Genomic DNA, 57,671 nt, shown 5'->3' with positions numbered 1-57,671 from the left:
GGTATTGTGCAATCAGTTGGGGTGTTTTTTGCATCACACCCCTCGATCGACGCGGCCAACCGGTTTCCGAGACATAAACTGGGACGGTCGCGTCCCCTTCAAGATGTGGGGCTGACGTTCCCCCCGAGCGTCAGTCCCTGCATTTGCCATCGCCGATCAGCGGCAAACACAGAAAAACAGTGGGCAAAAATCATGATGCTGCGAACTTGCTCGACAGCGAGCGCTTCTTGTTAGCTGGATCTGGTGGGTGAAGGAACTTTCATGGCGCTTCAACCGCCTGATTGCTCACTACCTGAGAACGTGCACCGCGCATCCGGCGTGCCTGACGACGCGGTCAGCGGTTGAACCAAGGAAATAGTTTTGCAGGCCCGGCTTATGAGAGGCCAAAACTATGCAATCAATGCCGTGATTTTTAGCATATTCGACGATAGCATTTCCTGCGTGACCTGAAACTGTCACCCCAACGCAATTCGGTAGTTCTTTGGATATTGCAGAGACGCCTTCCTCAACTTCTTTTCGAGTATTGGCTAACACCTCTGCGGGAATCTCAGCTGTAACGTAAGCAGGGATAACTTCCATTACATGCAGGACAGTGAAAGCCGCTCCGTCTCCTGCCAGAGTCTTCGCAACTTGGATGGCGCTGTGCTTTTCGTGGTCATCATCGAGCAATACCGGTATCAAGATGTTCTTGTACATTTTGGTTCTCCATTTCTGGCGCAGTTGCCGTCTGAGAGACTACTACTTTTGCCCATATTCCTCCTTGATGCAGGTCAATCGCCCCGCACACGTCATCTCCGCCGCCCTCCAGCATCATGAGCCAACCCCCGCAGAGGCCGCCAGAGTGCCTCAAGAGGGCCGGTCGTCGCGTTGGATGGGGTTCCGACCAGTGCCCCAGTTGACCAGAGAGCGCCAGTTCGCCGGAGCGTTGGTAGCGGTTCGGTTGATCTTCGGCGTCGATGACGGATCGTTGACTGAACTCTGGCGGGCTGGGCGCAGCAGTCTAGAGCCAACAGATCACCCCCGTGGCACCCGATGCTCACTCCGCTAGCGCTACGTTCCGCCTAGACCACCGCTACGACGGTCAACAGATACGTCCAATCTGCCCCATGCTCACTCCGCTGGCGCTACGTTCCGCCCCAGTTTCGGCCCCAGTTTTGATGGCGAAGGAGAAAAACTGATGCTGTTCAAGCAACGTCAAGGTTTCCTACCATCCCAGCCACTCTTTCGCAAATCGAGGCGGCGCAGAGCACGCGATATAACTGCGTGTTATCAACGAGTTGTGCGACAGGCTGATTTAGAGAGACCGTAAGCTGTCTCTGTTTCTGCGCCACAATATACCAAAGTCTCAGAACGCCAATTCCGCGATCCGTGGTACATGTTTGAGGGTGTCTAGAGAGTCGCGAACAAAGCGCGTTGCTCAGTCCAATCCGATGGAATGCGACAACGCATTGCCCAGTCGGATGTTAAACCAAGCGGTTGTTTACCTTCCATCACCTGGCGCAGAAGATCCGGCGCAAGGAAAGCAGAGCTGATCATCTTTTGGATCCGGTCGGAAGATGTATTTTGCGATTGAGCTATCTGCTTGAAGGTTTGTCCTCGCCTGACCAATCCATACCATAAGTTCGCTTTGGCTATGTTTTGGATAGGCGATATTCATTGTCAGAAGTTCCCGTTGAGTTGCTGCCTAAGTGTCTCGGTGCACATGCACCGCGCAAGGTGCGTGACGCACCACACGGGCCGCCGTGGAGCCGATCAGATAGTCGGTGAGGCCGGGCTTGTGCGACCCGATCACGATACAATCAAAGTTATGCGTCACGGCATGATCTATGATCGCCCGGTGGGCCTGGCCGCGTGTGATCTCGGCATGGATATCGTCAAGCCCGACGAGCTTTTCTTTCATGATTTCAAGGGCGCGCTCATATCCCTGTCGCACCGTGTCTTCTCCGATGTAAGTGCTGACGGAGCCTTTCGGCACCTCGTAAACATGCAGCGCGGAAATCTGGCCCGACGGGGCACATAATGCGCGTGCAATTTCCAGTGTTTGCGGAGAAATCCCATGATCTAGGGCCATAGGGACGAGGATCTTGCTATACATTGGTAATTCCTTTCTGGCTCACCGGGCTAGGCCCAGGGGTCGAGGATGACTTTTGGTGCTGCAATGACACCTTCGCGCAACTCTGAAAAGGCCTGAGCACCGTCAGACAAAGGACGTTCTTCGATCCAGTCGAGTGGCCCGAGGCGGCCCTCAAAAATTGCCTGCGCGGTGTTACGGAAGTCTTGCGAAGTGTAGGTATAGGTTCCGATGAAGGTAATTTCTTGAAGCGTCAGGCGGCGGACATCAAGGCCGCCGGTGTCTTCGCCTAAGCCAATATGCGCGATCACCCCGCCAGGTGCTGCCACTTGTGATGCAAGCGCGCGCGTTGCTGCGTAGCCGACCGCATCAATGACGATAGTTGATGGGGCCGTTGTCGTGTCAGTGACTGTCTGGCCACACCGTTCAGCGAGAAATGCACGGCGTTTTTCATTTGGCTCGATTATTGTGACCTGTTCAACGCCCATGGCGCGCAACGCGAGAGCCGCAGCAAGGCCAATGGCGCCGCCGCCAATAACAAGCGCCCGCCTTTCCATATTCGAATGCAACGCTTCAAGCGCTAACCTCGCGGCGTGCCAGCTTACAGCAAGCGGTTCCGCAAGAGCTGCTTTGGCGAGACCAACATCATCCGGGACAGTCACAAGATTGCTGCCGGGCATCGCCAAATATTGCGCGAACGCACCTTCGCGCGGCGGCATCGAGATGATCTGACGATCGGCGCAGAGGTTCTCACGCTCCGAAATGCAGGCCAAGCAGGTTTTACATGTGACAAGCGGGTTTATGGTGACGCGCCGGCCATCTTCTGGCCCCCCTTCGATGACCCCTGCGGCTTCGTGGCCGAGGATCAAAGGCGCCGGACGCCGCGCATCATGCCCCAGATAGGCATGCATATCTGATCCGCAGATACCTGAAGCGACCACGCGAATGAGATGTTCACCTTCACCCGCCTCTGCCTTTGGCATGTCGCGAAACCCAAGTGTTTCGACATCTTCATAAACCAGAGCTTTCATTTCGCTGTGAACCCTCCGTCGACCATTAGAATTTGGCCGGTAACGTATGAAGACGCGTCCGAACACAAGAACAGCAAAGGGCCGTCCATATCTTCAAGTCTGCCATTGCGGCCGATACAGGTTTGGGCCGCATTACGGCATGCGCGCGCGTCGTCACTAAAGACGGCCTGCGTAAGTTCGGTCGGGAAAAAGCCTGGGCCAATTGCGTTTGCTGTGATGCCATAGGATGACCACGCCTCTGCCATCGCACGGGTAAGCTGGCTGATGCCAGCCTTGCTGGTTCCGTAGGCAATGCCACCCGGAAAGGCACGGGTTGTTTGCAAAGACGCGAAATTAACGATCCGCCCCCACCCTTTGGCTTTCATGGCGGGCACGAAGGCTTGGCTGAGGAAAAACGGAGCCGAAAGATTGAGCGCCAGCGTTTGATCCCAGCCCTCATATGTAACTTCATCGGCAGGTTCGCGTGTATTTACCCCGGCTGCATGGACAAGAATATCCGGGGCGCCAAACGGCTCTGAGATCGCGGAGCACAGATTGCCAAGGTCGCCACGGTCCGCGATGTCCTTTGCGACATGGGCCGCGCAGTCCCCAAGTTCTGCTGACAAGCTCTGCAGCGCGGCCTTGCGGCGCGCCACACAAACAACTTTCGCACCTGCCAATGACAACGCAATAGCTGCACGGCGGCCAAGACCGGAACTCGCTCCGGTGATGCAGGCAACTTTACCCGTCAGATCAAACAGGGCGCGAGGATCAGCCATCTGCTGTCAGATCGAAAACTTCGTCAGGAAAATACTTGGCGAGCCTGACATCTGCGGCCCTTGCGTGACCTTCCATGCCTTCCAGGCGAGAAATGCGCGCTGTAGCCTCGGCTACGGCTTTCGACCCCTCGCGCGTAGCGCGTTGCCAAGTGACAATCTTCATGTACTTGTGCACGCTGAGACCACCGGTATAGCTGGCCGCGCCAGATGTGGGCAAAACGTGGTTTGTCCCCGCCGCTTTGTCCCCGTAGGAAACGGTCGTTTCTTCCCCCAAAAACAGCGATCCATAGCAACGCAGCCTATCGAGCCACCAATCCAAATCATCGGCTTGAACGGTTAGATGCTCGGGCGCATATTCGTCGGACGTGGCGGCCATTTCCTCTCGGTCGGAACAGATCATTACCTCTGCATAGTCGCGCCAGGCGGCCTCTGCGTTCTCCCGGTTCAACTCTGGAAGGTCGACGATCAATTTGGGCACCCGCGCGAGAACGTCCTCTGCCAATGGCCTGTGGTCGGTCACCAACCAAACTGGAGAATTATATCCGTGCTCGGCTTGGCTCACCAGATCGGTGGCAACGATGTGAGGATCAGCGCCCTTGTCTGCCAGGATCAGGCTATCAGTCGGACCTGCGATCATATCAATGCCAACACGACCATAAAGAGAGCGTTTCGCCTCGGCGACGAACTGGTTGCCAGGTCCAACAATGATATTCGCCTTTGGCTGATCAAACAAACCAAACGCCATTGAGGCGATCCCCTGAACCCCGCCGATGGCCATGATTTTGTCAGCCCCGCAAACGTGGGCCGCATAAACAATGGCCGGGTGCAAACCAACGCCCGGTTGCGGCGCCGAACAAACAGTGATGTGCTCGCACCCGGCTACTTTTGCTGTCGTAACGGTCATGATTGCGCTGGCGATATGGCGATAGCGGCCTGCCGGAACATAACATCCAGCCGCAGTCACCGGTATCGCCTTTTGACCAGCCACTAAGCCCGGATTGATCTCGTATTCCACGTCTGCGACCGTTGCTTTTTGCACTTCGGCGAACCGGCGCACATTGTCCTGAGCGAACAGAATATCGTCTTTGAGTTTTTGCGGAACCAGCGCGGTTGCTGCGTCTATGTCTTCTGATGTCAGGCGTACATTGCCGTCATATCGGTCAAATTTCTTGGCGTATTCCATCGCCGCGTCTTCGCCGCCGCGCTCTATGTCCTCAAGGATCTTGGCCACAATCTGCTTTGTTTCGCCTTCATCAGAGCGCGGCGTTAGGGTCGCTTTTTTCATATATTCACGGGCCATTTTCGGATCGTCCTGACAGCTTGGCAGAGATTATGTCTCGCGCTTGTTGTGATTGATGGAGGCGTAGAAGGCCAAGGCGATCAGAACCATGCCAATTCCCCCCGTAATGAGCTCATGCACATGCACGATTGATTGCAGGAACATTACAATCGACAGCGCAAAAATCGAATAGAACGCTCCGTGTTCCAAGTAGCGAAATTCTGCCAGAGAGCCCCGCTCGACCAGCATGATTGTCATGGAACGAACATACATCGCGCCAATGCCCAGGCCGATCGCGATCAACAGGATATTTGTTGTCAGGGCAAAGGCGCCGATCACACCATCAAAAGAAAAGCTGGCATCGAGAACTTCGAGATACAAAAATGCCCCGAGTCCGCCCTTGGCACCAATCTCGGCGGCAGAGCCAGCCATATTGTCCAAATAGGTTCCAAGACCTTCGACCATTGTGAAAACCAGCAGCCCCATGACAGCAGAGGTCAGGAAGGGGGCGACGTCCTGTATCGGAAGGGACCGCGAGATCATCAGCACAATCACCAGCACGAAAGCGATCTCAAAGCCGCGGATCGACCCCCAAACACGCAGGCGTTTTTCGAGTATCTCAATCCAGTCGATCGATTTGTCCTCGTCAATGAAGAACTTCAAAGCAACCATCATGAGGAACGTTCCGCCAAAGGCCGAGATCGGGCCATGCGCCTGCCCGATGATCCGCGAATATTCGTCGGGATCCGCGAGCGCCAGATGCATCGCTGCGAACGGGTTAATCCATGCAAAAATGGCGACAATGGCCAGCGGAAACACAATTCTCATCCCGAAAACCGCGATGAGAATACCCCACGTGAGGAAACGTTGCTGCCAGACTGGCGACATTTCGTCCAGCTTGTTTGCATTGACGATGGCGTTGTCAAAAGACAGGGCGATTTCAAGTGTTGCCAGGACCGCGCCGACCATGAGAAAGGACAGAATGCCACCCAGATCACCTTTGGTCGCCCAGCCCAGCCAGCCGGTCAGGCCAAGCCCAAGAACTGTCGTGATCAATGGCCATTTCAGATAGGAAAGAGAACTACGTTGTGTGCTCATGGGTTAGTTTCCTGACATAACGGCCGGCAACCAAAGCACCAGCTGTGGGAAGAGAAACAGAAGGACCAGGCCCAGCAGTTGAACCAGCATGAACTGCATCATGCCAAGGTAAATATCCTTGAGATCCCAGTTGGGTACGACACCCTTGAGGAAGTAAGCCGACAGGGCGACAGGAGGCGACAGCCACGCAGTTTGCAGGTTGACCGCGACCAAAATGCCGAACCAAACCATCAGGTCGTACCGTTCCAACCCATAGATATCCAACGCTTCGACAGTTGGCAGCAGGATCGGAACGACGATCAACACAATCGGCACCCATTCCAGTGGCCACCCAAGAAGAAAGATCAATGCCATCACGATGATCAGGATCAGATAGGGGGACATATCGAGGCCCAAGAGCAGCTCGGTCATCATCTTGGGTGTGCCCAACGCGCTGAATTCCGCACCGAAAAAGTTCGAGGCCGCCACGAGGAACATGATCAGAACTGTAATTTCAAGCGCCTTGATCAGGCTGTCGAAAAAGCTTGGGATTGTGAACTTGCGATAGCCGATAGAGAGCAGGATCGCTCCGAATGCGCCCATGGCGGCAGCTTCGGCAGGGGTCGCAAGGCCAAGCAGGATCGAGCCCAAAGCAAATGAGATCAGGATCGTAGGCGGCATGAGGCCGGCGAAAAACTCATCCCAAAGGTCGGAGAAGTAAAAGCTGTCAACTGACTCCGCGCGGTAGATCACCCGGCCGAGATAGGCCAGCAAAAGGATGAATACCGCTAAGGTGATCGACCAGATCGGCAGGCCACCATCCGCGCCGACATTGGCGAATACCATATAAAGATGGAATGCCACCGCAATTGGCAGAACCAGACGTAAAGTGCTTAGCTTTCGATAGGCGCCATAGGCCCCCGCGAGCGTGACGCCCAAGACAATCAGACCGGCAAATGGAATGGTTCCGCCAAAGGCTCCGCCCAAACTCAAGCCGAAGACGCGGCAAATCGTCAGCACGCCCAGACAGATCAACGCGACTTCAGCACCATAGAAGTTCGAGGTGTCTGGTTGGTCTTCTTCAGCGAGGATCGGTCCCAGCTCAGGGTTCAACCAGCACCTTCCGAGGGTGTAGATCAGATACAGCGACGCCAGCAGCGCGCCGGGGATGAAGGCCCCTCGGAACAGGTCGAGCGTTGACACTTCCAAGACCGGGCCCATCACGATCAACATGATCGAAGGTGGAATCAGAATGCCAAGCGTGCCGCCCGCAGTGATCGTTCCCGCCGCAAGTTGCACGTTATAGCCTGACCGGCTCATCGTCGCGCCCGCCATGATCCCAAGAAGGGTCACTGATGCCCCAACAATGCCCGTTGCCGCAGCAAAGATGGTCGAAACGATCAACACCGCGATGAACAGAGCCCCGCGGACGCGGGCCATGATCATCTGGATTGAAGCGAACAACCGCTCCATTAAACCAGCAGATTCCATCACGATCCCCATTAGGACGAACAAAGGTACTGCCATCAGCTGGTCGTTCAGCATTGTGGAGTTGGTGTTCAGTGTCATCAACAGGGTGGTCAGTTTAAAGTTTGCGCCCCAGATGCCGAAAACGAACGCAAGAAAAATCAGTGTGAACGATATCGGAAAGCCGATGAAAATCACGAAAAGCATCGCGCCAAGCATGATCAGTCCAATGGTGGGTTTGGACAGGTTGGGCTTTGCTTTCATAAGGTCGGTGAACCACTCGCCACCCGGCACAAGCTCTGGTGTGAAGATCGCGAGAATAAGCCAGATCAATGCGACCAAATAGATCGGCAATGCCCTCAGGAACCATCTTTCCCGCTCCTTCCCCATCTTGTGAAATGCGCGGAAAATTTCCGGAATGCCTTGCAACGCTAACAAAAGTCCACCGACAGGCATTGCCAAGCGCGCTGGCCATAAGAGCGGCCCCCATGCGCTGTCGATCTGCATGGTCTCGCCTCTCGAGAAGGCAAGCCACCAGAACTCGCTTGCGACGATTGTAAAAAATATCATCGAAGGCATGAAGAACAAAAGATAGAGCGTCGCATCGACGGTCGCTTGCGTCTTGTCTGTCCAATTGCGGTAAAGGAAATCGGCGCGGATATGTACTCCGCGCATTAGGCCGTAACCTGCCGCCGCCATGAACAGAACACCTGCTAACATTCGGCTGGTGTCATAGACCCACAGTGTCGGGCCAAGACCAAGCGAGCGCGCAAGGTCTTCAAAGCCAGCGTTCTGGAGAATGGAAAATGAGTTGCGAGAGATGACTTCAAAAACCACGACAACGATCAGCGGCACCATCAAAAGCGCGATCAGCTGGCCTGCGCGGTAGTTGAGCACGTCAATCGCCGCTGTTATCGGACGCTGCCACGCGGTCATGTCTTCCGGTGTTTCGCCGGGTGCTTCTGCTCGTCGTTCCGCGATCAGCTCATCAGCGATTTCGAGCTCATCCGGGTTCACCTCGTCTGCGGCCATCCCTCTTCTCCCTTTATCAGAGCCCTTTTTGGGTCTTCATTTTGGGAAAAGGCACCTGCCCTTGCCAAAAATGAAGCGCGGGGCCGCATGGGCCCCGCACCAAAGGCTGGTTTTATTTCAGCGAGTCAGCGTGCGCCTTACCCAAACTTGCGTTTGAGGCTTGCGCACCTGCCCAGAAAGGAACTGCGATGTCTGCAAAGTCTTTCTGAGATTGCCACACTTCGGCAAAGAACGCGTTTTCGTCAGCAGCGGCCTGCAGCGATTTCTTGGCAGCGGCCATATACTCGGTGAAGTAGTCCGCTGGTGTGTCTTCAAGGATAACACCGTGGTTGTCGGTCAGATCCTTCAGCGCCTTGCCGTTTTCGTAGATACGGTAAGACATCGACTTTGACAGTGATGCGTTTGCTGCAACTTCCAGAGCTTTCTTTTCAAGGTCGGTCAGATCATTGTAGAAGTCGAGGTTCACGTACATGTCGGCGTTCACGACGACCTGGTGCAAGCCTTGCAGGTAGTAATGCTTGAGCACTTTCTGGAAACCAAAGACAGAGTCAGGCTTCGGGCAGCACCATTCGGCCGCGTCGATTGTGCCTTTTTCCAAAGCTGGCAGGATATCACCGCCGCCCATTGCTACGGCTGGAACACCGATTTCAGCATAGGCTGCGCCAACCATTCCTGGAGGAGCACGGAAACGCATTTGACGGAAGTCATCCATGGATTCGATTGGCTTGGGGAACCAACCCAAAGCTTCGGGACCAACGGGCTGAAGCATGAAGCCTTTCACGTTCACGCCCATTTCGCCCCACAGACGGTCATACAGTTCTTTGCCGCCACCGTACTGAAACCAGCTCAGGAACGCGATGTTGTCCATACCGACCCCGGCACCGGCAACAGGAGCGCCAAACAGGTTGGCCGCCACATGCTTGCCGCCCCAATAGTGGGTCCAGGCAAAGCCGCCCTCAACAAGACCGGCGTCAACCGCATCCATAATGTCACGTGGGCCAACAACGGCACCCGCCGGCAATACTTCGATCGTCAGTGAGCCGCCAGTGAGATCCGCCACGTCTTTGCCGAACTCATTCAACATGAAAACTTCGTCAGCTGTGCTTGGCAGAACCGACTGGATACGCAGTACTTTTTCAGCCATCGCGGCCGATGCGGTGAGTGCCAGTGCTGTTACACCAGCTGCTATGTACTTTAGTTTGAACATCAAAGTTCCTCCCTAGTTTTATTGCCTTCGCTGTTCGTTTTCTTTGCTGCCAAAGGCGAAGGCACATACCTGGCAGTGATCCGTTGTTGGCCAGACGAAGGAAGAGCCCCGCCCGGCAAGAAATCTTGCTTTTCATCCCACTTATTCATTGGCGTGCATCCTCAAGAATGAGGTCGCTCGCCTTTTCGCCGATCATTATGGCCGGCGCGTTGGTGTTCCCGCTGACGATGCGCGGCATGATGGACGCGTCCGCAACGCGTAGCCCTTTAATGCCATGCACCCGCAGACGCGGATCGACGACGGCCATGGAATCGGTGCCCATCTTGCAGGTGCCCGTTGGGTGGTAGATCGTCACAGCCGTGCGACGTGCCCAATCCAGTATTGCTGCTTCATCATCAACTCCAACGCCCGGCCCTGGGGCATGTTCTTCAGTTACATGCGATTTCAGCGGCTCGAACTGGGCGATTTTTCTCGCGATCTGAATGCCCTTTACGATTGTCCGGCAGTCGGTGTCCGTCGCCAGATAATTGGGGTGAATAAGCGGATGGTCATCCATATTCGCCGACCGAAGTTCCAGGTGCCCGGCGCTTTCGGGGCGCATTTGCAGCACGCTGGCGGTAAAGGCCGAAAACTTGTGCGGGCCGTCCGAGGGTTTGTCTGCTGAAAACGGTTGAATATGGAACTGGATATCAGCTGTTTCCAGATGCTCTTCTGTTTTGACAAATCCAGTTCCGAGGCTGACAGCCATCGCCATTGGCCCACTGCGATTGGCAGCATAACGCAGCGCGATCATGCCTTGTTTGAAGATATTGTTGATCTCTGTGTTGATCGTCGACAGATCGGTTTTGAAAACGGGACGCGCCTGCAAATGGTCTTGCAGATTCTTACCAACACCTGCCAGCTCTTTCTGAACCTGAATGCCGTGTTTGGCCAGCTCGTCGCCGTCACCAACACCAGAGAGCATCAGGATCTGCGGGCTGCCGATCGATCCGGCCGAGAGGATCACCTCGTTGCGTGCCCCAATGTTGGTCATCTTGCCGTTAACTCTGGCCCTGACGCCCACTGCCCGTCCGTCTTTGATCAGGACTTTCTCCGTCTGGGCATTGGTGATGATCTCGAGGTTCTTCCTGCCGCGTGCCGGTTTCAGATAGGCAACCGCAGAAGAGCAGCGGAACCCGTCGCGCATGGTCAGTTGAAAGTAACCAACCCCCTCTTGATCTTCCCCATTGTAATCTGCATTGCGCCGAAATCCAGAAGCCTCGGCCGCATCGATCCAAAGATCAACAACTTCACGGTTCAATCTGGAGTTTTGGACGGACAATGGCCCGTCTTTTCCGCGAAGGCCCGAGCGATCTTCGCCTTCCCAGTTCTCCGAGCGTTTGAAAAACGGCAAGACCTCATCCCAGCCCCAACCGGTGCAACCGAGCTGTGCCCAGCCGTCGTAGTCCTGCGGCTGGCCCCGGACATACAGCAACCCGTTGATCGAACTTGAGCCGCCCAGAACTCTGCCCCGCGGCCATGGAATGGAACGACCAGCGAGGCCCGGATCTGCTTGGGTTTCGTAACGCCAATCGGCTCCGGGGCTGCCCATTGTTTTAAAATACCCGACAGGAATATGGATCCATGGATTGCGGTCACGCGGGCCCGCCTCAAGCAACGCGACCGAGTGCTTTCCACTTTCGGAAAGACGGTTGGCAAGCGCACATCCCGCCGACCCCGCGCCAACTATGATGAAGTCAAATTCCAAAATTCGCCCTTATTGTTCAAAAAATGAGACTTTTGGTCTCGTTTATAGTGAAAAATGACAGTACACTGATTCGATAGAAATGCACTATTTTTTCCCGAGGGCCTTGTCTTGACTTCATCAGAACGGATTCCAACAAACCTCCGAACACTTCTCATTCTTGAAATTCTGGGGCGAAACGATCATGCAATGACTGCAAGCGAGATAAATGAATCCCTCAACCTTCCCAAACAAACGGTCCATCGTCTTTGTACCACTTTGGAAGAGAACGGTTTCATCGCGCGGCTTGGGAATTCGAAGAAATATCAAGTTGCCAGAAGGCTGCGGGAACTCGGGTCGGGCCTTATTCATAGCTCCAGAGACCACATCGCGCGGCATCAGATCCTAAATGACCTTGCCGCGAAGGTCGGCGAAACTGTTAACTATGTTGTTCCAGAAGACGGGGGCATGCGATATCTGGACAGGGTTGAAACGGACTGGGCCTTTCGCATTCAGCTGCCAATCGGCACCAACGTTCCGTTTCATTGCACAGCAAGCGGCAAGTGTTTTCTCGCCAGTCTACCGCCGAAACAAAGGGAAAATCTGGTTCGCAGCTTGAACTTCGAACGCATGACTGGCCAGACGCATATTTCGGCGGAAACTTTGCTAGATGAATTGGTGGAGGTGCGAAAGCTGCGGTATTCGCTCGACCGCGAAGAGTTTCTGGAAGGCATGATTGCCTTGGCTGTTCCAATAACTGATACAAGAGGCCGGTTTGTTGCGGCCCTTGCCATGCACGGCCCAACTCAAAGGCTGTCTATTGATCTATTGATTTCTCAGGTGAATTTGATTCAAGACGCGGCCAACAGGCTCAGCAAGGACCTTTTCTCTGTTTAGGTGTTCAGTCCCGGCATCTGGCGGATCGAATTCAAGATGAAACGATCTGGCTCAGACGTCCAGATATTGCAAATGTATTCGTACGGTGGGCGATGTCAGACGGATTTGAGCGAGCCTTTAGAGTGGCAGTGTACCGCTGCTTTATCCCGCGCAAAGGCCGCGCCATTCGGCGAGAGCGGCATCGCGGTTTAACTTGAAATTATCTCTGCTGTGGAGTGCGCGCTCCTGATTGAAATGGTTGCAGACGGAAGCATGAACGGCGACGAATTTCTGCAAACTTCGCATGCTGCGGAACCGTTGCATGGCTTGTTCTCGTCGTCGGAATGGCAGGTACGAGTTATCCGCCCGATTTTTCATCCAGCGGCCAGTTTCCCGCCTATCCGTATTGCCAACTGTCTTCATTGCCACTCCGTAAGATCGTAGTTTTTCGGTCACCAGAATTTGAGGGCGGCCGTGGCGCTTCATTGATCTCTTGAGAAATTTCAGTGCTGAATTGCGATCTCGGCCTCACTTTTCGGCGAGCGCTGGATCGTTCATGTGAAGCCTGCTGATCGAAGTAAAATCATCACTGCAATGAACAACGGTCTCCAGTCCCTGCGCAAGCTGACCAAGTTGTGCCGGCTCCCTCAGCAGGGCGGTCGGCGCCGATGTTGCCCGGCGCAATGCCTGGGTCTCGTTATCGCCGACCTGATCCCGCATCACAGCAATCGCGCGGGGCATTTCAAGGTCGGCCCCTGCCAAGGTGCCATCCGCCAATGTGAGGCGCTGGTCTTTTCGAAATACGTCTCTTCCGTTGATCGAAAACGTCTGAATGGAAGAACCGGCCGTTGCCATCGCATCCGTCACCAGAAAGATCCGCTCGGACTCCCCGCAGGCGGCCAAGGCGGCGCGTATGGTGGCGGGATGCACGTGGATACCGTCCGCGATAAGTCCGGCATGTACGTCGTCGCGCATGAGGGTCGCACCGACCAATCCGGGTTCGCGGCTTCCCATCTGGCTCATCGCGTTGAACAGATGCGTCACGCAGCGCGCACCGGCATCAAACGCGTCCATGCAGATCGCGAAATCAGCGTCAGTGTGACCAAGCGATACAACGATCCCCGCATCGGACAGCACTTTGATCTGGGCGCAGGATGCGCTTTCCGGTGCAAGCGTGACCATAACATTGGGCAGTCGGTCCGCCGCGCCAAGGAGGATCGCGAGATCTTCGTCTGTCATTGTCCGAATAAGGTTTGGATCATGGGCGCCCTTGCGGGCAACTGACAGATGCGGCCCCTCAAGGTGAATGCCGACAATTCCCCCGACCCGTTCCGCGATCGCCTGTTCGACCGCGTCAATGGCCCTGCGGGTGCGTTCTGCGGTGTCCGTGATCAGGGTGGGTAATATCGCAGCCGTCCCCGTTGCCCGATGGGCCTGCGCAATGGTGCGCAATGCTGCGACGGATTGATCGTCATTGAACATCAACCCGCCGCCGCCGTTGACTTGGAGGTCCACAAAGCCGGGCATGATGGTCCCTCCTTGCAGCACCTCAGTTGGGCATCCCTGAGGGAGGCTGTCACGCGGGCGCAGGCACAGCACCTCCCCTTTGCCAACCACCAGAGCGTGATCGACATAGATGGTGCGGCCATCATGGATTTTTGCGCCAACAAAAGCTTTGGTGATGTCGCTCATACGGTTTCAGTCACCTTTTTCAGATGGCGCGGGGTGTCTGGATTGATGCCACGGGACGCGGCCGTTTGTTCGACCATCGCGTAAAAGCTTGCGATCAGGGCGATAGGATCGGTCAATGCATGGCCGGTCCGAACGGCAGGCAAAGAGGTCGCCTTTTGCACCTTGTCGCTGGTTGCAAAAACGGTGGCACCTTTGGCTGCGATCTCATCGGCAACGGCGGCAAGTGCGGTTTCGGCCTCGTCTTTCGCGCCCAAGGCGATCACGGGAAAGCCACCGTCAACGATAGAGACGGGTCCGTGCAAAACCTCGGCAGAGGAATAGCTTTCGGCGTGGATTTGGCAGGTTTCCTTGAATTTCAGAGCCGCCTCGTTGGAGATGGCGTTTGTTGTTCCGCGTCCAAGACAAAAAATCGAACCGCGCCCGGACAGGGCCTGTCGCACTTCGGGCCAGTCGTTTCTTGCGGCCTTTTCCAGTGCCGTGGGCAGGTTGCGGATGGCATTGCGCAGCGCGTCATCTTCGGACCATTCTGCCAGCAACCAAATACCCGCAACGGCGGAGTTCACGAAAGTCTTGGTGGCGGCCACGCTGATCTCTGGCCCGGCATGCAGGTTCAATGTGTGATCTGACACCTGCGCCAAGGGGCTACCCGGGTCGTTGGTCATGGCGATGGACAACGCGCCGCCTTCGCGGGCCATCTTGGCCATCTGCACAATGTCCGGGCTTTTGCCCGACTGCGACACGGACAGGCACACGGCCCCCTCGAGGGCCAGTTTGCGATGATAGATCGAAGCAACCGAGGGTCCAATGGATGCGATGGGCGTGCCCATAAGCAGTTCGGACGCATATTTCAGGTAGGTCGCAACATGGTCAGAAGACCCGCGCGCAACGCTGACCATAAAGGCCGGTGAACGGGCGCGCATAGCATCCGCCGAACGGGAAATATCAGCGCCGCCATTTTGCAGCAAACGGTCCACAGCGACAGGAATTTCAAGAACTTCACGGCGCATTTGTGATTGGGAGGCAGACATTGGACGTCCTATTCTTTTGCAAGTCGAAGCTCGGCTACAAAGTTGTAGGCGTCTCCGCGGTATATGGATTGGGTGAATTCAACGGTGCGCCCGTCGGCAAGGTACGAGGTTCGCTCAATACTGAGACCGGCCATGCCCGGCTCAACTTCGAGAAGCTTGGCGTTGTCCTCTTGCAGATTGATCGCCGAGATTTTCTGCAAAGCGCGGACCGGACGTAGGCCCGTTTCCGCCAGCACTTCATAAAGTGAGGTTTTGACCAAAAGCGGGTTGGGCAACATATCGGTCGACAGGGATGCGCGCTCGATTGCCATGGGTTTGTTGTCGGCCGTTCTGAGACGCGCAATGCGGGACACCGAGGCATCTGGCGACAAAGCGAGGGCCAGCACCTCGTCCGGAGATGGCATGAAAATGCCGCGCTCAAGCCAGATACTTGAGGATTCCATCCCACGCCGAGACATGTCTTCGCTAAAGGACGTCAGCCGCGACAGCGATTGTTCAATCTGGGGTGTCTCCGAGGCGACAAACGACCCTGAACCTTGCTTTTGAACGATGACCCCGTCTTCGGCGAGGGCGTGGATGGCTTTGCGAACCGTGACGCGGGACAGCTCGGTTATCGTTGCGATTTCACGTTCCGGCGGCAGAGAGCTGCCCGCCTTGAGCAAACCCTGATCCACACCTTCGCTCAACCGTTGGCGCAACTGCAAATAGCGCGGCCCACCGCCTTGCTGCAGCCAGTTATCCGGCGCGAGAAATTCAGTGATGCTCATCCGAAGCTCCTTCGCGTTTCAGGAGTAGATGTTTGGACTGGACGGCCGGGCCTCCCAGCCCCTTACGCCCGCATTCCCCGGGCAGGCCGAAGTGGGCGCAGACGTCGCGCTTCAGGTCAGTCACAAGCTTTGGCGTAAAATCCAACATAAGATACCTTTATAATACCTATTAGACAAAAGAAAGACCTATATGCCTATCTTGGCCTGTTATTCGCCCCCAATTTACATCAAAATCGCAAGAACCAATTAAATGGTAGACAAAAGGTATCTAAAAGGTATTAAGTCAGTCAGGGAGATTCGAATGCCGCTGCCAACCACTGAACAACTGCCCCAGACAGGCGCGATTGACATGCTTGCGCCGCATGTTGCCGCTCAGGCTATTCTGGACGGCCAGATGGCAGCGCTTGAAGCGGTCGGCCCCGCCCTACCTGCGCTTGCGCATGCAGCGGAGACGATGGCCGCGGCCATTCGCGCCGGGAATTCGCTTATTTATGTTGCAGCAGGCAGCTCTGGCCTGATGGCGCTGGCTGATGGCTGCGAGCTGCCCGGAACGTTCGGCATCCCCGCAGCGATGATCCAGATCCATATGGCGGGCGGTGTTCCAACGGATGCCAACATGCCCGGCGATACCGAGGACGACACCCAAGCCGCAGAACAGGCCACCCGCAACGTCAAACCCGGCGATGCGGTTATTGTACTAAGCGCCAGTGGATCGACGCCCTATGCGGTCGCTGCGGCCAAATCGGCCAAGGCAAGAGGCGGCGCAGTCATCGCCATCGCCAACAACCCGGAAGCGCCCTTGCTGAACCTCGCCGATTTGCCGATTTGCCTGCAAACGCCGCCCGAAACCATTGCCGGATCAACCCGCCTTGGGGCAGGCACGGCGCAAAAGGCAGCGCTGAACATGTTGTCCTCGCTGATGGGCATCCGATTGGGCCATGTCTACCATGGCCAGATGGTCAACGTCGTCGCTGACAACGCCAAACTTGTGAAACGCGCGGTCGGTATTGTCACGAATATCACCGGCGTATCTGAGGACACTGCCAAGACCGCGCTGCGCGACACTGCTGGAAACACCAAACAGGCCATTTTGGTGGCCTCCGGCTGTTCGGCGCAAAAAGCCCAAGACTTGTTGGCCGCGCATGACGGTCAGCTTGGGCGCTGCCTTCAATCCATAACATCAAACAAAGACGCAATCGTCTAATTAGGGAGAAGACCATGAAAAAATCCACTTTGATCGGTGCCATGCTGGCCTCGACGCTTATCGCAGGCGCAGCCTCGGCTGAGGATGTGACGCTGACCATCGAAAGCTGGCGCAATGACGATCTTGCCATCTGGCAGGACAAGATCATTCCCGCTTTTGAGGCCGCGCACCCCGGCATCAAACTGAATTTCACCCCCTCAGCCCCTGCGGAATATAATGCAGTCCTGAACTCCAAACTGGATGCGGGCTCTGCCGGTGACATCATCACATGCCGTCCATTCGATGCCTCACTGGCATTGTTTGAAGCGGGCCATTTGGCCGATATCAGCAGCCTTGATGGCATGGCCAACTTCTCGGCTGTGGCCAAGTCGGGCTGGAGCACGGATGACGCCTCCGTCCAATTCTGTGTGCCAATGGCCTCGGTGATCCACGGCTTTATCTACAACAAAGAAGCCTTCGAAGAAGTCGGCGTCGAGGTTCCCACCACCGAGGCGGAGTTCTTTGCCGTACTCGACAAAATCAAAGAAGACGGCAGCTACATCCCGATGGCGATGGGCACCAACGATCAGTGGGAAGCCGCAACAATGGGCTACAACAACATCGGCCCGAATTACTGGAAAGGTGAAGAAGGCCGTCTGGCGCTTCTTTCTGGTGATCAAAAGCTGACGGATGAGGCCTGGGTCGCACCATACCGCCAGTTGGCAAAGTGGGGCGCGTATCTGGGTGACGGGTATGAAGCGCAAACATATCCGGACAGCCAGAACATCTTTACCCTTGGTCGCGCGGCGATTTATCCAACCGGTTCATGGGAAATCTCCGGCTTTAACGGTTTGGCCGACTTCGAGATGGGTGCCTTTTATCCACCTGTTCAGAACGCCGGAGACACTTGCTATATCTCTGACCACACTGACATCGGGATTGGCATGAACGCCGCCACCCCCAACAAGGAAGCGGCGCAAACCTTCCTCAACTGGGTCGGCTCCTCCGAGTTCGCAACCATCTTTGCCAACGCCCTGCCCGGCTTCTTCCCGTTGTCCTCGGCCCCGGTCGAGCTGGAAGATCCACTGGCGCAAGAGTTCATCTCATGGCGCGGCAAGTGTGAGAGCACCATTCGCTCGACCTACCAGGTGCTGTCGCGCGGCACGCCCAACCTTGAGAACGACACATGGAACGCATCCGTTGCCGTGATCAAAGGTGAAGAAACCCCAGAGGCCGCCGGTGCGCGCCTGCAAGAGGGTCTCGCAAGCTGGTACGCGCCACAGCAATAACAGGCTCAAACAGCCCGTCTTGCCCCGGCGTTTTTCATGTCGGGGCAAGGCAATGCCCCTGTTCGACACGATCAGTCCATTGAGGGTATCATCAGGTCGAACCCGCCGCCCTTTGGGCAATCACTTGCAGCCCATATCGTTCCATTCGCAAGACTGTGTTGCCGTTCACCGGATCCTCAGGAGAGCATCATGTCAGACCAACAATCGCGCCCAAAGTTTCGCTGGCATATCATCGTTTTCCTTGCGCCTGCTGTGCTGGTTTACACGGCGGTGATGATCTATCCGCTGTTCAATACGCTGCGTTTGTCACTGTTCACCGAAGTGGATCAGGAACGGGTTTTCGTTGGGTTGCAGAACTTCCAAACCCTCTTTGGCGAAACCGTTTGGTCCAGTCAGTTCTGGAATGCACTTGGCAATAATTTCTGGTTCTTCATCATTCACATGTTGGTGCAAAACCCCATCGGCGTGGCCCTCGCTGCGATCCTGAGCCACCCCAAATTGCGCTTTGCCAGTTTCTATCGCTCAGCGATCTTTATTCCGACCATCCTCAGCTTTGTGATTGTCGGCTTTGCCTGGAAGCTGATCCTGTCACCCATATGGGGCATCGCGCCGGGGATGCTGGATGCGGTTGGGTTAAAATCGCTCTATGCGCCATGGCTTGGCAAGGAAGCCTATGCGCTGACCACCCTTTCATTAGTATCAGTCTGGCAGTTTGTCGGCATCCCGATGATGCTGATCTATGCCGCCCTCCTGTCGATCCCGGACGAGATCCTGGAGGCGGCAGAAGTTGAAGGCATCACGGGTCTATCCGCGTTTTGGAAGATCAAGCTGCCGCTGATCCTGCCGTCCATCGGGATCATCTCGATCCTGACCTTCGTGGCCAACTTCAACGCTTTTGATTTGATCTATGCCGCGCAAGGTGCGCTGGCCGGGCCGGATTACAGCACCGATATTCTTGGCACGTTTATGTATCGCACGTTCTTTGGTTTCCAGCTGCAACTGGGCGATCCACATATGGGGTCCACCATTGCCTCGGCCATGTTTGCCATCATCCTTGTCGGTGTGTGTCTGTACCTTTTCGGGATCCAGTCACGCATGCGCCGCTATCAGTTCTGAGGAGACAGCCATGAACGCCGCCCGCCAGAACCGCTTTAACACCATTGCCGCCCATGGCGCGTTGATCCTCTATACCTTGATCGCGCTTTTCCCGGTCTTCGTGATCGTCATCAACAGCTTCAAGACCCGCAAGGCGATCTTTCGAGAGCCGCTCGCATTGCCCAGCGCCGACAGTTTCTCACTGATTGGTTATGAGACAGTGTTGAAACAGGGGGATTTCTTTCTCTACTTCCAGAACTCGATGATCGTCACCATCGGATCGCTGTTCTTTATTCTACTGTTCGGGGCGATGGCGGCCTTTGCCCTCGCCGAATACCGGTTCAAGGGCAACACGGTCATGGGGCTTTATCTTGCGCTTGGGATCATGATCCCGATCCGCATTGGCACGGTCGCGATCCTTGAGATGATGGTGCAGACCGGGCTGGTGAATACGCTTTGGGCGTTGATCCTTGTCTATACGGCGCAGGGCTTGCCACTGGCGGTGTTTATCCTGTCAGAGTTTATGCGTCAGGTCAGTGACGATCTCAAGAATGCGGGACGTATTGACGGGCTGAGCGAATACCGGATTTTCTTCAGTCTTGTCCTGCCACTGGTGCGCCCTGCGATGGCGACTGTGGCTGTGTTCAACATGATCCCGATCTGGAACGATCTTTGGTTCCCGCTCATTCTCGCACCTGCCGAAGAGGTCAAAACCCTAACGCTGGGCAGTCAGGTGTTCATCGGGCAGTTTGTCACCGATTGGAATGCGGTGCTGTCCGCCCTATCGCTCGCGATCCTGCCTGTTATGACCCTATACGTTATTTTCTCGCGCCAACTTATCCGCGGCATCACATCTGGAGCAGTCAAATGAAAGTCATCGTCGCCGGTCTTGGCAATATGGGGCAGAGCCATGCATTGGCCTATCACGCACATCCGGATGCGGAGATTGTGGGGTTGGTCAACCGCTCAGCGGTCGAATTGCCTGAGGCCCTGCAAGGCTACCCGCGCCTAGGCACCTTTGAAGAAGGCCTTGCCCTAGCCCCTGATCTGGTCTGCATCGCCACCTATTCTGACAGCCACGCGCAATATGCCATCGCGGCAATGGAAGCGGGCGCCGATGTGTTTATAGAAAAGCCGCTGGCCAACACGGTCGAGGATGCAGAGCGTGTCGTCGCCACGGCAAATAGGCTCGGGCGCAAGGTGGTGGTGGGCTATATCCTGCGCCATCACCCCAGCTGGCAACGGCTGATCACAGAGGCGCGGGCCTTGGGCGGACCGTATGTGTTTCGGATGAACCTCAATCAACAGTCGGACGGCCCCACCTGGAAGACCCACAAGGCCTTGATGCGCGACACCAGCCCTATCGTGGATTGCGGCGTGCATTACGTGGATGTCATGTGCCAGATCACCGACGCCGCGCCGGTGCGGGTAAGCGGCATGGGGTTGCGGCTGTCAGATGAGATTGCACCGGACATGTACAATTATGGCCAATTGCAGGTTTGGTTCGCCGATGGCTCTGTCGGTTGGTACGAAGCGGGATGGGGGCCGATGATGTCCGAGACCGCGTTCTTCGTCAAAGATGTGGTGTCGCCCAATGGTGCCGTGTCGATCGTCGATAGCAACAAGGGCGCATCCGATAATGTGGATGGTCACACCAAAGTGGGCGGATTGCTGGTGCATCGCACCGAAGGGGACAGCCTGATCGAGCTGCCGGATGAGCCGGATCACCAACGGCTTTGTGATGCTGAACAAGCCTTCATGATCGAAGCGATCACCAAAGATATCGACCTCACACGCCACATGAATGACGCGGTGCAATCTCTCGCGATTTGCCTTGCTGCGGATGAAAGCATCCGAACAGGCCGTCCCATAGACCTAGGAGATATCTGATGACGGCTCTTACCCTGACCAATGTGTGCAAGTCATTTGGCACCGTTGAGGTTCTGAAAGACATCAAACTGACCGTCGAGGATGGCGAGTTTGTGGTGTTTGTCGGCCCATCGGGTTGCGGCAAATCCACATTGCTGCGGGTCATCGCGGGCCTGGAAGATGCGACCAGCGGAACGGTGGATATCGGCGGCACCGTGGTGAACCACATCCCCCCTGCAAAACGCGGCATTGCGATGGTGTTCCAATCCTACGCGCTTTATCCACATCTCACTGTGCGCGACAACATGGCGCTGGGTCTCAAACAAGAAAAGCAACCCAAAACCGTGATCGATGAGCGGGTGGGCAAAGCCGTCGAAATGCTTGACCTTGGCGCCTATGTTGATCGCCGCCCGTCGGATCTGTCTGGCGGCCAACGGCAACGTGTGGCCATCGGACGCGCCATCGTGCGGGAGCCGAAATTGTTCCTGTTTGATGAACCGCTGTCCAATCTTGACGCGGCTTTGCGTATGAACACCCGGATCGAAATTGCCGAGCTTCACCGCACCCTCAGCGCCTCGATGATCTATGTGACCCATGACCAGACCGAAGCGATGACACTGGCCGACAAGATCGTCGTGTTGCGCGATGGTCAGGTTGAGCAGGTCGGCTCCCCGATGGAGCTTTATAACAACCCCGCAAACCAGTTTGTTGCAGGGTTTCTTGGCTCTCCTGCAATGAATTTCCTGCACAAAGCGCCGCTGGCCATTCCAAAAAACGGCGCCTTGGGCATTCGTCCTGAATATCTACGGGTCCAGAAAGATGGACGGATCAAAGGCACGGTCACTCATGTTGAGCGCCTTGGCGGAGACACCAATCTATTGGTTTCCACCGCCGAGCAGGAAAACCTCACTGTTCGGATATTTGGTCAGGACAGCACGCAGGTCGGAGAATGCATTCAGCTGGACTTTGACGATCAGCAGTCCTTTGCCTTTGACGAGCATCGCCAGAGGATCCCTGCCTGATCCGGCATTGGTGTCTTAGAAATCGGGCAAACGATAGCAAATGGCAGCAAACTGGCTTTGCTGCCCAGAACCGCTAGGCTTTTCCAGTTTTCAGCTGATCACAGTAGACAAACGGTCCAGAACTTTGAATGGTAGCGCAAACATTCATTTGAAACACTGACCACGGTGAGCCGGCCCAACGCCGATTTTCACCGGTACGAAAGTTCAAACCGATGAAGAAGCTGGACCTGATCACCATTGGACGGTCATCCGTCGATCTTTATGGCGCCCAAATCGGCGGCAAGCTCGAAGATGTACGTGGGTTTCGCAAATATATCGGAGGCTCCCCCACCAACACCGCCTGCGGAACTGCCAAGCTGGGGCTGAAATCCGCAGTGATCACCGCCGTGGGCGACGAACATATTGGCCGCTTTGTCACCGAAGAGCTGGCGCGGCTTGGCGTTGATACCACAGGCGTGAAGGTTGACCCGGATCGGCTGACGGGTTTGGTGCTGCTGGGCATTCGCGACAAAGAGCAATTTCCACTAATATTCTACCGCGAGAATTGCGCGGATATGGGGCTGACGCCCGAAGACATCGATCCCGATTTCATTCGGCAGGCGCGTGCTCTGGTCGCCTCCGGCACCCATCTGAGCCATCCGCAAGTGGCCGCCTCCACCATCAAGGCACTGGAGATCGCGCGAGATGACGGGATGCAAACGGCGTTGGATATCGATTACCGGCCCAACCTTTGGGGTGTGGCCGGTCATGGCGATGGCGAGAGCCGGTTTGTCAAAAGCGCCGAAGTGACGGCCAAACTGCAAACGACATTGCATCTGTTTGACCTGATCGTCGGCACCGAAGAAGAGTTTCATATCGCGGGCGGATCGACAGATACCGTTGCGGCCCTGCGTGCGGTGCGGGACAAATCCGATGCCACGCTGGTGTGCAAGCTGGGCGCAAAGGGGGCTGTGGCCTTTACCGGCGACATTCCCGATCATGTTGAGAACGGTCCGGTTGTGCCGGGTTTTCCGATCGAGGTGTTTAACGTCTTGGGTGCCGGTGACGGCTTTATGGCCGGTTTGCTCAAAGGATGGCTGGATGGGGAGGATTGGGCGCGGGCGATCACATACGCCAATGCCTGCGGCGCACTTGCGGTGTCACGACATGGCTGCACGCCTGCCTACCCATCCCTGCAAGAGCTGGAGTTCTTCCTGTCGCGCGGGGTGACCCGTCCGGATTTGCGCAATGACGCCGAATTGAACCAAGTGCATTGGGCCACCAACCGCAACGGCGATTGGCCGGACCTGCGGGTCTTTGCCTTTGATCACCGGATGCAGTTGCAAGAACTGGACGGCGCAACCCCGGACAAGATCGGGCGGTTCAAAGAGTTGTGCCTCGACGCGGCGCACCGCGTGGCCGCGGGGCAGGATGGATATGGATTTCTGTGCGATGACCGGCTGGGCGAGACCGCCTTGCACAGGGCGGCAGGCGGTAGTCTTTGGATTGGTCGTCCGGTTGAATGGCCCGGATCGCGCCCACTGACGCTTGAGCCGTCCTTGGGGCCTGATTTTGGCGGGCTTGAAACATGGCCCGCAGGTCAGGTCGTGAAAGTCTTGTGCTTTTGTCACCCCGACGATCCAGCCGAGATGCAACGCGCCCAAGAGGATACCATCACCCGCCTGTTCACAGCTTGCCGCCGCAACGATCTGGAGTTTTTGCTGGAGGTTATTCCGTCCAAAGTTGGTGATGTCGCAGATGACACAACCGCCCGTTTGATCCGGCGGTTTTACGAAATTGGCATCTTTCCCGATTGGTGGAAACTTGAGCCGATGCGTTCGGCAAAAGCCTGGGATCTGGCCAGCGCGGCAATCATGGAAAATGATCCGCATTGCCGGGGAATTGTGGTTCTTGGGCTAGGCAAGGACGAGGCGGACCTTGCTGCCAGTTTTGAAATTGCAGCGAAACAACCTCTGGTCAAAGGGTTTGCCGTGGGGCGGACAATCTTTTCCAAAAGCGCCGAAGCCTGGATGAAAGGCGAGATGTCTGACGCCGATGCGGTGGCGCAGATGGCCGCGAACTACCAACGTTTATGTGACATCTGGGACAAGGCGCGGGGCTGACCTTTTAGGTCAGCTCCAACGCATCCTTGTCAAAAGGCACCTCGCGGCGGCTGCCGTCTTCACCGCACAGAACAAGATGCCGATCCGTCAATTCAACCGAACGGATAGCCGACCCAGTGGGCCAGGCAACTGCGCCGATCACATGCGAAACCGACATGTCGCACTCATTGTGCAGCTTGAGGTCTCCCGGTCCGCTCAGCGACATGCCGTGATCGACGCCAAGCATGTGCTGGGCGGCGCCCTCTTCAACACCCAGACAGCCCGTATGACGCCCCGACCACGGCGGGTAATCACGGCCGCCATTGGAATGCCAAAGCATCGTCATCGGCAGTTGATCCGCGCGCCGCAGCGACAGGAACACATCCCCCTCGGTCGGCCGCGTGACAGCTGTCCAGCCCAAAGTATGGCCGGGTGCCTCAACCCCCGATACAAAGTCTTCATGTTGGTCAAACCAAGGATAACGGGTCAGATCAACCGTGCCTTCGCGGGCTGGAAACACCGCTGGATTGGTGGCGGTCGCCGGATAGGACAGCCCAGACCGGCCTCTGGCGACATCGGGTTCAACCGGTGATGGTGGGGTCACCCAGGCCTGTTTGGCCGAGGTGCGGATCAGCCCGCCATCGGGCAGCGAAATATTGGCATGGTTTGACACCGGCACCCGGCCAGAGCCGCCAACGAATGTGTGCCGCTGATAGACAAACGGCTGATCTGGGCACAGCCACAACTCTTTGGTCACGGTCGCGCCCTCAACTGGTTTGGTCAGGCGGGCAGACAAACGATCCGGCGATGCGTTTTGCAGATGCCAGCGGGCGTTGGGTGGCCAGCCATGAGGCGGCGCACCGTCCTTTGCTTCGCCGAAGGGCGCGCAGAAAAAATCGCCCCCCAAATGATAAAGGTGTGGCGGCAATCCATCGGGCAAAACCTCGCCGGTCTCGTCCCAAGGGGCACGATGCAGCGGCGCGATTTCACGCTCCCCGTCAATCACCGCAAAGCGGACGATCTGGCCCAGGGAGGGATCAAATGTCAGGCGAATGCCGTGAGAGGCAAGCACAATCATGTCAAAGCGCCAATGCCGCTCAAGGCCGCGTCTCAAGTTGGTTGCGAAAGGCGTCCAGCTCATTTTCGGGCCTCTTCACCAACTGCTCGCCTTTCGGAAAAGCGCCGGTTTCAACATCCGCGACAAACTCCTGAAACGCCGCGATCCGCTCATTTTGCAGGCGGTCATACTCGGTCTGAAAATCGCGGTAAACTTTGGCGTGGCGGGGAACGCGGCCTTCGGTGTAGCCAAGGATATCGTTGGAAAAGAGGTATTGCGCATCGCAGCCCGCACCCGCCCCCATTGACCACACAAGGATGTTGACGCGCTTGGAAATCTCGGTCGCCACTTCTTCTGGCACCACTTCCAATTCTATCGCAATAGCCCCGGCGTTTTCATAGGCTTTCACCTCGTCGAACAGGCGCAGCGCATCAGCGGCGGTTTTGCCAACCGCGCGAAACCCTCCGGTCCATGTGGCGCGGGCCGGTACCAGACCGACATGTCCAACAACGGGAATATATTCTCGCGCCAACATCTCGACCGTTTGCATCGAGCCAGAGCAATAAAGCGCATCCGCTCCGCGTTCGACCGCGTCATTGCACCAGCGCAGATAATCCAGCGGCGTGCCGCATTGCGTATGGGTTTGCCCGGTCATTGAAAAAATCGACGGGGCGACCTCACGGTAACGCGGATCGAACAGAATTTCAGGCGGCACCGAGGCAATATCAACCCCGGCGGTTTCGGCGGCGGCGGCCTCTTCTATTGTGAAATACCGCAACATGCTCAGTTGTTTTTTGCCTTTGAGCGCACGCAGGTCGGCAACGGTGGGCAATTTGCGGCTCACGGTACGTTCACGAAAACCCGGTCGCCCTCTTTCTTGGTTTCATATGTGCTCAGATGCTCGCAAGCCGGGGCGCGCAGAGCCTTGCCGGTGCGATAATCAAAGATCCCGTTGTGGCGCGGGCATTCGATTTCGTGATCCATGACCATCCCGTCAGACAGGTGGACATGTTCGTGTGTGCAAAGTCCGGCAGTGCAGAAAAATTCGTCATCGGGGCTGCGGATGATCACATAGGTTTTGTCGTCATGGTCCCAGCGGATAACGTCTTCTTCTTCGACATCATCCGCGGCAATTGCGTCAATCCAGGGCATGTATTGCTCCGTTTGGTTAGGTGATGGGATTAGCCCGCATCGCTGCGGTCCGGCACATGTTTGTGCAGGAATTCGTTGTAGGGTTTCGCCGTTGGCGGCAGCGTCTTGCGCACCGCATGGCTGGGATCGCGTCGTTGTTTCATCACCGCGCCCATCATCTCTTTGTAGCCATCCCAGATCGAAGTGTTCGGCGCGGGCAGGTCATGTTTAATTTCGTCATGTAACGCGGGCAGCGCATAATAGGGCACCATAGGAAACATGTGGTGTTCGATGTGATAGTTCATGTTCCAATAAATCCAGCGGCTGATCGGATTCATATATAGCGTACGGGAATTCAGGCGGTGGTCGGTCACGTCCTCGGGCAGCCCGCCATGCTGCAACAACGCGGTCAGCACCATGTGCCAGCAACCATAGACACGCGGCCCGCCGATCAGCAGGATTGGGATTGCAGATTTCCACCCCATGCCATTTGCCAGCATCAGCAGAACCGCCAGCGCCGTCAGGGCAAAAAGCGCCAAATGCACCCGCGCCCAGAACGCCGCCTTGGGCCATTCGGTTTCAGGAATGTAGATTTTTTCATCATCTGACAGCATACCAAGTGAATTGCGCGCCAGCGTCTTGAATGAGGCCCATGTATCTACAAAACCAACAAAAGCCAGCGCCTTTAGAAACAGGTTGATCGGATGCATCCACGCAATCTCAGGATCGCGCCCGACAATGAGCGTGTCCGTATGGTGGCGGGCATGGCTCCAGCGCCAATTCACCGGGTTTCGGATGAGCTGGAAGGACGCGATGTGATAGACCACATCGTTCATCCAGCGGGTGCGAAACGGTGTGCCATGGCCACATTCGTGCCAGCGACTGTCGCTGGCCGAGCCATACATCACCCCATAGGCCAGCCAGAACGGCACAGCGATCCATGAGCCCCAGAAATAAATGCCGCCAGCCGCGAAAAGAATATGCAGCGCGATCCAGATAGCCGTGTCGCGCAAGGCCGGACCATCACGCCGCTTCATCATAGCTTTCATGGTCTTGCGCGGGACATCGCTGTGATACCACTCAGCCGCGGCAAGCCCGACCTCTTCGGCTTGGCGGCTTGATGCGCCGGTTAGCGAATAGTCTCTGGTAGAAGAAATCTCGGAATGTGGTTGGGCTGCGTCGCTCATCGGCTCTCATCTGGTTGTCGTTTCTGACGGCGCGCAATTGTCGATCCCGCTGTTGGTCTGCGCACTCTGACTTCGGGTTCGGTCCAATGTCTTGGGTTCGGTTGCAGCCCGCAAGGCGACAACACATCAGATCACATCAGACAGGCGCACGATCTGTGGTTTAACCCTCTGAAATTTTGGCAACCGAAATTTCGTTTGGCTTGGAAACAGACCGATGTGAGGTAATTTGATGGAATTGATCGGGACTATTCCCCCCTGCCCCGTCACTATCTGCACCAAGAATTTGATTCGATCTTTGGAGAGCGCCGGTGCCACGCAGAACAATCTGGGATTTCGCCCATCGTGTTGTCAACCGAGCGGCCATTTTTACGGGTCTTGTCCCCTGCCCTCAAGGCGTAAATCTCTGACCCCATCGGGCAGCCATCTTTTCACACTGAACGGAACCCGCCATGACACAAGATCTCGAAAACATGGCTCTGGTCATCACCGGCGCAGCCAGCGGCATTGGCCGGGCGGTTGCAATCGAGGCGGCGGAACAAGGCGTGCGCCAGATACTCGCTACAGATCTCAACGCAGAAGGTTTGGCGTCACTGAGCGATACATTAAAGGGGCGGGCCGAGGTGTCTTGTGTTGTTGCCAACCTCGCAGAACCGGAGGCCGCGCAGCAGATTGCCGAGCGTGCGCGAGCGGCGTTTGGCCGGATCGACGGGCTTGTCAATGCGGCGGGGATCACCACCCGCGCCAGCGTTGTCGATGGCACAGCCGCAGATTTCGACACTATTTTCGCCGTCAATACCCGTGCGCCGTTCCTGCTGATGCAAGAGGCCATCAAGGATATGCAAAACCGCGAGGCAAGCGGTGTGATCGTCAACATCCAATCAATGAACGCCCATTGCGGTCCGCCCGAGTTGGCGCTCTATGCCGCCTCAAAAGGGGCGCTACAAACACTGACCAAGAACGCAGCCAATGCGCATCTGCGCGATGGCATTCGCGTGAATGGCATCAATCTGGGCTGGGTGCGGACGGAGGCCGAGCACAATATGCAGGCCAATATTCTGGGGCATGGCGCAGACTGGGAGAAAGAAGCCGGGCGCAAACTGCCACTTGGGCGGCTGGTGTCATCCGAAGAAACCGCGCGGAGCACGTTGTTTCTGCTGTCACCGGCATCGGCCCCGATGACCGGCGTGAATCTGGACTTTGAGCAATCTGTGACAGGCGCTCCAAATGCGGGCATCGGCTAATCAGCGGGTTCAAGTCCTCAGCGGCGCAGTGCTTTCGCGGACGATCAATTCAACCGGGATCGGCACTTCGGGTGTGCGTTCAAGGCTTTTGTTTTTCAACCGGTCCAAAAGCACCCGCGCGGCGCGGCGGCCCAGCCCGTGGCGGTCTTGCCGGATCGTTGTCAGTGCCGGAATATAGTATTCGGACATTTCGATGTCGTCGAACCCGACGACAGAAATATCTTCTGGCACCCGTAATCCGCCGCTCTTTAACCCTGCCATCAGGCCAAAGGCCACCATGTCCGCCGAGCAAAAGACAGCTGTGGGCCGGTCGTGCATGGCAAGAATGCGGGTTGCTGCGTCATGCCCCGATTCCAGTGAAAAATCACCCCGGATGATCCATTCAGGTTGCGCAGGCAAGCCAAGTCGGGCGCGTTCGGATACCATGCCCTCGCGCCGGGCCGTGGTCAGAACATTCCCGTCTGGCCCGGTAATATGGGCGATCTTGCGATGCCCAAGGTCATGTAGATGCCGAATGGCAAGCCGCGCCCCTTCGGCGTTGTCACTGGAAATGACGGGGAACTTTTGGCCTTCGACCCATTCACACAAAAAGACGATCCGGTCCTCAACCCCCAGATCGACGCATTCACGCAAAGCCGAGGCCCGCACTCCGCCATCCAAAGAAATCACACCATCAACACGACCATCCAAGAAGTATCCGGCCAGGGCGGAATCAACAATCGGATCACTGTCCGTATCGGCGATCAGAACCGCATAATCTGTGCCAGAAAATTCTTCGCTGATGCCTGCCAGAATACCCGAATAAAACGGCTTGCCGAGATTGGGCACCAGAACTAGCACCGCATTTGCGCGTTGCAGGCGCAGATTTCGTGCCGCCTGATTGACCCTGTATTCGGTGCTCTTGATCGCTTGGAGTACAGTTTCGCGGGTGGCCTCGCTGACAAGGCTGGGGTTGGTCAAAACCCGGCTGACCGTCGCGGCCGACACCCCCGCTGCACGAGCCACATCCTGAATTGTCGCGGGTTTCTGAATCATCGGCGCGGGTCGCAATCTATCATTTTTCTGTTGACACGAATCTCTTGTCTTGCCGACTATGTAATCGATTTCATGATCTGAAAAGACCTAATCGGTCATAATGAAATCGATTTCAAGACGCATTCAGTGCGTTAAAGGGGGATGGCATGAGACCGGCCAGAAACGGCAAAACAATGACTGTGATGTCATGAGCGCAGCGGCGAAATTCGATTTTTCCGGCGGCCGGATCATCGTGATCGGCGCCAGCCGTGGCGGCATCGGCGCGGCCATTGCGCGGGCGTTTCAGGACGCGGGGGGCACGGTTGAGATCACCGGCGCGGAACCCGAATGCCTGCCCGAGGATGCGGCGCGGTTTCCATATACGCAGCTTGATGTGACCGACACCGATGCCGTGGAGAGTTTTGCCAAAAGCCGGGGCGAATTGGATGTGCTGGTCAATTGCGCCGCCATCACCAAGCGCGGCGAAGAGATGGACCCAGAGTTCTTTCAACATGTGCTGAACGTGAACCTTGTCGGCTCCATGCGCTGCGCCATGGCACTGCAGGGGGCGCTTGCCAAGCGGCAGGGGCGCGTCATCAATATTGCGTCGATGTATGCCCGCTTTGGCTCACCCCAGAACCCTGCCTATGGCGCATCCAAAGCCGGGGTTGAGCAGATGACAAAATCGCTGGCCATCGCTTGGGCGCCCGATGGTATCCGCGTCAACGCCATCGCGCCGGGTTTCATTGTCACCGCACAATCAGCCCGCGCAAGGCAAGATCCGGCGTTTACCAATGCCATCGAGGCCCGCACCCCGCTGGGCCGCTGGGGACAGCCGGACGACATCGCCGGGTTGGCGCTGTTTCTGGGGTCTGATGCGTCCCAATTCATGACCGGGGTCTGTGTGCCCGTGGATGGAGGATATTCTGTTGTCTAAGGAGACCCACCTTGTCTGATGTTTCGCAAATCAATGCGGCGGTCATTGGGACCGGGTTCATTGGCACTGTGCACGTGCAGGCGCTGCGCCGTCTTGGCGTGCGCATTGCGGGTGTGTTGGGATCATCGCCAGAACGCGGCGCTGCACGCGCGGCAGAGATCGGCGTTGGCCATGCCTACACGTCACTTGATGATCTGTTGGCGGATGATGCGGTTGATGTGGTGCATGTCACTTCGCCCAATCATGCGCATTACCCGCAAGTAAAGGCGATTATCAACGCTGGAAAACACGTCGTTTGTGAAAAACCCTTGGCCATGACAAGCGCCCAATCGGCGGAAATGGCAGCGCTAGCCAAAGCGTCAGGCAAGATTTGCGCAGTCTGCTACAACATCCGGTTTTATCCGTTGAACCAACAGGCGCAGGGAATGGTGAAAGCCGGGGAATTGGGTGATCTGCGTTTTGTCACTGGGCATTATCATCAGGATTGGCTGGCCAAAGCGTCCGACTGGAACTGGCGGCTGCAATCCGAGGTTGGCGGCGCCCTGCGTTCGGTGGGTGATATCGGCACGCATTGGGTGGATTTGACCAGCTTTATCATGGGCCTCAAGGCCAAATCTGTGTTTGCCGACCTAAGTACATTCCTGCCCGAACGGCAGCGGCCAACAGGACCGGTTGAAACATTCTCAAGCGCCGAAGGCACAACTGAACCGGTGGCGATCGACACCGACGATGCAGCCGCGATCATGATCCGATATGAGAACGGCGCCAGGGGTGTGATGACCACCTCGCAGATCAACATCGGGCGCAAGAATTCGCTGCAATGGGACATCGCCGGCAGCACGGCCAGTGCCGCTTGGGACAGTGAAACGCCTGATCATCTGTTCATCGGGCATCGCGACGCGCCAAACCAAACGTTGATGCGCGATTTCACTTTGATGAACGAAACCGGCACCCGCGCCGCCTCTTTGCCGCCCGGTCATGTCGAAGGGTTTGCAGACAGCTTCTTTGCTTTCTTCGGTGCGGTTTACGCCGATGTCGCTGCGGGCAGCCGTGGGGATCACAGCACCTGGGCCACGTTTGATGACGGCCATTATGAAATGAAATTCTGCGATGCCGTGCTGAAATCAGCGCAAGAGGCACGCTGGGTCAATCTGGACGAGATTTGAGGGGAGCGACATGAAACTTGGAATTCTAAGTGTACCATTTGAAGACCAAAGTCTTATGGAGGTCGCCGATTGGGCAAGCACAAACGGCTTTTCGGCGATGGAGATCGCCTGCTGGCCACAATCCAGCGGTGACAGGCGGCGCTATGCCGGGACCTGTCACATCAATGTGGATGGGCTAGATGCCGCGCAGGGCAAGGATATCAAGGACGGGCTGGAGGCCAAGGGTATCGAAATTTCCGGCCTTGGGTTTTACCCAAACCCACTACATGCCGATGCGGCGCACCGCGATGATGTGATCGGCCATCTGACCAAGGTGATCAAAGCGGCGGGCGTTATGGGCGTGCCGGTGGTCAACACCTTTCTGGGTGGAGATCGGACACTGAACGTCGATGAAAACTGGGCCCGCGCGCAGGAGGTTTTTGCAGCTATCGTGGCGAAGGCCAAGGATGCAGGCGTCAAGCTTTGCTTTGAAAACTGCCCGATGATCTTTTCCTACGACGAATGGCCCGGCGGGCATAACATCGCCTATTCGCCCAAGATCTGGCGCCGCATTTTTGACGAATGGGGCGACGATGTGGGCATGAATTTCGACCCTTCTCATCTGATCTGGCAATTCATCGATCAGACCCGCTTTATCAAAGAGTTTGGCCCCCAGATTGGCCATGTGCACGCCAAAGACCTGATGATTGATCACGATGGTCTTTACGAAAATGGTATCATGTCAGCAGGCATGGGCTGGCAAGTGCCGCGCCTTTGCGGGCTGGGGGATGTCAATTGGTCGGATTTCTTTTCCGGTCTCTACCGGGCTGGCTATGACGGCCCGGTCATTATCGAGCATGAAGACAGGCTGTTCGAAGGCACAGACGAAAAGGTCAAGCGCGGCTTTCTATTGGCGCGCGACGTGCTGCAACCGTTCATCAAGTAATTGGGCGAAAAAGCCCGACAATCACCACACGTAATCTTCATTTGGGAGGAAATAACATGAAGAAATTACTCACAAGCGCGGCGGCTCTTGCAATCGCGGCCACCATGGCTCCGGCGGCATTCGCGGCGGATTATTCCATCGGCATATCCAACACCGTGCAAGGCAACGGCTGGCGCGAGCAGATGATCTGCGCGATGCGGGCGCAGGCTTTGGTCGAAGACGATGTGTCCAACCTGATTGTGGCACACCGCAACACCGATTCCGCAGGTCAGCTGGAAGATCTCAACAACCTGATCGAGGCGGGCGTTGATGCCATCGTTCTCAACCCTTCAAACCCGGATGCGTTGAATTCAGCGCTGGAAATGGCGATGGAAAAGGGCATCGTTGTGGTCGCAGTTGACGCGGGTGTGTCGGCGGAAGGTGCCTATATCCTGTCCAACAACCAGGAAGAATATGCCTATCTCGGCGCCAAGTGGCTGTTCGAACAGGTCGGCGGCAAGGGTGACATCGTCTATATGCGCGGTATTGCCGGCGTGTCGGCAGACAGCGACCGTGACAATGGTTTCAAGCGCGCTTTGGAAGAGTTCCCGGGTATCAACATCGTCCACGAAGTGTTCACCGGCTGGCAGCAGGACCAAGGCAAACAGCAGATGTTTGACTATCTGGCGACCGGCATTCCGTTTGACGGTGTATGGACGTCGGGGATCGATAACGTGATCGTTGATGCCTTTGTTGAATCCGGCGCACCGCTGGTGCCAATTGTCGGCGCCGACAACGCGGGCTTTGTTCAGTATCTGACCGAAGTGGACGGTCTGACCGGCGCGGCTGTGACCAACCCCGGCTCGGTTGGCGGTGCAGGTGTTGCGCTTGCTGTCGATATTCTCAATGGCAAGGCTCCGGGCGAGAAAACAGTGCTGGTCGATCCGGTTCTGTGGGAAAACGCCTCTGATGGCGGACGTGCCACCATCACTGCGGCGCAGAACCCCAACCTTGACCCTGAATGGCCGGTTTCGGTCACAGTGCCGGGCTGGACCGATTACACGATGGATCAGATCATCGCGTGTAAAGGCCCCGGCGACAGCTGAGTATCAATCCGGAACGCCCCCGCCCGATCCGTCGGGCGGGGGCACCCATTCGAGAAAAGAACACGCATTCCCATGAACGCAAATCAGATCCTAGATGCCAGCGGCATCGCCAAAAGCTTTGGCGCGGTCAAAGCGCTTGTTGATGCCAGCCTGAGTGTCTCAGAAGGCGAGATCGTTGCGCTGATGGGCGCAAACGGCGCTGGCAAATCGACGTTTGTTAAGATTATCACCGGGGCGCTGACCCCGGACAACGGCAAGGTGCTCATTCGCGGCAAGCAAGCCCGAGTTGGAAGCCCTGCCGAAGCCCGCCGTTCCGGTCTTGTGCCGGTCTATCAAGAACCCTCGCTGATCCCCGATCTTGATGTTGCCGACAATCTGCGGCTGACCGATACGCCGATTGCGCCGTTTGAGCGCTGGGTCAAGGAGCTGGGCATCGAAGGATTGTCGCTGTCGGATATGGTTGGCGATCTGCCACTGGCCACCCTGCGTATCCTCGATCTGGCCCGTGCATTGGCGAGCGAGCCGGATGTGCTGTTGCTGGATGAAATGACCGCCGCGCTGCCTTCTGATCTGGTTGAACGGGTGTTGAAGGTGACGCGGCAACAGGCGGACAAGGGCATGGGGGTGATCTATGTCTCGCACCGCTTTAACGAAATTTCCGAATTGTGTGACCGTGCCACAGTGCTGCGCGACGGCCAAACCGTTGGCGATCTGGTCATTGAGCCGGGCGTCGAAGACCGCGCGGTGGAATTGATGCTTGGGCAACGGCTCGACCTTGCCGCCCGCGAGGTCAATAAGACACGCGGCACCATCGGTGACACTCCGCGTGTGCGCGTCAAGGGCGTGGCGATTGCACCGAAGGTCACTGATATCTCCTTTGACATGTTCCCCGGCGAAGTCCTTGGCGTGGTTGCCTTGGAAGGTCAGGGCCAGGATGAATTGTTTGAATGTCTGGCGGGCTTCATGCCGCCCACGGCAGGCAGCATCGAGGTAAACGGCACCACCACGGCCTTCCGCCATCCCGCAGATGCCATTGCGGCCGGGGTCAAATTTGTGCCCGGAGACCGGGCGGACGCGTTGCTAGCGCAGCGGTCAGTGCGCGAGAATATCGCCCTGCCCTTTTCGGCACGGATGTCGTCTTGGGGGTGGCTCAAGATGCGGCATGAACGCGAGCGGGTGGAACATGCCATCGACCGCTTGCAGATCGACACGCGGGCGCAGGGCGAAGTGCAGCGGCTGTCCGGTGGCAACCAGCAAAAGGTCACCATCGGGCGTTGGCTGGCAACTGGCGTTGAGACGCTTTTGTTGTTTGACCCAACCCGCGGCATCGATGTGCGCACCAAGCGCCAGATCTATCCACTGGTTCGCGAACTGGCCGAACAGGGCTCATCGGTTCTGTTCTACACCTCGGAATTGGAAGAGATCCCCCTGGCCTGTGACCGCGCCGTGGTGATCTTTAATGGCCGCGTTGTCGATATCATCGACGCAGAGAATGCAGACGAACAAACGCTGCTGCGTGCGGCTTATGGACTGACGGCACAAGAGGGCGCGGCGTGAGCGATATTATCAAGAAAAATGCATGGGTGGCTGGGCTTGTGGCGCTGCTGTTTGTGCTATTGGTCCTGACCAAGGCTATTCAACCGTCCTTCGGCATGTCCGGCCTCGAAAGCGTGGCCCGTGCCGCCCTGCCCTTTGCATTTGCCACTGCGGGTATGGCCGTGGTGGTCATTGTCGGTGGTATTGATCTGTCAGTTGCCTCGATGATGGCGGTTTGCGCGGTCACAGCCGCCGTTCTGATGGAAAGAATGGCAGGCGTGCCCGCCATCCTGATCGTGCTGGGGTTGGGATTTGTCATGGGGTTGATCAATGGCGGGCTGATCGTGCTGACGCGCGTGCCTGACATTGTGGTGACCCTGGCGATGCTCTTTGTCTGGGAAGGCGTTGCCCTGCTCATTCTGGAATCCCCCGGCGGCGCGACAACCGAATGGCTCAAGCAAAGCATTCGCGGCAGTGTGATCCCCTTTGTGCCAAATGCGCTGGCGATCATTGCCCTATGTGTCGCGGTCGTCTGGATCCCGCTGCGCCGCTCGAAACTGGGAATATCTATCTATGCCACCGGATCGGATGAGCTTGCCGCGTTCCGCTCTGGCGTTGCGGTTGGACGCACCAAGATCGTCGCTTATGGCGTCTGCGGCATGTTCTGCGCCTTTGGCGGGCTCAGCCTCGCCTCGCTCACCGGGATTGGAGAGCCTGTTCCGGGGCCATATCTGATGGCTTCGGTTGCGGCGGTGGTTCTGGGCGGCGTGGTTCTGGGCGGTGGTCGTGGCGGATTGCTTGGCCCGATTATCGCGGTTCTCATCTTGCGGATCGTGCGGACGATCCTGACACTCCTGGCTGTTGACCCCAATGTCACCACCATCATCGAAGGCACCATCATGGTGGGTGTGGTGATGTTGGGCACAGCCGCAACTTTGCGGGGGGCCAGAAAATGAACATGGCAACGACCGATTCATCAATGGTCCGCTTTGGCCGTTTTCTGCGCGACAATCCGGTTATTCCGCTTTTGGCCTTTCTGGTCCTGATGATCGCGGTTCTCGAAGTCATTCGCCCCGGCATCGTGACACCGTTTCGTGCCGGGCGTGATGGGCTGATCTCGACCTTCTGGGTTGGCAACCTGATCAAATTCGCAATCCCGCTCGCCATGTTGGCGGCCTGTCAGGTCTTGACCATGCTGACTGCCGGGATCGACCTGTCGGCCGGTATTGTCGCAACCGTTGCTGCCTTTGTCTGTGCCACCCTATCGTCCATTTGGGGGCCGGTCCCTGCGGTGCTGATTGCGATGTCGATGGGGCTGGTGGTTGGTGTGGTCAACGGTATCGGGGTTGGCGTGGTGCGGGTGCACCCGCTGATCATGACGCTGGGCACCGGCCTGATCGCGACGGGATGTATGCAAGTCTATCAGCGCCTTGTGATCAACGCGGGCTCCGAGATCCCTGCCGTTCTGTCATGGCTTGGCACGGGCCGCACATTGTCGATGCCAAATGGGCTGTTTCTGTTCGTACCCTTCGCGCTCTTTGTCTTTTGGCTTATGCGGTTTACCGGCTTTGGCCGCTTGCTCTTCGCGCTTGGCTCTAACGAGAATGCCGCGAAATTGTCTGGTGTGCGGGCCTGGCAGGTCTATGTGGCGCTTTATGCGCTTTCGGGCCTGATCGCCGCGCTGGCCGGTTTGCTGTATCTCGGCATGATCCGCCAAACCTCGCTCAGCCTTGCCAGTCCTTTGTTGCTGCCATCCGTGGCGGCAGCGGTGATCGGCGGCACGTCGATTTTTGGCGGGCGCGGCAGCTTTGCCGGAGCCATTGTCGGCGCGTTGATCATCCGGGTTCTGGATACAATGCTGACCCTGATGCAAATGCCCGAAGGCGCCCGCACAATGTTGTTCGGGCTGATCATTCTTACCGTGACTGCAATCTATGTGCGCATCACGGGCAGCCGATAGGAGGACATCCACATGGCCAAATTTCGCGTCGTTGGAATTAGCTTTGACCACATGCATATGGGCGATCTGCTGCGAATGGTGCATGAGCACCCCGATGCAGAGATCGCAGGGATCTACGATCCTGACCGGGCCAAGATGCAAGCGGCGATCGATGCGTTTGATCTGCCTGAGGATCGCGTCTTTACCGATTTTGACACCTGCATGGCGGCCGGCCCTTATGACATGGCGTTGCTGTGTGTTGCCACCGCTCAACATGCCGAGATGACCGAACGGTTGGCGCCGCATGGATGTCATGTCCTTGTAGAAAAGCCCTTTGCGGCCTCGGCAGATGATGCCCGGCGGATGATTTCGGCAATGCAAGGCACCGGCAAACAGATGCTGATCAACTGGCCGCTGCGCTGGGTCGAAAGCCACGTGACCGCCAAGCGGTTGATTGACGAGGGGCTTATTGGAGAGTTGCGCGAGGTGCACTTTTATGACGGCAATCGCGGCCCGCTTTATCACCTTGCCGACAAGGTCGAGGTCAGCCCCGATGAGGTCGAGCGTCAGAAGCCGGACTCCTGGTGGTACAAAAAGGCATCGGGCGGCGGCGCCTTGTTGGATTACATGGGCTACGGTGCAACCCTTGGCACGTGGTACATGGACGGCGAGGCGCCCTTGGAAGTGACCTGCACAGTGGACGAGGTCGCCGGGATCGAAGTTGACCAGCACGCCATTGCGGTGTGCCGCTACGCTCGTGGTCTTTCCAAGATGGAGACCCGTTGGGGCACGTTCACCGACCCTTGGGCGATCCAGCCGCAACCGACCTGCGGCTTTGTGTTTGTTGGCAGTGATGGGACCATATCCTCGCCCGATTATGCCAGCCATGTGACCGTGCAAACACGGGCCCGCCCCGAGCAGCATCAGATTGCCGCCGATCCCCTGCCCGCAGGCGAGACCAACGTGATCGAATATGCCGTCAGCCGCCTCAATCGGGGCGCCGCCATCGACGGACCTTTGGCCCCCGATCTGTGCCTGACTGCGCAGCGCATCGTCGATACGGCCATGCAATCGGCCGCTGAAAAACGGACATTGAGCCTGCTACCATGAGTGAAGATTCCGCCGATAGCGATACCTATGCCCTTAAGTCGGGCGCCCTGCCCGAAGTTGCCGCGCCGGAGGTGGACTTCCTGCCGCCCGCGCCCAAAACCTATCGCCCAAAAATCGGGATGATTGGCACCGGCGGCATCTCGAACAGCCACCTTGATGCTTATCGCACAGCCGGCTGGGAGGTTGCGGGCCTATGGAACCGCAGCCGCGACAAGGCCGAGGCAAAGGCGGCTGAATTCTGCCCCGATGCGCAGGTTTTTAACGATGTACAGGCTCTTCTGGATCGCGATGACATCGACGTTCTCGACATCACCCTGCCAACCGACGTCCGCGCCCCGGTGATCGAAGCGGCGTTGAAGGCGGGTAAACATGTGCTTAGTCAAAAGCCCTTTGTCTCCGATCTTGATACTGGTGAAGCGCTGGTCCAACTGGCGGAAGACCAAGGCGTGCAATTGGCGGTAAACCAAAACGGCCGCTGGTCGCCGCATATGGCATGGATGCGCAATGCCTGCCGGGACGGTCTAATTGGCGATGTCATATCCGTGCACGCCTCTTTGCATTGGAACCACGGCTGGACCGCCGGCACACCGTTCGACAAGATCGAAGACCTAATCCTCTACGACTTTGGCATCCATTGGTTCGATTTCCTGTCATCCATCGTCGGGGATCGCGCCGAGAGTGTGACCGCCTCAGCCGCCCATGCCCGCGGTCAGGCCAATGCCACGCCACTGCTGGCGCAGGCGTTGATCAAAATGGACGGCGGTCAAGCCAGCCTCGTTTTTGATGGCGGCACGCCGCATGGCCCCCGAGATACCACTTACATCGGTGGAACCGAGGGCAGTATCGTGGCTAATGGCCCCGATCTGGGCAGCCAGTCCCTGACCCTGACCACGAACGCCGGGATCGCCCAGCCCAAGCTGCACGGCACTTGGTTCAACGACGGGTTTCAGGGCGCGATGGGCGCATTGCTCTGTGCCATCGAAGACGGCGGCGCACCCGTCAATTCGGCGCGCGACAACCTGACCTCTTTGGCACTGACATTCGCCGCCATTGCATCGCGAAAGTTCGGGCGGGAGGTTCCGATTGGCGAGGTGCGCCGCTTGCCTTAGGGGCAGCGGCAGGCAGGGGGTCGAATGGCGCCTCTCCTTTTGAAAGAAGATCGACGCTGACGTTTTCTGGGGGCTCGGGGGTCAAAGCAGATCGACCGGCAGCAGGTCTTGAGGAACGTTCTGATAGCAAACAGGCCGAAGGAAACGGCGGATAGCGAGGGTGCCGACAGACGTTGCGCCAAAGTTGGTGGACGCAGGATAGGGACCGCCGTGGACCATGGCATCGCAGACCTCAACGCCGGTCGGAAAGCCATTGACCATGATCCTGCCTGCTTTGCGTTCCAGCACAGGCACAAGCCTTTGAGCCATCGGTGTATCGCCGTCGTTCATATGCAGGGTGCAGGTCAGTTGCCCTTCTAAGGTGTGGGCGATCTTGAGCATCTCTGCGATGTCGGCGGCCCGGATGATCAGGCCCACGGGGCCAAAGATTTCCTCGCCCAGCGCGGGATTTGCCAGCCATTCTGCCCCGCTGGCGGTGAAAAGGTTGGGCGTTGCAGTGCGGTCATTGCAAGTCGAGGAGGACAACACCTCAACGCCTGTGTTGGCCGCCATGCGTTCACATCCGTCGCGGTAAGCTGCGGCGATACCATCAGTCAGCATTGTCTGGGGGCCGACCGGCAGCAGTGATTTGGCCGCAGCGATCGCGAAGGCATCCGCATCAGGTCCGTCCACCATCACGACCATACCCGGATTGGTGCAAAACTGGCCTGCCCCCATGATCAGTGATCCGGCCCAGCCGGACGCGATATCGTCGTTGCGCGTCTTGAGCGCTTCTGGAAGCAGGAACATCGGATTGATGCTGCCAAGCTCGCCGAAAAACGGGATCGGTGTTGGCCGCGCAGCACATAGATCAAACAAGGCACGCCCGCCCCCAAGCGAGCCGGTAAAGCCCACTGCAGTGATCAGCGGATGCTGGACCAGCGCTTGTCCCATTTCGCGCGTGTCGCCTTGCAAGAAGCTGAACGTGCCCGGCGCGACGTCGCATTTGGCAATGGCGGCATGGATGGCCTCTGCAATAATCTCGCCGGTCCCAGGATGAGCCGGGTGCCCCTTGACCACCACGGGACAGCCCGCCGCCAACGCCGAGGCAGTGTCACCCCCGGCGGTTGAAAACGCCAAGGGAAAGTTTGACGCGCCAAAGACGGCCACCGGGCCGATGGGGCGTTGCACCATCTTAAGGTCAGGTCGGGGCAGCGGCGCCCGGTCTGGCAGGGCAACATCGTGGCGGCGGTCGCGGTGCTCGCCACGGAGAATATGGTCGGCAAACAGACGCAACTGACCTGTCGTGCGGCCTCTTTCGCCTTGAAGCCGCGCTTCGGGAAGGCCGGTTTCTTGGGTGCCTATGGCGGTGATGTCATCCCCTCGGACGTCGATTTCGTCGGCAATGGTGTTCAGAAGCGCGGCGCGCTGTTCGACCGGGGTATAGCCAAATGACCAAAAGGCCTCTTGCGCGGCGCGGCATGCCCGATCAACCTCTGCGGCACTGGCCACTCCAAAGCTATGGGCGCTGCCGTGGGCCGGCGATGATGCAAAACGGGCGCCGCTAGCCACCCATTCGCCGTCTATCAAATGTTTGCCATGGGGTTGGAATGTCATGGTTTCTCTCCTCATTTGCCCCAGCGCAAGGCGATGAGGTCATGCTCACCTGCCAATTGCAACAATCGGGCTTTGGTTCTTTGGGACATGGGCTTGAGTGGATGACGCACATGGTCCGATCCAATGACGCCACCCGCCATCATGACGGTTTTGGCTGCGCGCAACCCACATTGGCGGTTCTCGTGGTTGATCAACGGCAAACACAGCTTCCATTGCTCCAACGCACCATCCATATCGCCCGCCAGATACCGGGTGACGATGGGCCGGATCAGTTCGGGTTGCAGTGCGGAGGTCATGGTGCCTTTTGCGCCTGCGTCCAGATCGGCCAATAGTGTGACGGCCTCTTCGCCATCAAAAGGCCCGACGATGTGATCACCGCCCGCGTCGATCAACGCGGCGAGTTTGTCCGCAGCGAAGGGCGTTTCCATTTTGAAATAGCTGACGTTTTCAATCTCGCGGGCCATTTTTACCAGTGTCGGCACCGTCAGAGTGACCCCCGACAGGGGCGCATCCTGCACCATGATCGGGATGTTGGCAGCCTCGGAAACCGCTTGAAAATGTTCGAAAATCCCCACTTCGGATGGGACAAGTCCGACGCCGTGATAGGGCGGCATCATCATGATCATGGATGCGCCCATGGCCTCAGCTTCGACCGCGCGCGCCACCGCTAACTGTGTGGAAAAGTGGCTGGTGGTGACAATCATCGGCACACGACCCGCCACATGTTCGAGGCTCACGCGGGTTAATCTGGCGCGTTCTTCGTCAGACAGGACGAATTGTTCGGAATAGTTCGCCAGAATACAGATGGCATCGACCCCTTGGTCGATCATGCAATCCAATACGCGGCACATTCCGCTTTCATCTACTGTGCCATCGGAATGAAAGGGCGTTGGCGCAACGGGCAGGATGCCTGTCATTGGGTTTTGCATCGCGGTTCTCCTTGATTATGGGGGCGGTCGTTCGGCGTTGAGCATGGCCAAGAGCCATCGCGCAGCAAAACGGCCATCTGCAGGGGCCTATTCGATAAATGGGGCGACCGAGATTCGGCGGCCGAGGGTGAAGGCATCGGCAACATGGCGCATCGGGGCCAAGTCCATGTCGATGTCACCGTGGCTGACCAGATCAGCCATCCGCGCGTAAAGCCTGGGATATTCGCCCTGCAGGCTCAAGTGATCCTGATCCAGTAGGTCCGAGCCGTCGATGGTCAGCTTCGCGCCGCCCTCTGACAGAACCAGCGTACCTTGCCCGGTTTCCACTTCGATCGTCCAGATTTGTTCGCCGCTTTGCCGGAAATCAAAAACCGCACCGACCTGCGCCCCTTTGGGGTGGCTGAATTCTATCGAGGCCGCGATGGGGGTCTGACAGTTTTCCGGAACCTCCAAAAGTGCGCTTTGCACATGGATCGGGTCTGGTAGGATTTCTGTCACAATGGACAAAGCATTAATGCCTGGATCAAACACACCCAGACCACCCGGTTGCCAGATCCAGTCCTGGCCCGGATGCCAGCGGCGCACGTCTTCTTTCCATGTGACAGACAGCCTGTGCAGATCTTTTCCGGCCAGCCACTGCTTGGCCTGTGCAACCCCCGCCGCCTCGCGCGAGTGCCAGGTTGCAAAGAGCGACACCCGATGTTCTCGCGCCATGGCCTCAAGCGCGTGGCATTCTGACAATGTCGCCCCCGGTGGTTTCTCCAGCATGACGTGCCGACCGGCCCGAATGGCCGCTTGTGCCGCCGCATAGCGCGGCACCGGCGGCAAGCAGAGCGAGACAACGCGAATGTCACCACAGCTCTGCAACATCTCTTCCAGATCGGTATAGGCATCGATACCCTCGACCGTGCCGCTGCGGGACACTGTCGCTGCTAGTTCCCAGTTGGAGGATGCAGCGATGGCTGGCACATGCTGATCCACGGCAATCTTGCCGATCCCTACAAGAGCGATTTTCATCAATGGGAGTCCTTTCCAACAGGTGCGCCGCGGCACCCTTTGAGAAAATTGAGGTCCGCGCCTGTATCAGCCCCTTCGACATGCGTCTGATGCAACCAGGCATAGCCCGATGCGGCCATCTCATGACGCGGTGTCCATTTCGAAAGACGCGCTGCCAGATCAGCCTCGGATATCTCCAGATGCAACCGGCGGCCTGCCACATCGACCTCGATCATGTCACCGCTTTGGACCACCGCCAGCGGCCCGCCTGCCGCAGCTTCGGGGGAGGTGTGCAGGATAACGGTGCCGTAGGCTGTGCCGGACATGCGGGCGTCCGAAATGCGGATCATGTCCTTGATCCCTTTCTTCAGCACCTTTGGGGGAAGGCCCATATTGCCGACCTCTGCCATGCCGGGATAGCCCTTGGGGCCACAGTTTTTCAGCACCATGATACAGGTTTCGTCAATATCAAGCGTATCATCGTTGATCCGCGCCTTGTAATCGTCAATGTCCTCAAACACGACAGCCCGGCCACGGTGCTGCATCAGGTGCGGTGACGCGGCGGAGGGTTTCAAGATCGCGCCCCGCGGGGCAAGGTTGCCTTTCAGGACTGCGATACCGCCATTTGTGGTGAGCGGTTTATCCACCGGCCGGATCACATCTTCGTTCCAGTTGACCGCCTCTTTGACTTCATCCCAGACGGTTTCACCGGAAACCGTCAGCGCATCTTTGTGAAGTTTGCCAGCCTCGCCCAAGCGTTTGAGAACGACAGGCAATCCGCCAGCGTAAAAGAACTCTTCCATCAAGTATTCGCCTGAGGGCTGGAGGTTCAGAATGGTCGACACGTCGCGCCCGCAACGATCCCAATCATCCAGTGTGACGTCCACGCCAATGCGCCCGGCGATAGCCAACATATGCACTACCGTGTTTGTCGATCCACCAACCGCGCCATTACAACGGATCGCGTTCTCAAACGCGTTTTTGGTCAGAATGTCGGAGGGTTTCAAATCATCTTTCACCATCTGCACAATCCGGCGGCCGGACAATTGCGCCATCACGCGGCGGCGGCTGTCAACGGCAGGGATCGCCGCATTGCCGGACAGTGCCATACCCAGAGCTTCGGACATGGATGCCATGGAAGAGGCCGTGCCCATCGTGTTGCAGGTGCCCGAAGACCGGGTCACGGCGGATTCAGCACTCAGAAACGCCTCCTGGGTCATCTCTCCGGCTTTCACAGCTTCGGAGAAGCGCCACAGATGGGTGCCTGCCCCGACCCGTTCCCCTTGGAACCATCCATTAAGCATTGGCCCGCCGGTGACAACGATTGAGGGGAGGTCACAAGACGCGGCCGCCATCAACAAGGACGGCGTGGTTTTGTCACAGCCCACCATCAGCACACATCCATCCATGGGTTGACCACGGATCTGCTCTTCGATCGACAACGCCGCAAGATTGCGAAACATCATCGCCGTCGGGCGAAAGGTGTTCTCTGATGCTGAAAAGACAGGCACTTCCATCGGAAAACCGCCAGCTTCCCAGATCCCTGCTTTGACCTTTTCCGCCAATTCACGCAGATGGCCGTTGCAGGGGGTCATGTCTGACCAAGTGTTCAGAATGCCAATGATCGGGCGACCATCGAACAGATCGTCCGGGTAGCCTTGATTTTTCATCCAGCCGCGATGGTAAATCACGTCTTTGGTGCTGCCTTCGTACCATGCGGCAGAGCGCAGTTTTCGGGGCCATTTTGCGGGCTTAAATTTCATCTTAAGACTGCTTCGATTTGTTGTAGACGTCAAAGATCACCGCAGCGAGCAGGACCAGACCCTTGATCACCTGCTGATAATCGATGCCAATGCCAAGGATCGACATGCCGTTGTTGAGCACCCCCATCAAAAAGGCCCCGACCACCGCACCGACAATCCTACCGACACCGCCTGACATCGACGCACCGCCGATGAAAACAGCCGCGATCACATCCAGTTCCAGCGCAAAGCCCGCCTTTGGCGTCGCGGAATTAAGCCGCGCAGCAAAGACCAAGCCCGCCGCCGCCGCCAGCACGCCCATATTCGCAAAGGCGAGGAAGGTCAGACGCTCGGTCTTCACTCCAGAGAGTTTCGCCGCCTTTTCATTGCCGCCCAGCGCGTAGATGCGCCGCCCCGTCACAGTGCGCTCGGTGAAGAACGCATAGATGATCGTCAGAACACCCATCGTCAAAAGCACATTGGGCAGGCCGCGGAAGGTCGACAGTTTGTAAAAGATAAAGATCAACGCCAATGAGGTGATCCCGATCCGCGCATAGAAAAAGGCGGCGGGCTCCACATCCATGCCGAAAGCACGGTTTTGGGCGCGGGACTTCAGCCCCATATAGGTGATCAAACAGGCCGCAGTCAGACCCGTTGCGAGGGACAATACGTTGATCCGTTTTTCCCCGAACAGATCCGCAAGGCCGATCGCCAGACCCGCAGGGAATATGTCGGCCACAAATCCGTTCGAGATCATCTGGAATTCCCGTGGAAACGGGCCCAGGGATTGCCCTTCCAGCAGCCAAAGCGACAGGCCACGAAACACAAGCATTGCGGCCAGCGTCACAATAAACGAAGGGATTTTCCAATAGGCGATCCAATACCCCTGTGCCGCACCGATCAGGCCACCGGCAAGAAGACAGGTTGCGATTGTCACCCCTGTGGACATGTCCCATTCCACGATCATCACAGCGGCAAGCGCGCCGACAAACCCCATGACAGAACCGACCGAGAGGTCGATATGTCCCGCCACAATCACGATCAACATACCCAGAGCCATGATGATGATATAACTGTTCTGCAACAGCAGGTTGGTGACATTCACCGGCTTCAAAAGTGTGCCATTTGTCACGATCTGAAAGAAGAACATGATGGCGATCAAGGCAAACAAAAGGCCGTATTCGCGCATGTGCCCCATCAAGTATGCACCGATGCCCGAGCCGTTCGCGGCCTCTGCATTGCGATCTGTCATGTCCCTGTCTCCTATTCGGTCACGATGAGCGACATGATGCGCTCTTGGCTGGCTTCTTCGGCGGTCAATTCACCGACAAAAGCGCCCTCATTCATTACGTAGATGCGATCACACATGCCCAGAAGCTCGGGCATTTCAGAGGAAATCATCACGACACCTTTGCCCTGCGCGGACAGTTCGTTGATGATTCCGTAAATTTCAAATTTTGCGCCCACATCGATGCCACGGGTCGGTTCATCAAGGATCAGAACCTCAGGCCCGGCAAACAGCCACTTGGACAGGACAACCTTTTGCTGATTGCCGCCGGACAGGTTCATAACTTTTTGAAACACACTTGGTGTTCTGATGTTGAGCGCCGCGCGATATTTTTCTGCCACTTGGGTTTCGCGTGCCTCGTTCAGGATCGTTTTGCGCGACACCTCCGGCAGATTGGCCAGTGTGATATTGCGTTGGATGGTTTCATCCAGCACAAGACCAAGCGATTTCCGGTCTTCGGTCACATAGGCAAGGCCGGCCTCAATCGCGCCGGAGACAGAATCGACATTCGCCGGTGCCCCGTTCATTTCAAGGCTGCCCGAAATGTTTCGGCCATAGGAGCGGCCAAAGATGCTCATCGCCAGTTCAGTGCGTCCGGCCCCCATGAGCCCGGCGATGCCAACAACTTCGCCGGCACGGACGGTCATGTTCACATCTTTGATCATCTGCCGTTCGGCGTGAATCGGATGCCAGACGTTCCAGCCTTTGACCTCCATCAGGATCTCGCCCGCACGTCGCGCACGTTCGGGGTAACGGTCAGCCATGTCGCGCCCCACCATATCACGCACAATGCCATCTTCTGTGATCTCGCCCTTGGCAGCGTTCATGGTCGAAACTGTGGTTCCGTCACGAATGACGGTCACGGTATCCGCCACGCGGCGGACTTCGTTCAATTTGTGGCTGATAATGATTTGGGTGACGCCTTGCTGCTTGAGCTCCAGCATCAGATCCAACAGGGCTTGGCTGTCACTCTCAGACAAGGCCGCAGTCGGCTCATCCAAGATCAGCAAGCGAACCTCTTTTGACAGTGCCTTGGCGATCTCTACCAGCTGTTGTTTGCCCACACCCAACTTGTCGACAATGGCGCTTGGTGGCTCTGTCAAACCAACCTTTCGCAACAGCGCTTCGGTGCGCTGGTTTGTGTCGCGCCAGTCAATGATGCCGCTGCGGCTGCATTCGTTGCCCAGAAACAGGTTCTCGGCAATCGACAAAAGCGGGACAAGCGCCAGTTCCTGATGAATGATGATAATTCCGCGCGCCTCGGAATCGGAGATGTCTGCAAATTCTGCCAACGCGCCGTCGTAGTGTATTTCGCCATCATATGTGCCTGTCGGATAGACCCCGGACAACACTTTCATCAGTGTTGATTTGCCCGCACCGTTTTCGCCACAGATGGCATGAATCTCACCTTCTTGGACGGCAAGGTTGACCGTGTCGAGCGCCTTGACCCCCGGGAATTCCTTGGTGATCGCGCGCATTTCGAGTAGCGTCTTCATCATCCTGCCTACATGAATATGAGTGTCTGCCCACCCAAAAGCGGACAGACCCAGGGAGAACTCTGATTACTGGACTTCGTCCATCGTATAATAACCGGACCCGATGATCACCTCTTCCCAGTTGGACAGATCCACAGAAACCGGTTCAAGCAGGTAGCTTGGGATGATTTTGACACCGTTGTTGTAGGTCGAGGTGTCGTTGATCTCGGGCTCGCCGCCCTCAATCAATGCATCCACCATGCCAACGGTCACACGGGCCAGTTCGCGGGTGTCTTTGAAAACAGTCGAATACTGCTCACCTGCCAGCATAGACTTGACAGAGCGCAGTTCGGCATCCTGACCGGTCACAATCGGCATGGCCTGATCGCCAGATCCGTAACCCACACCTTTGAGCGATGAAATGATGCCAATCGACAAGCCGTCGTAGGGGGCCAATACGCCGTGAACCTGAGCATCTGTGTAGTGCGCAGACAAAAGATTATCCATGCGCGCCTGGGCCACTGCACCGTCCCAACGCAAGGTGCCGACAGTTTCCATGCCCATCTGGCCGGATACGATGTTGACGGTGCCATCTGCGATCAACGGATCCAGAACAGACATTGCGCCATTGTAGAAGAAATAGGCGTTGTTGTCGTCCGGAGAACCACCGAAGAGCTCAACATTGTAGGGGCCGTCACCAAAGCGCTCTTTCAAGCCATCAACCAGCGATGTGGCCTGCTGAACGCCAACCTTGAAGTTGTCGAATGTTGCATAGTAATCGACATGTGCACTGTCGCGGATCAACCGGTCATAGGCGATCACTTTGATATCGGCGAAATGTGCGTTTTCCAGCGCATTTGACAGCGTCGTGCCGTCAATGGCTGCAATCACCAGAACGTCGACACCGTTGGTGATCATGTTTTCGATCTGGGCCAACTGGTTGGGGATGTCATCTTCGGCGTATTGCAAGATCGTGTCATAGCCAGCGGCATTGAACTGTTCGACCATCGAATTGCCGTCAGAGATCCAGCGGGCAGATGATTGCGTTGGCATCGCAATACCGACCGTTCCATCAGCATAGGCAGCAGCAGACACAAATGCGGTCGCCGCTGCCGTCAAAAGCAGGCGCGTAAGTTTCATTGTTTCCTCCCAAGGATGCGCGTTTTAATCCAGATGTGTCGCGCGTTTTCTCTTTGCGAGCGATGAGGCTCCTGCCTTGCATAGCGCAGGACCTCATGACAATAAAATGTAAGTATTGGCAAATAACATATCAAAATTGGTATACTGGTGACTTATGAGCTTTGCGCATCGTTTGAAAAACACGCACCTTCGGCTGATTTCACAGATAGCACGCTCCGGAAAACTACAGATCGCAGCCGAAGAGGTCGCGCTATCACAGCCGGCAGCCTCCCGGATGTTATCGGAAATCGAGAAGTTGGTGGGAACGCCTCTATTCACCCGTCATGCCAAGGGAATGTTGCCGACCCCTGTTGGAGAGGCCGTCATTCGCCATGCCCGCCAGATTCTTCAAGGTTTGGATACGCTGGCAATGGATGTTGCCAATATCGCCAGTGGGCGGGCCGGGTCCGTTCGCATTGGCACAGTGACCGGCCCTGCTGTTGGCCTCATCGTTCCGGTTGTGCGCGCCATGCGCATACAGGCTCCCCAAGTTGAGTTCACGATTGAGGTTGCCCCTTCCACGACGCTGATGCGTGGTTTGGATGAGGGAATATTTGATTTTGTAGTCGCAAGGCCGCCTCAGGATTTTGACAGCCAGATGTATCGCATCTATCCGGCCCGCAACGAAGTGGTGTCGATGTTGGTGTATCAAGATCACCCGATGGCCAATCGAGAATCGATCCGCCTTAGGGATCTGACGGATTTTGAATGGATCATCCAAGAACACGGCACCCCGATCCGTGCCGCAGTGGAAACCGCATTTCACGCCAATCAGGTCACGATGCCCTCTCAGATCACCAACACGTCCTCACTGCTAGTGGCGTTGGCCCTGTTGGAACAATCAACGGCCATCGCATCGCAATCCCATGAGGTTGTCGAACTTCTTGCTGTTTCGGCCTTGGACATGAATGTGGTACGGTTGGACGTTGTCGAAGAGATCTTCGTCTCGCCGTTCTTTGTGATCACCCGCGCGGATCGGGATTTGTCGCCCATTGCGTCGCATGTCATTCAGGAAACGTTCCGAAACATCTAACGCTACGGTTCAACTGTGGCATTGGCACCTTACCCGGCAATAATTGAATAACCGGAGGGCAATTAACGCAGTTGATCAATCTCACGCAGAAACGCTGCAACCTCTTCTTCCCAAAAACTTGGCATGACGATCACCCTGTGTCCGTTTCCATACCCCGGAAGCTTCACAACATGCAGTTTGCTTTGCGCCCCCCTTGCCGCCAAATGCGCAACATTGGCCTTGGAATGCTCAATGCTGTAGTAAGGGTCTTCTTCTCCGTAGATCGACAGGATCAAACCATCAAAGGCGCCGATGCGCTTGAAAAGTGTTGGATTGATTGACGCCTCACCTTTCTTACCAGTCCATCCGCCGACAAAGTTGATCACGCCCGCAACCCCGTCGGGCATGCTCCCCGCTTGCATGATTGCGACCACGCCGCCTCTTGATATTCCGCCAACAAGAATTTTCCCTTGTTGCACGTCAGCGCGTTGTCTCAGTCCGGCAAGGGCCGCATTTGCATCTGTCAGCGCCCGATCTGCTCCGGGAAGGGACAGCGCCGCCTTTGGGGAATACCCCTCAGACCGATCCAATGCGAAACCTTCGTCATAAAGCCCATCTGACAAACCCCGCCCACGCCGGTAAGGATACGCAACCAGCCACCCATGTTCATTAAGTAAATCGGCAAGCCAGTCGCTGGTCCAGATCCGGTCGAAATCACTTGGTTGGGTGCCTGATCCGGTTGATCCATGGTGAATTAAAGCAAGTGGGAATGGCCCCTCACCCGGTGGTGGATAAGTTATGACAGTCAGCCGAACAGCCTGACCATCTTCAATAAGATCTGTCTGGAGGTAATCATTCCGACCAATGGAGAACCAATCTTGGTCTGGCGATGCCAATATCTCTGATAAGTCCTGCCTCTGCAGAACAGCAAATCCCGCATCCGCACCAAACACACCGCGTATGCGACCGGATCCTGACATCAAGTAGCGGGCCGGGAAACCATCATCGGAAAAGACAAGAGTCTTGCCCTCTACCTTTGCGTGACGCCTGAACCACCGTCCCCGGGCATTGAAATCGTTTCCCACCGCATAGATGACATCGGCAAAGCCATCAGGCTTCACACGCTCTACAACAAGAATGTGGTTGCGCCATCCGTCCCACTGACCAACCCAAGTCCCAACAAATTCCGAATTTGCCGTTCCGGGTTCGATTGCATCATCCGGCAAGGGGACGTTGCCGACGAACATCGCCTCTTGCGCATAGGAACCGCCTGCCAGAAAAAACAATAGGGCAACGACCTGCATCAGTGTTTTCAGCATCTCCGCCCATCACGTGAACTTAACACGTCCTTTTGTTCCACTCGTTTGTATGAGCGGTAGCCTAGCACAGGTTTTCAAACCGCGAGCAAGAGCATCGTCGCAAAGCCCCAAAGCGTCATTTGATAATGTGTGTTTTGCGCACCCTCGTGACAGAACCAATAGCAGAACCAATTGCCAACGATGAGAAAGCCCGCCCATGTGCTGGTGAACAATAGCGCCCCCAGCAAGGCCCATGCACGCGCCGCATCGGGCTCCAAATTTCCAAACACCGCCAGCACAAGGGCGACCACCCCAGCCCAAAGTGCCAAAACCGCGACGAGTTCCCACAGGACAATCAACCGAAACATCCCATTTTGCACGATCGGGTTTGCAATTCTTCGGTGCGCCACACGCGCATAGGCATCCGGGTATTGCTCTCTCATGCGGGTGAAATCCAGCACCTCACTGGTGAAGGTCCGGTTGAGATCAGAATAGAAAACGTTTTCAAACACACCTGTGGACAGCCAGGCAGCCAGAAAAAACGTGGCCGAGGCTTGGGCGATCAAAAGTACAATTTCAAACGACATTGTTTCACCTGTGGAAGTGGCAGGCGCATGGCACTTGCCGTTGCTGTCAAAGCTGCTGCTGGTCTGCCTGGGCAGGGATACGCATTGTTTCAATTCCGTCCGCAGCTGTCACCGAACAACAGATGCTGGACAGGGTACGTGGCTGGTCATACGGCCATGGCCGGCCACGGTGGAGGACGGCCCGTTGATCCCAGATCAGCACATCGCCGACCTCCCAATTGTGGGAATAGGTAAATTCCGGCTGCGTGCAGAACGCCATCAGTTCATCCAAGAGCGCCAGGCTTTCGGCCTCGTCGTATCCGTCGACCTGATAGGCATGTGACGCAATATAGAGGGCCTCCTGACCGTTCACCGGGTTGGTCCAGATCGCATTCCAATGGGTAGCGGGCCATTTGTGGAACATTGGCAATTTGGCCAGCTCCGGCGAAATTTTCGCCCGCGAGGTGGCGTAGTGATGCCAGATGCCGCGTCCCCGAATACGATCACGCAGGGTCTCGGGCATAGCGGCCCATGCGGCACGGGTCGAGGCAAGTTCGGTCTGGCCACCTTCGGTGGGCAGCACACGGGCAGTGATGATGTTGGTCAAAGCTGGGGTTGGGATGAACGTGCTATCCGCATGCCAAAGAAAATTTGATTGCAGATTCAAGGTGTGCAAATCCATTTCACCTGTGACCGATCCGTCTTCGCGCACGTTTGAAACTTTGGGGATCTTAAATTCCTCGCCGGGTTTGCGTTCGTCGGCTTGGCGATCTTCAATCGGTCCAAAAGCTCGCCCCAGTTCCAAATGAGCGTCGTCACTCAGATCTTGACCGCGAAACAGCAGCGCGGAATGGGTTTCGAACAAATCACGCAGTTCCCCGAAACGGCCCGAAGGGACAATATCCGCGATGTCGGCATTGGTGACTTCAACGCCAAACGCAGAGGTGATCGGGGTGGTTGATAGAAGTGTCATAAGGGTGTTCCAGATGTGGTTTTGGCTTGGATTTCTTCGGGGGTCAGGTCTTTGACCATCTCCCATGCTGTGGATTTTGCGCTGTTTAAAAGCCCCTTGGGATCAAGGCGCTTTTTCCAGGCCAGATGGCTGTAATCGGCATTGTGCAGCCCGCCCCGTTCAACTTGGTTGGAATGGGCGTCATAGACGGCAAAGCCGTGATCGCTGTAGGTTTGGTTGATCGCGTCCAGCCGTTCTTTGCCCGAATACCAGATGATCGGCAGATCGATTGCGGTAACCTCTCCGCCCAACTTCAAAAACTCATGATGGGTCCAGACATCGTCGCCCAAATCATCACGCAACAGCGCAATCGCCATGGCATCGGCTGGATCAGGTACGCCAATTTGCTGATAGGTCGCCGAGCGGTCGGACTTCAGCACTTGCAGCGTTGTGTGGTTATAGCAAAACTCAAACGCATGCGGGATCTTCTTGGCCTCGCGGTCTGCATCATTCAACGTCTGGTCCACATGCCCGTCCTGTTTGGCGATGAGCGCACAGAATTCTGGCACGTCATCCGCAGGCACATAGGCGACAAGCAAGCTGCACCCCTCACGCACATGCCCTTTAAGGCGCGGGAAATACTCAACGATCCGGGCATCCACAACGCTGGCCAACTTGGGGGCCATGCTGCCCGCCGTGGCAAGAGCATATCCAGCCGCGTAAGCCTCTTGATAACCGTCGAAGGTCGCCATACAGGCGATCCAGTCATGCGTCTGCACGGTACGCAGGGTCACTTCGGTGATCACGCCGTTCAGGCCCCAGGCGTGGTGAATTTTCAGGACATCCTCGCCTTCGAACAGATGTTCCTGCGGTTCGGCCTCAAGTGACAGAACTCTCAACGCAATCAGATTTCCCGGCTCACGCAGGGCACCTGAGGCCAGAGACCCGATCCCGGCTGAACCTCCCGCAACAAAACCACCAACTGTGGCGATGTCCTGAGTGGAGGGGAACATGGCCATTTCCTGCCCGGAGTGTTTGAGAGCGGCATTCATGTCAGCCATCAACGCACCCGCCTCGGCGCGGATGAAACCGTCACCGATTTCCAGAACGCGGTTCATGCGCGTTGTTTCGATGATCAGGCCCCCGTCAACCGGCACAGCCTGTCCATAGTTGCCCGTCCCGCCACCGCGCAGGACCACTGGCACGCCTGCCTTGTAGGCCACTTTTAAGCAATGTTTCATCTCATCTGCGGTTTTCGGGACCGCCACAAGATCGCCAAAACAACGCTTGAGTTCCTCGTTCAGAATCGGGCTGTACCAGAAAAAGTCGCGCGACCGTTTTTTGACCAAGACTGGTTCGGCAATCACTTCGACAGGGGCAAGACGGGCCGCGAAAGCATCCCAGTCGATTTCGTTTTTTCCGGAAATGGATGTCATGCGATCTCTCCTTTGAGCACATCAGACAGCGACTTCGGGCGTCCAGCGCATGACAGGATGTCGGATGTTGATGTTGCGTCGAACAACAGGAGATCCCCGATTGCTGCCCCGTCGACGAAAGTGGGCGCAAGGCCAAGCGCCTGCCTGGCGTTGGTGGTGATCATCGGTAAATGGTCGCCAAAAGGCGGATCCAGATGCGCCGCCAGCACGGCCATTGCCAAAGACTGACGTGGATCGTGTTGCCCCAGTGGGCAAAAGGCATCGCGCACATTGTCCGTTCCGACAGCCAATGGCACGCCTGCTGCGCCGAGTTCTCGCATGCGGGTGATCCCGCGCCGATCCGGGGTGCCATCGACGCGCCCCTGCAGATAGAGATTGGTGCTGGGGAGGGCCGCCACTGTAAGCCCGGCGCGCGCGATCTTGTCAATCAATCCGGTCAAAGCTGAACGGTTCAAGTTTGCCATGCTGCAGGCATGCCCGCACAGAACGGGCCCCTCAAAGCCACATGCAATGGCCGCATCTGCAATCATCTCAAGCCCATTGAGGCCCTCTGCCAACCCCTCATCAACGTGGAAATCCAGCGCCAGACCAAATTGATCAGCCATGCGAAACGCATTTTCGATCCCCTGTCTGCGGCTGGGCTGGTCCAACACAAAGGCACCCAACACACCGCTTGTTTTGGCGAACAGAGCTGCGGTGACTTTGGCGATGTCGTGGTTTGCCAGATCCGCAATGCCCATCAGAGGGGCCACTTGCAGCGTCACCTCGTCTTTGTAGTCCTGTCCAAGCGTGTTCAAAACCTGCCAAGCCAGCGGCGGTTCAAAAGCCTCGGCGCCATGGGTCCAGTCCACATGGCTGCGCACAACATCGCAACCGCTTGCAATCAGTTCCTGCAAACCGCGTTTGGCGCGGTTTCGAATGTCATCTGTCGTCCATGCTGCACGGTCGGCAGCCTGCGCATCAATGGCGGCGCGCAAATCCCCGCCAATGCCTGTCATACGTGAGATGCTGTGGCATTTGTCCAGATGCACGTGACACTCTGTCAACTTTGGCATCACCAGATATTGCACCTGTGTTTGCAGATTCGATTGGGCCATCCCGAGGATTTTGCCTTTTCGAATGATCAGATCCCCCTGCAAGCAATCCCGACGTATTTGACCGCCAAACCGATCCGGCTGCGCCAGCATGGAAATGGGCACCGAAACGTCCTTGAGCATCTGATCAGAAGGTACTGGCATGTTCATCCCGTCACCCCCGATGATCGAAAGAGGCAAATTCCAAAAGGAACGCAGCAAAGTTTCGCGCCGCACTGTCAAGCAAGTGTCGCCCCTTTTCTGCGGTTGCAGCCGAGGCATCGCCGCAGGCGCCTTTGTCGTTCAGATCATCAATGATCCAACCGGGGCGCGCCGCCTGTCCTGTCAAACCGATAAACTGGTTGCGCTGTTCCCAATCCTGCATCGCGGTCACAAAGTTTTCGGCCAGCGTCATGTCGACCAAATGCGGCTTTGCGGCCAGCATCGGTGAGGTTTCGCAATCTCCGGCATGTAGATCATAATCCATGGCCTTTGGATCCATTACGCTGTCCCAATCAGCAAACCCAAACCAAGAGCAGGTCGCCACAATCAGGTCTTGCGAGATACGCAAATCCCGCGCGGCGATGTCCAAAACCGCGGTGTTGCCTCCATGTCCATTGAGAAACACCAGACGCCGCACCCCTGCCCGCGCGATTGAGGCACCGATATCGCGCAATGTTGCCAACAAGGTTTCTGCCGAAAGGCTCAGCGTGCCCGGATGGCGGTTATGTTCGTCTGATTTTGTGATTGTGAGCGTTGGCAGGATCAGAACACTTTGGTCGGACAACAACAACGGGAGCGCCCGTTCAAGCGTGGCTTCAACCAGATCGCGATCCACAGAGACCGGCAGATGTGGCCCGTGCTGTTCAATCGCCCCAACAGGCAAAATCGCCACCAGATCCTTTGGCAGTTCTCGAAAGATGGTCGATTTCTGATCAGCCCAATACCCCTGAACACTCATCGCCCAGCCCTCGCCGGCAGAGGTTCCGCATTCATTTTGGATGGGGTGACACCCCAATAGCATGACAAAAGCACACGCGGCTCCATATCGCCCTCCTTGACGAGTTTGGTTTGCGTGGCCCTAAAGAATAGTCTGTGCCAGAGATGTTCCTTTATGCTTGCAAAGTTCTTTTGCTAAGGCAAGCCTTATCGGCAGATAAGAAAAGGCGCGTAAAATGAAAGAGTTAACCCCAGTTACCATCAGGCCACCCTTTGCACGCTACGCCCATGGTGTAGAAATTCCCGCGCATTGGCGGATCGTACAGACCTCTGGCCAATTGGGAATTCGAGCAGATGATTCAATCCCTGAAGATGCATATGCGCAGGCTGTTATCTGTTTTGAGGCGCTGAGCGAAATTCTGAAATCTGCAGGCATGACCGCCAACGATGTCGCACATATCTCGGCCTATGTGACTGCCCGAGACCATATGGCGGGCTACATGCGTGCCAGAGACACATTTATGGCTCATGCCACCAGAGTGCCCAGTTCGACCTTGTTGATCGTTTCGGGTTTCACCCGACCTGAGTTCAAGGTGGAGGTTGAGGTGCTCGCGGCGGCACCGTGAGGTTGGGGGGTATAATTGTATACTCGCAGCGATCAAAACCCTGCTGTCACCTTTCGGCTTTTGAGGGCCTGCCAACCAACAACGAAAGTCAGTCCAAAGAATACAATAACGGAATAGAGCACGGCACAGGACGCAGCCTGCACAAAGCGTGGCGCACTTTCGCTGCCTGCGCTCATTCCGCCGTCGCCAAGCACTGTAAAGAATATCTGCCCTGCAACCGCGATGCCCAGCGCGGCCCCAATCTGTTGAAATGCCTGCATAGCGCCCGATCCCGCGCCGGCATCCTGCATGGCCACGCTGGCCATTGTGACCTGAAAAAGCGAGATGACGGCGGCACCCATGCCAAACCCCGCAATCAACAGTGGCGGCGCAAAGGCAAAGCCATTTGGCGTGGCTCCGGTGGATTGGATGACGATCACAAGACCCAACATGCCGATGACCAAAAGCGCCGCACCGCCTGCGATCCGTGCGTGTAAATGACGATCTCCGAACCTTTGGGTCAGCATTGATGCCACCATGACGCCAACGGGAAAGGGTGTCGTGACAAGTCCGCTTTCGAGTGCTGTCAGGCCAAATCCGG

51 protein-coding genes and 1 pseudogene (1 of these 52 running past the window's edge) are annotated in these 57,671 nt (G+C 56.8%); 20 read left to right on the top strand and 32 right to left on the bottom strand.

Annotated elements, in window-relative coordinates; translation table 11 throughout:
- Window positions 1-288: 288 nt before the first annotated feature.
- The 9 genes from C8N31_RS18015 to C8N31_RS17975 all read right to left on the bottom strand — a co-directional run bounded on the left by C8N31_RS18015 (window position 289) and on the right by C8N31_RS17975 (window position 11,669).
- The gene (locus C8N31_RS18015) at window positions 289-696 is read right to left on the bottom strand and encodes a universal stress protein (protein WP_025047579.1); all 408 of its coding nucleotides are present in this window, start codon (window positions 694-696) and stop codon (window positions 289-291) included.
- Between the two features lie 988 nt (window positions 697-1,684).
- Complete coding sequence (locus C8N31_RS18010; RefSeq protein WP_025047578.1) at window positions 1,685-2,095, bottom strand: universal stress protein; 411 nt, start codon at window positions 2,093-2,095, stop codon at window positions 1,685-1,687.
- Window positions 2,096-2,121: 26 nt separating this feature from the next.
- On the bottom strand, window positions 2,122-3,102 hold the full coding sequence (locus C8N31_RS18005) for an alcohol dehydrogenase catalytic domain-containing protein (protein ID WP_025047577.1): 981 nt from the start codon (window positions 3,100-3,102) through the stop codon (window positions 2,122-2,124).
- Window positions 3,099-3,860, bottom strand: coding sequence for an SDR family NAD(P)-dependent oxidoreductase (locus C8N31_RS18000; RefSeq protein WP_025047576.1), 762 nt, complete (start codon window positions 3,858-3,860; stop codon window positions 3,099-3,101). The genes C8N31_RS18005 and C8N31_RS18000 overlap by 4 nt, the downstream gene beginning before the upstream one ends.
- Window positions 3,853-5,160, bottom strand: a complete 1,308-nt coding sequence (hisD, locus tag C8N31_RS17995) for a histidinol dehydrogenase (RefSeq protein WP_025047583.1) — start codon at window positions 5,158-5,160, stop codon at window positions 3,853-3,855. The genes C8N31_RS18000 and hisD overlap by 8 nt, the downstream gene beginning before the upstream one ends.
- 30 nt (window positions 5,161-5,190) lie before the next feature.
- A complete protein-coding gene (locus C8N31_RS17990) occupies window positions 5,191-6,237 on the bottom strand; it encodes a DUF475 domain-containing protein (protein ID WP_037918078.1) in 1,047 nt (348 codons plus the stop codon).
- A gap of 3 nt (window positions 6,238-6,240) precedes the next feature.
- Window positions 6,241-8,541, bottom strand: a complete 2,301-nt coding sequence (locus C8N31_RS17985; RefSeq protein ID WP_231476739.1) for a TRAP transporter large permease subunit — start codon at window positions 8,539-8,541, stop codon at window positions 6,241-6,243.
- Window positions 8,542-8,827: 286 nt separating this feature from the next.
- The gene (locus C8N31_RS17980) at window positions 8,828-9,922 is read right to left on the bottom strand and encodes a TRAP transporter substrate-binding protein (RefSeq protein ID WP_025047574.1); all 1,095 of its coding nucleotides are present in this window, start codon (window positions 9,920-9,922) and stop codon (window positions 8,828-8,830) included.
- A 145-nt stretch (window positions 9,923-10,067) separates the two neighbouring features.
- A complete protein-coding gene (locus tag C8N31_RS17975) occupies window positions 10,068-11,669 on the bottom strand; it encodes a GMC family oxidoreductase (protein WP_025047573.1) in 1,602 nt (533 codons plus the stop codon).
- A gap of 108 nt (window positions 11,670-11,777) precedes the next feature.
- On the opposite strand from C8N31_RS17975, the gene C8N31_RS17970 reads away from it, so the two are divergent.
- Window positions 11,778-12,542, top strand: a complete 765-nt coding sequence (locus C8N31_RS17970; RefSeq protein ID WP_025047572.1) for an IclR family transcriptional regulator — start codon at window positions 11,778-11,780, stop codon at window positions 12,540-12,542.
- A gap of 141 nt (window positions 12,543-12,683) precedes the next feature.
- On the opposite strand, the pseudogene C8N31_RS17960 reads toward C8N31_RS17970, so the two are convergent.
- The 4 genes and pseudogenes from C8N31_RS17960 to C8N31_RS17945 all read right to left on the bottom strand — a co-directional run.
- Window positions 12,684-13,046 (bottom strand): annotated as a pseudogene (locus C8N31_RS17960) (DDE-type integrase/transposase/recombinase); the annotation flags it as partial.
- Window positions 13,047-13,049: 3 nt separating this feature from the next.
- Window positions 13,050-14,213: an N-acetylglucosamine-6-phosphate deacetylase gene (gene nagA, locus C8N31_RS17955; protein WP_037918075.1), complete on the bottom strand. Its 1,164-nt coding sequence runs from the start codon at window positions 14,211-14,213 to the stop codon at window positions 13,050-13,052.
- Window positions 14,210-15,241, bottom strand: a complete 1,032-nt coding sequence (locus C8N31_RS17950) for an SIS domain-containing protein (protein ID WP_025047571.1) — start codon at window positions 15,239-15,241, stop codon at window positions 14,210-14,212. The genes nagA and C8N31_RS17950 overlap by 4 nt, the downstream gene beginning before the upstream one ends.
- An 8-nt stretch (window positions 15,242-15,249) precedes the next feature.
- A complete protein-coding gene (locus C8N31_RS17945; RefSeq protein WP_025047570.1) occupies window positions 15,250-16,008 on the bottom strand; it encodes a GntR family transcriptional regulator in 759 nt (252 codons plus the stop codon).
- A gap of 301 nt (window positions 16,009-16,309) precedes the next feature.
- Here C8N31_RS17945 and C8N31_RS17940 point away from each other — a divergent pair, with 301 nt between their 5' ends.
- The 7 genes from C8N31_RS17940 (at window position 16,310) to C8N31_RS17910 (ending at window position 24,568) form a co-directional block, all read left to right on the top strand.
- Window positions 16,310-17,212, top strand: coding sequence for an N-acetylmuramic acid 6-phosphate etherase (locus tag C8N31_RS17940; protein WP_025047569.1), 903 nt, complete (start codon window positions 16,310-16,312; stop codon window positions 17,210-17,212).
- A gap of 14 nt (window positions 17,213-17,226) precedes the next feature.
- The gene (locus C8N31_RS17935) at window positions 17,227-18,480 is read left to right on the top strand and encodes an ABC transporter substrate-binding protein (RefSeq protein WP_025047568.1); all 1,254 of its coding nucleotides are present in this window, start codon (window positions 17,227-17,229) and stop codon (window positions 18,478-18,480) included.
- Window positions 18,481-18,669: 189 nt separating this feature from the next.
- On the top strand, window positions 18,670-19,596 hold the full coding sequence (locus C8N31_RS17930; RefSeq protein WP_025047567.1) for a carbohydrate ABC transporter permease: 927 nt from the start codon (window positions 18,670-18,672) through the stop codon (window positions 19,594-19,596).
- A 10-nt stretch (window positions 19,597-19,606) separates the two neighbouring features.
- Complete coding sequence (locus C8N31_RS17925; RefSeq protein ID WP_025047566.1) at window positions 19,607-20,446, top strand: carbohydrate ABC transporter permease; 840 nt, start codon at window positions 19,607-19,609, stop codon at window positions 20,444-20,446.
- On the top strand, window positions 20,443-21,465 hold the full coding sequence (locus C8N31_RS17920) for a Gfo/Idh/MocA family protein (RefSeq protein ID WP_025047565.1): 1,023 nt from the start codon (window positions 20,443-20,445) through the stop codon (window positions 21,463-21,465). The genes C8N31_RS17925 and C8N31_RS17920 overlap by 4 nt, the downstream gene beginning before the upstream one ends.
- Entirely contained in the window at window positions 21,465-22,466 is a 1,002-nt protein-coding gene (locus C8N31_RS17915; protein WP_025047564.1) for an ABC transporter ATP-binding protein, read from the top strand. The genes C8N31_RS17920 and C8N31_RS17915 overlap by 1 nt, the downstream gene beginning before the upstream one ends.
- A 212-nt stretch (window positions 22,467-22,678) precedes the next feature.
- On the top strand, window positions 22,679-24,568 hold the full coding sequence (locus C8N31_RS17910) for a bifunctional 5-dehydro-2-deoxygluconokinase/5-dehydro-2-deoxyphosphogluconate aldolase (RefSeq protein WP_037918028.1): 1,890 nt from the start codon (window positions 22,679-22,681) through the stop codon (window positions 24,566-24,568).
- Window positions 24,569-24,572: 4 nt separating this feature from the next.
- Here the strand turns inward: C8N31_RS17910 and C8N31_RS17905 are convergent, their stop codons facing one another.
- The 4 genes from C8N31_RS17905 to C8N31_RS17890 are packed head-to-tail and all read right to left on the bottom strand — an operon-like array spanning window position 24,573 to window position 27,922.
- Window positions 24,573-25,625: a hypothetical protein gene (locus tag C8N31_RS17905; RefSeq protein ID WP_025047563.1), complete on the bottom strand. Its 1,053-nt coding sequence runs from the start codon at window positions 25,623-25,625 to the stop codon at window positions 24,573-24,575.
- 19 nt (window positions 25,626-25,644) lie between these two features.
- A complete protein-coding gene (locus tag C8N31_RS17900) occupies window positions 25,645-26,448 on the bottom strand; it encodes a 3-methyl-2-oxobutanoate hydroxymethyltransferase (protein WP_025047562.1) in 804 nt (267 codons plus the stop codon).
- Complete coding sequence (locus tag C8N31_RS17895; protein ID WP_025047561.1) at window positions 26,445-26,756, bottom strand: MocE family 2Fe-2S type ferredoxin; 312 nt, start codon at window positions 26,754-26,756, stop codon at window positions 26,445-26,447. Before C8N31_RS17895 ends, C8N31_RS17900 begins: the two co-directional genes overlap by 4 nt.
- A gap of 29 nt (window positions 26,757-26,785) precedes the next feature.
- Entirely contained in the window at window positions 26,786-27,922 is a 1,137-nt protein-coding gene (locus tag C8N31_RS17890) for a fatty acid desaturase (protein ID WP_025047560.1), read from the bottom strand.
- Window positions 27,923-28,371: 449 nt separating this feature from the next.
- Between C8N31_RS17890 and C8N31_RS17885 the strand changes: the two genes are divergently transcribed.
- Window positions 28,372-29,163 carry an oxidoreductase gene (locus tag C8N31_RS17885; RefSeq protein WP_025047559.1) on the top strand — a complete coding sequence of 264 codons (792 nt, stop codon included), beginning with the start codon at window positions 28,372-28,374 and terminating at the stop codon, window positions 29,161-29,163.
- Between the two features lie 9 nt (window positions 29,164-29,172).
- Here the strand turns inward: C8N31_RS17885 and C8N31_RS17880 are convergent, their stop codons facing one another.
- A complete protein-coding gene (locus C8N31_RS17880; RefSeq protein WP_025047558.1) occupies window positions 29,173-30,198 on the bottom strand; it encodes a LacI family DNA-binding transcriptional regulator in 1,026 nt (341 codons plus the stop codon).
- A 187-nt stretch (window positions 30,199-30,385) separates the two neighbouring features.
- On the opposite strand from C8N31_RS17880, the gene C8N31_RS17875 reads away from it, so the two are divergent.
- From C8N31_RS17875 to C8N31_RS17835, 9 genes are all read left to right on the top strand, one after another.
- Window positions 30,386-31,114: an SDR family NAD(P)-dependent oxidoreductase gene (locus C8N31_RS17875; RefSeq protein WP_025047557.1), complete on the top strand. Its 729-nt coding sequence runs from the start codon at window positions 30,386-30,388 to the stop codon at window positions 31,112-31,114.
- An 11-nt stretch (window positions 31,115-31,125) separates the two neighbouring features.
- Window positions 31,126-32,280 carry a Gfo/Idh/MocA family protein gene (locus C8N31_RS17870; RefSeq protein WP_025047556.1) on the top strand — a complete coding sequence of 385 codons (1,155 nt, stop codon included), beginning with the start codon at window positions 31,126-31,128 and terminating at the stop codon, window positions 32,278-32,280.
- Window positions 32,281-32,290: 10 nt separating this feature from the next.
- Complete coding sequence (locus C8N31_RS17865; RefSeq protein ID WP_025047555.1) at window positions 32,291-33,205, top strand: sugar phosphate isomerase/epimerase family protein; 915 nt, start codon at window positions 32,291-32,293, stop codon at window positions 33,203-33,205.
- Window positions 33,206-33,261: 56 nt separating this feature from the next.
- On the top strand, window positions 33,262-34,290 hold the full coding sequence (locus tag C8N31_RS17860; RefSeq protein ID WP_025047554.1) for an ABC transporter substrate-binding protein: 1,029 nt from the start codon (window positions 33,262-33,264) through the stop codon (window positions 34,288-34,290).
- Window positions 34,291-34,362: 72 nt separating this feature from the next.
- Window positions 34,363-35,847, top strand: coding sequence for a sugar ABC transporter ATP-binding protein (locus tag C8N31_RS17855; protein ID WP_025047553.1), 1,485 nt, complete (start codon window positions 34,363-34,365; stop codon window positions 35,845-35,847).
- Window positions 35,844-36,782: an ABC transporter permease gene (locus tag C8N31_RS17850; RefSeq protein ID WP_025047552.1), complete on the top strand. Its 939-nt coding sequence runs from the start codon at window positions 35,844-35,846 to the stop codon at window positions 36,780-36,782. The genes C8N31_RS17855 and C8N31_RS17850 overlap by 4 nt, the downstream gene beginning before the upstream one ends.
- A gap of 2 nt (window positions 36,783-36,784) precedes the next feature.
- Window positions 36,785-37,786: an ABC transporter permease gene (locus C8N31_RS17845; protein ID WP_231013974.1), complete on the top strand. Its 1,002-nt coding sequence runs from the start codon at window positions 36,785-36,787 to the stop codon at window positions 37,784-37,786.
- 12 nt (window positions 37,787-37,798) lie between these two features.
- A complete protein-coding gene (locus tag C8N31_RS17840; RefSeq protein ID WP_025047550.1) occupies window positions 37,799-38,875 on the top strand; it encodes a Gfo/Idh/MocA family protein in 1,077 nt (358 codons plus the stop codon).
- Window positions 38,872-39,984: a Gfo/Idh/MocA family protein gene (locus tag C8N31_RS17835; protein ID WP_025047549.1), complete on the top strand. Its 1,113-nt coding sequence runs from the start codon at window positions 38,872-38,874 to the stop codon at window positions 39,982-39,984. The genes C8N31_RS17840 and C8N31_RS17835 overlap by 4 nt, the downstream gene beginning before the upstream one ends.
- Before the next feature lie 81 nt (window positions 39,985-40,065).
- Here the strand turns inward: C8N31_RS17835 and C8N31_RS17830 are convergent, their stop codons facing one another.
- The 7 genes from C8N31_RS17830 to chvE all read right to left on the bottom strand — a co-directional run bounded on the left by C8N31_RS17830 (window position 40,066) and on the right by chvE (window position 49,150).
- Window positions 40,066-41,580: an aldehyde dehydrogenase (NADP(+)) gene (locus C8N31_RS17830; RefSeq protein ID WP_025047548.1), complete on the bottom strand. Its 1,515-nt coding sequence runs from the start codon at window positions 41,578-41,580 to the stop codon at window positions 40,066-40,068.
- Between the two features lie 11 nt (window positions 41,581-41,591).
- The gene (locus tag C8N31_RS17825) at window positions 41,592-42,509 is read right to left on the bottom strand and encodes a dihydrodipicolinate synthase family protein (RefSeq protein ID WP_025047547.1); all 918 of its coding nucleotides are present in this window, start codon (window positions 42,507-42,509) and stop codon (window positions 41,592-41,594) included.
- An 87-nt stretch (window positions 42,510-42,596) separates the two neighbouring features.
- Window positions 42,597-43,526 (bottom strand): Gfo/Idh/MocA family protein, encoded by a 930-nt coding sequence (locus C8N31_RS17820; RefSeq protein ID WP_025047546.1) that lies wholly within the window; start codon window positions 43,524-43,526, stop codon window positions 42,597-42,599.
- The gene (gene araD, locus C8N31_RS17815; protein ID WP_025047545.1) at window positions 43,526-45,268 is read right to left on the bottom strand and encodes an L-arabinonate dehydratase; all 1,743 of its coding nucleotides are present in this window, start codon (window positions 45,266-45,268) and stop codon (window positions 43,526-43,528) included. The genes C8N31_RS17820 and araD overlap by 1 nt, the downstream gene beginning before the upstream one ends.
- Window position 45,269: 1 nt before the next feature.
- Window positions 45,270-46,499 (bottom strand): multiple monosaccharide ABC transporter permease, encoded by a 1,230-nt coding sequence (gene mmsB / locus C8N31_RS17810; protein WP_025047544.1) that lies wholly within the window; start codon window positions 46,497-46,499, stop codon window positions 45,270-45,272.
- A gap of 11 nt (window positions 46,500-46,510) precedes the next feature.
- Entirely contained in the window at window positions 46,511-48,031 is a 1,521-nt protein-coding gene (gene mmsA / locus C8N31_RS17805) for a multiple monosaccharide ABC transporter ATP-binding protein (protein ID WP_025047543.1), read from the bottom strand.
- 66 nt (window positions 48,032-48,097) lie between these two features.
- Window positions 48,098-49,150, bottom strand: coding sequence for a multiple monosaccharide ABC transporter substrate-binding protein (gene chvE, locus C8N31_RS17800; RefSeq protein ID WP_025047542.1), 1,053 nt, complete (start codon window positions 49,148-49,150; stop codon window positions 48,098-48,100).
- Window positions 49,151-49,304: 154 nt separating this feature from the next.
- On the opposite strand from chvE, the gene C8N31_RS17795 reads away from it, so the two are divergent.
- Window positions 49,305-50,222 (top strand): LysR family transcriptional regulator, encoded by a 918-nt coding sequence (locus C8N31_RS17795; RefSeq protein ID WP_025047541.1) that lies wholly within the window; start codon window positions 49,305-49,307, stop codon window positions 50,220-50,222.
- Window positions 50,223-50,284: 62 nt separating this feature from the next.
- Here the strand turns inward: C8N31_RS17795 and C8N31_RS17790 are convergent, their stop codons facing one another.
- The 6 genes from C8N31_RS17790 to C8N31_RS17765 form a co-directional block, all read right to left on the bottom strand.
- Entirely contained in the window at window positions 50,285-51,448 is a 1,164-nt protein-coding gene (locus C8N31_RS17790) for an alpha/beta hydrolase family protein (RefSeq protein WP_170116175.1), read from the bottom strand.
- Window positions 51,449-51,594: 146 nt separating this feature from the next.
- Window positions 51,595-52,086, bottom strand: coding sequence for a DUF2165 family protein (locus tag C8N31_RS17785; RefSeq protein ID WP_025047539.1), 492 nt, complete (start codon window positions 52,084-52,086; stop codon window positions 51,595-51,597).
- 46 nt (window positions 52,087-52,132) lie between these two features.
- Window positions 52,133-53,038 carry a TauD/TfdA dioxygenase family protein gene (locus C8N31_RS17780; protein WP_025047538.1) on the bottom strand — a complete coding sequence of 302 codons (906 nt, stop codon included), beginning with the start codon at window positions 53,036-53,038 and terminating at the stop codon, window positions 52,133-52,135.
- A complete protein-coding gene (locus C8N31_RS17775) occupies window positions 53,035-54,453 on the bottom strand; it encodes an FAD-binding oxidoreductase (RefSeq protein WP_025047537.1) in 1,419 nt (472 codons plus the stop codon). Before C8N31_RS17775 ends, C8N31_RS17780 begins: the two co-directional genes overlap by 4 nt.
- Window positions 54,450-55,691, bottom strand: coding sequence for an amidohydrolase family protein (locus C8N31_RS17770; RefSeq protein ID WP_231476736.1), 1,242 nt, complete (start codon window positions 55,689-55,691; stop codon window positions 54,450-54,452). The genes C8N31_RS17775 and C8N31_RS17770 overlap by 4 nt, the downstream gene beginning before the upstream one ends.
- Before the next feature lie 10 nt (window positions 55,692-55,701).
- Window positions 55,702-56,487, bottom strand: coding sequence for a creatininase family protein (locus tag C8N31_RS17765; RefSeq protein ID WP_025047535.1), 786 nt, complete (start codon window positions 56,485-56,487; stop codon window positions 55,702-55,704).
- A 214-nt stretch (window positions 56,488-56,701) separates the two neighbouring features.
- Between C8N31_RS17765 and C8N31_RS17760 the strand changes: the two genes are divergently transcribed.
- On the top strand, window positions 56,702-57,091 hold the full coding sequence (locus C8N31_RS17760) for a RidA family protein (RefSeq protein WP_025047534.1): 390 nt from the start codon (window positions 56,702-56,704) through the stop codon (window positions 57,089-57,091).
- 32 nt (window positions 57,092-57,123) lie between these two features.
- On the opposite strand, the gene C8N31_RS17755 is transcribed toward C8N31_RS17760, so the two are convergent.
- Window positions 57,124-57,671: the final stretch of an MFS transporter gene (locus C8N31_RS17755; RefSeq protein WP_051544586.1), read on the bottom strand. It continues 928 nt past the right edge of the window; 548 of the gene's 1,476 nt are visible here — the last part of the coding sequence; the start codon falls outside the window, past its right edge — the gene reads right to left on this strand; it ends in the stop codon at window positions 57,124-57,126.

The sequence above is a fragment of the Sulfitobacter mediterraneus genome (assembly GCF_003054325.1).
GTDB classification, from domain to species: domain Bacteria; phylum Pseudomonadota; class Alphaproteobacteria; order Rhodobacterales; family Rhodobacteraceae; genus Sulfitobacter; species Sulfitobacter mediterraneus.
Note: the sequence above shows the minus strand (reverse complement) of the source record. Positions and strands in the feature narration are given on the sequence as shown.

Bases quoted from the DNA above. Each gene is read 5' to 3' on its own strand.
- C8N31_RS17930 (WP_025047567.1), top strand. From the start codon at position 18,670: ATGTCAGACCAACAATCGCGCCCAAAGTTTCGCTGGCATATCATCGTT.
- nagA (WP_037918075.1), bottom strand. From the start codon at position 14,213: ATGAGCGACATCACCAAAGCTTTTGTTGGCGCAAAAATCCATGATGGC.
- mmsA (WP_025047543.1), bottom strand. From the start codon at position 48,031: ATGAAGACGCTACTCGAAATGCGCGCGATCACCAAGGAATTCCCGGGG.
- C8N31_RS17775 (WP_025047537.1), bottom strand. From the start codon at position 54,453: ATGACATCCATTTCCGGAAAAAACGAAATCGACTGGGATGCTTTCGCG.
- C8N31_RS17880 (WP_025047558.1), bottom strand. From the start codon at position 30,198: ATGATTCAGAAACCCGCGACAATTCAGGATGTGGCTCGTGCAGCGGGG.
- C8N31_RS17895 (WP_025047561.1), bottom strand. From the start codon at position 26,756: ATGCCCTGGATTGACGCAATTGCCGCGGATGATGTCGAAGAAGAAGAC.
- C8N31_RS17985 (WP_231476739.1), bottom strand. From the start codon at position 8,541: ATGGTGCCGCTGATCGTTGTCGTGGTTTTTGAAGTCATCTCTCGCAAC.
- C8N31_RS17945 (WP_025047570.1), bottom strand. From the start codon at position 16,008: ATGAGCATCACTGAATTTCTCGCGCCGGATAACTGGCTGCAGCAAGGC.
- C8N31_RS17950 (WP_025047571.1), bottom strand. From the start codon at position 15,241: ATGTCTGCCTCCCAATCACAAATGCGCCGTGAAGTTCTTGAAATTCCT.
- chvE (WP_025047542.1), bottom strand. From the start codon at position 49,150: ATGAAACTTACGCGCCTGCTTTTGACGGCAGCGGCGACCGCATTTGTG.
- C8N31_RS18015 (WP_025047579.1), bottom strand. From the start codon at position 696: ATGTACAAGAACATCTTGATACCGGTATTGCTCGATGATGACCACGAA.
- C8N31_RS17920 (WP_025047565.1), top strand. From the start codon at position 20,443: ATGAAAGTCATCGTCGCCGGTCTTGGCAATATGGGGCAGAGCCATGCA.
- mmsB (WP_025047544.1), bottom strand. From the start codon at position 46,499: ATGACAGATCGCAATGCAGAGGCCGCGAACGGCTCGGGCATCGGTGCA.
- C8N31_RS17875 (WP_025047557.1), top strand. From the start codon at position 30,386: ATGAGCGCAGCGGCGAAATTCGATTTTTCCGGCGGCCGGATCATCGTG.
- C8N31_RS17845 (WP_231013974.1), top strand. From the start codon at position 36,785: ATGGCAACGACCGATTCATCAATGGTCCGCTTTGGCCGTTTTCTGCGC.
- C8N31_RS17860 (WP_025047554.1), top strand. From the start codon at position 33,262: ATGAAGAAATTACTCACAAGCGCGGCGGCTCTTGCAATCGCGGCCACC.
- C8N31_RS17990 (WP_037918078.1), bottom strand. From the start codon at position 6,237: ATGAGCACACAACGTAGTTCTCTTTCCTATCTGAAATGGCCATTGATC.
- C8N31_RS17925 (WP_025047566.1), top strand. From the start codon at position 19,607: ATGAACGCCGCCCGCCAGAACCGCTTTAACACCATTGCCGCCCATGGC.
- C8N31_RS17790 (WP_170116175.1), bottom strand. From the start codon at position 51,448: ATGTTCGTCGGCAACGTCCCCTTGCCGGATGATGCAATCGAACCCGGA.
- C8N31_RS18005 (WP_025047577.1), bottom strand. From the start codon at position 3,102: ATGAAAGCTCTGGTTTATGAAGATGTCGAAACACTTGGGTTTCGCGAC.
- C8N31_RS17785 (WP_025047539.1), bottom strand. From the start codon at position 52,086: ATGTCGTTTGAAATTGTACTTTTGATCGCCCAAGCCTCGGCCACGTTT.
- C8N31_RS17795 (WP_025047541.1), top strand. From the start codon at position 49,305: ATGAGCTTTGCGCATCGTTTGAAAAACACGCACCTTCGGCTGATTTCA.
- hisD (WP_025047583.1), bottom strand. From the start codon at position 5,160: ATGGCCCGTGAATATATGAAAAAAGCGACCCTAACGCCGCGCTCTGAT.
- C8N31_RS17765 (WP_025047535.1), bottom strand. From the start codon at position 56,487: ATGAGTGTTCAGGGGTATTGGGCTGATCAGAAATCGACCATCTTTCGA.
- C8N31_RS17940 (WP_025047569.1), top strand. From the start codon at position 16,310: ATGCCGCTGCCAACCACTGAACAACTGCCCCAGACAGGCGCGATTGAC.
- C8N31_RS17760 (WP_025047534.1), top strand. From the start codon at position 56,702: ATGAAAGAGTTAACCCCAGTTACCATCAGGCCACCCTTTGCACGCTAC.
- C8N31_RS17825 (WP_025047547.1), bottom strand. From the start codon at position 42,509: ATGCAAAACCCAATGACAGGCATCCTGCCCGTTGCGCCAACGCCCTTT.
- C8N31_RS18000 (WP_025047576.1), bottom strand. From the start codon at position 3,860: ATGGCTGATCCTCGCGCCCTGTTTGATCTGACGGGTAAAGTTGCCTGC.
- C8N31_RS17910 (WP_037918028.1), top strand. From the start codon at position 22,679: ATGAAGAAGCTGGACCTGATCACCATTGGACGGTCATCCGTCGATCTT.
- C8N31_RS18010 (WP_025047578.1), bottom strand. From the start codon at position 2,095: ATGTATAGCAAGATCCTCGTCCCTATGGCCCTAGATCATGGGATTTCT.
- C8N31_RS17830 (WP_025047548.1), bottom strand. From the start codon at position 41,580: ATGACATTCCAACCCCATGGCAAACATTTGATAGACGGCGAATGGGTG.
- C8N31_RS17915 (WP_025047564.1), top strand. From the start codon at position 21,465: ATGACGGCTCTTACCCTGACCAATGTGTGCAAGTCATTTGGCACCGTT.
- C8N31_RS17820 (WP_025047546.1), bottom strand. From the start codon at position 43,526: ATGAAAATCGCTCTTGTAGGGATCGGCAAGATTGCCGTGGATCAGCAT.
- C8N31_RS17835 (WP_025047549.1), top strand. From the start codon at position 38,872: ATGAGTGAAGATTCCGCCGATAGCGATACCTATGCCCTTAAGTCGGGC.
- C8N31_RS17935 (WP_025047568.1), top strand. From the start codon at position 17,227: ATGAAAAAATCCACTTTGATCGGTGCCATGCTGGCCTCGACGCTTATC.
- C8N31_RS17980 (WP_025047574.1), bottom strand. From the start codon at position 9,922: ATGTTCAAACTAAAGTACATAGCAGCTGGTGTAACAGCACTGGCACTC.
- C8N31_RS17780 (WP_025047538.1), bottom strand. From the start codon at position 53,038: ATGACACTTCTATCAACCACCCCGATCACCTCTGCGTTTGGCGTTGAA.
- C8N31_RS17905 (WP_025047563.1), bottom strand. From the start codon at position 25,625: ATGATTGTGCTTGCCTCTCACGGCATTCGCCTGACATTTGATCCCTCC.
- C8N31_RS17840 (WP_025047550.1), top strand. From the start codon at position 37,799: ATGGCCAAATTTCGCGTCGTTGGAATTAGCTTTGACCACATGCATATG.
- C8N31_RS17865 (WP_025047555.1), top strand. From the start codon at position 32,291: ATGAAACTTGGAATTCTAAGTGTACCATTTGAAGACCAAAGTCTTATG.
- araD (WP_025047545.1), bottom strand. From the start codon at position 45,268: ATGAAATTTAAGCCCGCAAAATGGCCCCGAAAACTGCGCTCTGCCGCA.
- C8N31_RS17890 (WP_025047560.1), bottom strand. From the start codon at position 27,922: ATGAGCGACGCAGCCCAACCACATTCCGAGATTTCTTCTACCAGAGAC.
- C8N31_RS17855 (WP_025047553.1), top strand. From the start codon at position 34,363: ATGAACGCAAATCAGATCCTAGATGCCAGCGGCATCGCCAAAAGCTTT.
- C8N31_RS17770 (WP_231476736.1), bottom strand. From the start codon at position 55,691: ATGCCAGTACCTTCTGATCAGATGCTCAAGGACGTTTCGGTGCCCATT.
- C8N31_RS17885 (WP_025047559.1), top strand. From the start codon at position 28,372: ATGACACAAGATCTCGAAAACATGGCTCTGGTCATCACCGGCGCAGCC.